Here is a 57,671-nt window from a genome sequence, read left to right as displayed (position 1 = left end):
GTCCTCTCCAAATTGCAGAACAAGAATCAGATAACTTTTTCTTTTGATCCCGATTTACTAAGAAATTATCAAACACCTGCTTTTCATTTTGTCAGCACCCCTTTGACTGCGGCGCTAAAAAAGATCTTTAAGGGAACACCTTTAGTTTTTAATGTGATCGGAAATAATATTGTCATTACCAGAGCAAAACCGGCAGTATGGACTATTCATGGTCATGTGTTTAATGATGATGATGGTGAAGATCTGGTTGGTGCTACAGTTTATATCCCCGAACTTAAGGCAGGTGTGGTTACCAATCAGTATGGTTTCTATTCGCTCAGCGTTCCGGAAGGAACCTATGATGTACTGATTTCAAATCTGGGCTATAAAACCCAGCAAAAAAATATCTATTTCAATCAGAATATTGAAATGGACACGGAGCTGATCCCACAAACAAAGCTATTACCCGAAATAAAAATTAAACAGGTCATCACCCCTAATCCATTATTGCAGAATGAGCAGAATTACAGTTCTAAAACACTGGATATGAAAGCTTATTACGCTGGTGAAACAGATATTGTAAAGGCTTTACAAATGCAGAATGGGATTAAAGCAATTTCGGAAGGAAGTTCTGGCCTATTTATCAGAGGAGGGAATTCTGATCAGAACCTTATTTTACTGGATGAAGCAGTAGTTTATAATCCTTCCCATTTATATGGACTGGTTTCTGTTTTCAATCCGGATGCGATCAATAACCTGCAGGTCTATAAAGATTATATTCCTGCTAATTTTGGTGGCAGGCTTTCATCGGTAATCGTTAACCGGATGGCAGAAGGGAATAATAAAGAATATCATCTTAGTGGCGGAGTTAGTTTGATGTCTGCCAGGATTTCGGCAGAAGGCCCGATTGTAAAAGATAAAGGTTCTTTTATCATCGCGTTCAGAAGAAGTTTACTGGATGTTTTCAGGAATAAATTTAAACTATTCAATCCGAACTCTATTTATTATGATATTAATGCAAAAGCCAATTACAGGATAAATAAGAATAATAGTGTTTATTATTCTTTGTATGCTGGTCAGGACAGGCTATTATCAGAAAATTCGTTTCGCAACGATTGGGGAAACCTGACTTCTACCCTGCGCTGGAATCATATTTTTAATTCCAGGTTATTTTTGAACACTTCTGCTATCTATAGCAATTACAGCAATCTGCTGGATTTAAATGCAGATACACTTTCTCAAAAAAGTCAATGGAGTACCGGAGTCAGGGATATCACAGTTAAAGCTGATTACACTTTTTACAGCAGCCCTGTAAACCTGATCAAATTTGGGCTTTCAAGTACTTATCATCAGTTTACCCCGGGACAGACAAAAAATAAAGAGAGCAATGAATTTAATATTGCAAAAGATAAATCTGTAGAATCTGCTGTTTACTATAACCAGGAAATTTCATTTAGTAACTCGTTTGAATTGAATTTCGGACTACGTCTGGGGATGTTCCAGAATGCACAGGAACGTCTTGATGTTTTCGATTCGCAGGGAAACAGGGTCAAACAGAATGACTATAAGACATTTATCAACCCCGAGCCAAGGATAAATATCAGCTATTTACTAAATGATAAAAAGCGTCTTTTCGTAACTTATAACCGTAATTATCAATATTTACAATTAGTGCAGAACAGTACACTGGCCTTTTCTTCCTTAGAACCCTGGATTCCTGCTTCTGCACAAATTGCGCCTCAGCATGCTGATCTGTTTTCTGCAGGTTACCGTTATTCACCTGGAAATTACACCTTCTCAGCAAATGCCTATTACAAAAAGTTAAGTAACCAGCTGGACTTAACCGGACATGCACAAATTATTCAGAATCCGGATATCAGAAATCAACTTAAAGCTGGTAAGTCTGATGTTTATGGTTTTGAGGCCGAAATTACTAAAACAGAGGGCAAGTTTACAGGTAGTCTGGCTTATACTTATTCAAGGGCATTCCGTACAATTCAGGGAATAAACGACGGCAATCGCTTTGCTGCAAATTACGATATCCCACATGAGCTGAAATTCAGTGCTTCTTATATTTTCAATAAGCAATTTTCAGTGCAGACTTTTTTCACCTACTCTTCTGGCAGACCGTTAACCCTTCCAGTTGGTTATTATCTCCATGATGGGATAAATGTACCTATATTTGAAGGCAGGAATACTTCCAGGTTTCCAGACTACAGCAGACTGGATATTTCGGGACAATATCATCTGGAAACCCCTTTGTCCAGGAAAAGGTCATTATCAAGTACAATATCAGTGGGAATATATAACTTATATAATAGAAAAAACCCTTTATATTATCATTTGACAACAGATGCTTCAATTGATCAGAAAGGCTCTTTAGAATATGCATTTGGCTTTTTTCCCTGGATAGCTTATAGTTTTAGACTCTGATATGAATACGAAATATATTCTGCTTATTATTTTATTAACCGGCTTAATCAGCTCTTGTAAAAAAGACGCGGACAAAATTTCATTTGATAAACCTAAACGGGAATATGATCTTGCAGTTGAAGGGGGAATAAACACACTAACACAATCGCAGTTTATAAAACTGACCAAACCTTCTCTGACGCTTGATGCCAAACCTTTGGCGATTTCAAAAGCCACTGTGATTGTTAATGATGGTAAAAAAGATATAATTTTTAAAGAGTCAGCTACCCCGGGCGTATATTCTGCTGCAAATACCCCTAATATTCCTAATTATAACATGGCATATACACTGACTATCCGTTATAATAATAAGACCTATACAGCAGTAGATACATTAAGACAGGTAGTGAATATTACGGATGACTTCTTACCCTTTAAAATTAAGAAAAATGAGAACGGAAATTATGATGGTACCATACCTAAACATACTTTTGGTTATCTTAATCCTAATAAATGGTGGATAAGTTATACTGGTATTCCAGCGTGGAACCCTTCAAAATTTGACGGTACAGAATCACTTTATTTCAGCTATACTCATTTCTTAGGTTCACCGAACTCTTTATATCCGCTGAACAATCTTAAACGTACTTTTTCTTTAAAGGGCGAAGATGTAATTACAATCTATAAGTTCTCGCTTTCTAAACAATATGCAAAATACCTTTATGGGGTTTTTCTGGAAACGGACTGGAATGGTCTTTTTTCAAGTGTACCGGTAAATGTAGATGGAAATGTATCAGGAAACGCACAGGGATACTTTTACGTTACAGACATAGACTTCCAAAAGTATAAAGTAAATGTACTGAAGTAAGCAGTTCCTGAATATTCAGGGAAACATGATCAGGAATATATTTCTAAATGGCTGGCGCAAAAGTCTTATCAGATGACTACCCCAGATGTCTTTCAATAATTCCCTGTAACTGGTTTGCAGGAATTACACCAGACTGTCTCCATTTGATCTCCCCGTTTTTGAAAAGGATTAATGTGGGTACACCCTGGATTTGATATTTACTGGAAACTGCGGGGTTTTTATCTACGTCAACCTTTAAAATCGTCGCGCTTTCACCAAGCATGCCTTTTAACTGTTGTAGAATTGGAGCCATCATTTTACAAGGCCCGCACCATTCAGCAGAGAAATCTACCAATACTGGTTTATCTGATTGAATAAGTTCCGCAAAATTTGCCATACCCGCTTAAGTATTTATATAAAAAGAAGCGGGGATCCCACTCTCGCAGTATCCCCGCCATCTAAATTAACGCTCTCAAATATATAGACGCTAATAATTTGATATTATTATATCCGGTACTAAATATTTTTTTAATTATTCTTTTCTGTGCGATGATATCTCCTAAATGCAGTCATTCATGGAATGGAAAAAACCTGAAAGAAGCATCAGTACTAATTATTTTCAGCTGCACCTGCAAGAGACCGCTGATGCCTGAAAAATAGTTGAGAGATGGGAATCAGCATTAATCCGGAGATACCGAAAATAATAAATGCGATCCTCAAACCAAAAGCATGAGCAAGATAACCTATAATTGGCGGGCCGAGCAGCATTCCGGTAATGGAATAAGTGGCAATAATAGAGATGGCCATTCCTGGTGAATATTTACTGGAAGCCCCGGCTAAAGCATAAGACATAGGTACTACTGCTGCTGTACCAAACCCAACCAGTGAAAAACCAATCATTGCAGTCCAGAACTGAGGAAATAAAATAGCCAGAGAAATTCCGGAAACTATAAAAAATGCACTCATTAAATAAGTAGCAGGCATTCCTATTTTTGAGATAATCAGGTCAGACAGGAATCTTGATGCAGCCATGAAGGTCATAAAAATCAGATAACCGTAGGTAAATATCTTTACATGCAGGACTTCCTGAAAATAGATACCACTCCAGTCAAACATCCCACCTTCGCAAATGGCAGCAAAGAAAACAACAACGCCAAGATATAATATATAGGGATCGGGTTTACCTACAATAATTTTATTCCCGCTTTCAGACCGGTCACCTTTTAATAGAAACTGATAGGAATAACAGGTAATCAGCAAACTCATGATAGCTACAATAAGTAAATGCATGTGCAAAGAGACATTGTAGGTTAAGAGCAGGGTAGAAAATGCAACACCGGCAATACCACCTGTACTCCAGAAACCATGGAAAGAACCAATGATTTTCTGAGTAAACTGCTTTTGCAGGGTGATCGCCTGCGTATTTACTGAAATATTAAAGATACGGGTGGTAAAAGCAAACAGGACTACTGCAGCAACAAGGCTAAAGGTATTCTGTGTAAACCCAATCATAGCTAATGCAACAGCGTTCAGGCCATAACCTACAGCCAGAGGGACACGGCTGTTATATTTGGAAACAAGCCATCCCGATATAGGCAAACCTATTAAGGAGCCAATAGGCATAGCCAGTAAAACTGTCCCCAACTCGGCCTCATTAAAGCCAAAGGCCATTTTTATGGTTGGTATCCTTGATGCCCAGGTCGCAAAGCTGAAACCAGACATAAAGAAAAAAGTACTAAGAAATATTCTGTGTTTGTTTTTGGTGATTGTATCCTTCATTTACCTTACAAATATAAGAAGCAGTTTAGATTTAGAGGGTAAAATTGCTTATTTCTAAATCGTTAAATTATTGTTTCTTATCAGGTTTGATTGTAAATGTTTATCCCGCATCATTAAGTTTTGACATAAGGCAGAATTTCCTTCCATAACTCCAGTTTTTGCTGGAATGTTTTTGTGGCATTTGCACCACTCGGGGAAGGTAATAAATGATAGCTTTTATCTTTACTTTTCTTAACATGCCTGAGGTAAAGCTGTTCAGCTTTTTTACTATCAAAAAATATTTCTGTAATCGTGGGATATTGTCTGTAAAAAGCAGCAAAGTCATTTACTACTTCGTTTTTGATATTGCTATCCAGACTGCCTTCACAGGTACAGGATTCCAATACGTCCCATAATGCAATTCCATGATACAGCAGGAATTTTTTACGGGCTTCATAATCGGGATCAAGTGGCTGCCCGAACAGTGTATAGATCAATTTCCAGAAATGATTACCCGAATGTCCATAGTACTGCTGCAGGCTCAAAGACCGGTCACCTGGCATAGTACCCAGCAAAAGAATTCTGCAATTCTGATCAGCAATTGGAGGAAAAGCTGTCTTTACAGGGGAAATAATTAGTTTATCCATTCTTTATAAATTGATTCTCCTTTTTTACAATAGAATATACAACACAAAGATATCAAAAGAGTTTCTCCAAATAACGCCCAGCACTGTAACCGGCCAAAAAGATGTACTCATATTCTTACCGATATTGCTACCTTTGCAGATTGAATATTAAGAAATACCAATGATACAGATAGGACAATACAACGAGTTAAGAATTATAAACAAGACAGAATCAGGACTAATACTGTCTGATGGCGATAAGGAAGCGCTATTGCCCTATAACCATGTCCCAAAGGACGCTGAAATTGGAGATAATATCAACGTTTTTGTTTACATGCATAAAGATGGAAAACTACATGCTACTACACAGAAACCACTGGCTTGTGTAGGCGATTTTGCTTACCTGACAGTTGTGGAAGATGGTGAAAATGGCGTTTTCATGGACATTGGTATTGATAAGGATGTATATGTTCCTGAAAAAGAACAGAAACGCCCGATGTTTAAAGGCGACAAACATGTAGTTTATGTTTTCCTTGACGATAGCAATGACCGTATGGTGGCTTCATCAAGATTAACCAACTATGTGGAAGAAGAAGAAATCAATTTTGAAGAGGGCGATGAAGTAAGTTTATTAATAGCTGACCGCAGTGACCTGGGTTACAATGCCATCATTGATAACAAATACATAGGTTTATTATATCAGAATGAATTATTTGATCAGCTTAATCCTGGTGAAGTAAGAAAAGGATGGATCAAAAAGGTAAGAGTTGAAGGAAAGATTGACCTGAGTTTACAACCGATGGGTTATGGTCATATTCTGGATATGAAAGAAGTGCTGATCAAAATGCTTGAAGAAAACAGAGGTACTATTGCCTTGGGTGATAAAAGCTCACCAGAAGAAGTTTATGAGTTATTGAAAATTAGTAAGAAAGCTTTCAAAAAAACTACTGGCGCACTTTATAAAGAACGCCTGATCACTATCGGTGATCATGAAATCAAGTTATTATCTGAGTAACCGGATCTCCGGTGTTAGTCTTTCAGACCAGGAATGGACTGACACCGGATAATTTTCATGCCCCACCACCAGCTATGAATCCATAGCCTTTCTCTTTTTATTTCGTTAGAGAAAAATTAGCTGTAATAACTGCCCCTATCAGCTTTATTTTCAGAAAATAAAGCAATAGCCTGTAAGCTTATTTGCACAAAAACAATATCCTTTTTTTCTATATCAGTATCAAAACTAATGATTTGTTTGAGCTGTCGGCTACAAATATCTTTGGCCGTATAAAAAAAACATATGCGGATAAATTACTCATCAGCCCTATTTCTTTCCTTACTTACCGCAACTTCTTTTGCGCAGGTAAAACCATTAACAACAAACACAGGAGCTCCTGTTGGAGACAACCAAAACTCTAAAACTATTGGCAATAACGGCCCGGTTTTATTGGAAGACATTCACTTAATAGAAAAACTTGCCGCTTTTGACAGAGAACGGATTCCTGAGCGCGTGGTACATCCAAGAGGCGCAGGTGCTTTTGGAGAATTTGTAAGCGCGGGAGACTTCTCTGCTTATACTCAGGCTACTCTTTTTGTGGAGAAAGGCAAAATAACCCCCGTATTTACCAGGTTCTCTACGGTGATTAACAGTAAAGGTTCACCAGAAACATTAAGAGATCCACGCGGATTTGCCGTTAAGTTTTATACTGATAATGGAAATTATGATATCGTAGGCAATGACCTTCCTGTCTTTTTTATTCGTGATGCCATGAAGTTCCCTGATATGGTTCATGCTTTGAAACCTTCACCAATCACTAACAGACAAGATCCAACCCGTTATTTTGATTTCTTCTCTCAGGTTCCGGAATCTACACACATGCTGACCCGCCTGTATACTGAGCTTGGTATCCCAGCTAATTATCGTCAAATGGACGGATCAGGTGTTCATGCCTTTAAATGGGTAAATGCTAAAGGAGAAGTCACTTATGTAAAATATACCTGGAAAACAATGCAGGGTGTTAAGGGGTTAACTGCTGAAGAAGCAAGCGCCATACAGGCAAACGATTTTCAGAGTGCAACCCACGATTTGTATGATAACATTGCCAAAGGCAATTTTCCTTCATGGGAATTATATGTACAAATGCTGAAACCACAGGACTTTGATAAACTTGATTATAATCCGCTGGACCCGACAAAGGTTTGGCCAGAAAAAGATGCAAAACTAGTCCTGGCAGGTAAAATGACTTTAAATAAATGGCCGGATAACTTTTTTGAAGAGGTAGAAGAATCTGCATTTTCTCCGGCTACACTTGTTCCTGGAATTGAACCTTCGGAAGATAAACTATTGCAGGGAAGACTTTTTTCTTACTTTGACACACAACGTTACCGTATAGGGGCTAACTTCCAGTCTCTTCCGGTTAATGCACCTAAAGTAAAAGTAAACTCTCACAACCAGGATGGTGCATTCAGCAACAGACAAAAGGCAACTGATGTGAATTATCAGCCAAGTACAATTGAAAAGGGTTATAAAGATGATAATGCCTATAAATATTCATCCAGTACTTATAAATCTGGTATAACTGTACAGCACAAAATAGATAAACCTAATGATTTTAAACAGGCTGGTGAGTTTTACCGCTCCCTGTCTGAACTGCAGAAAGTAAATCTGGTAAAAAATCTTAGTGATGATTTAGTACAGGTAACCAGACGTGATATCATTGTCAAAATGGTTAGTAATTTTTATATGGCAGATGCAGACTTTGGTAAAAGATTAGCCGCCGCGCTTAAAGTAAGCAGAGAGGAAGCTGAAGCTGGTTTCCGCTCGAAATAAATATTCGGAAATAAAGGGAGGGGTTTAGCCCTCCTTTTGCTTTTACGATTTCCATGAATCAAAGATTGAAAAACAATTATTCTGCAATGAAAAAAACAATATCTTTAGTTGCGCTTTTACTCTCCGTTACCTGCTCAGGTTTTTCACAGGATATTTTTGAAGCTGCCCGTCATAATGATACAGCAAGCCTGGCTAAATTTCTAAAAGCAGGAACTAAAATTGATACCGCAGACCAGCGGGGTTCTACGCCATTGATCATTGCGGTTTATAACGAAAATGAAGAGGCTGTAAAGTTTTTACTTGACAATGGAGCTTTAACTGATGCAAAAGATAAATCGGGCAATACTGCGATGATGGGTGCCTGTTTCAAAGGCTATTTGAATATGGTTGAGCTATTGTACCAATATCATGCTATTATCAATACTTTAAACCTGAATCATGCCTCCGCCCTTATATTTGCAGCTACTTTTGGGCAGTTGAAAATTGCAGCTTACCTTTTAGAGAAAGGGGCTGATCGCAATATCAGGGATAACCGGGACAAATCTGCACTCGATTATGCGATTAATCAGGAGTATCAGCCCATGATAGACTTACTAAAAAAATAGCATTGCTCTTTATTTTCATGGATAGAAAGCAATGCTATTCTTAAACAGATAATTTATGATCTGCGCTCATTCTCTGCTCTGTGAGGATGAGGATTACCATGAGGATGTGGTTGATTATGATTTTGCTGTGGGCCATGAGGCTGTCTGTTGATACCTGGATGCCATGGTTGACCTCCCCTTGCCCCATTAGCCTGCCTGTCATTTCTCATAGCATTATTTCCGTTAGCCTGACGGTTGTTCCCTCCATTTTCTTGAATTCTATCTGAATTTGCATTCATCCTGTCTGCTTGTCCGTTATTCATCTTATCTGCTTGTCCGTCGTTCATCCTGTTTACCTGGCCGCCGTTCATTTTGTCTGCCTGACCACCATTCATCCTATTTGCCTGTCTACCATTCATCTTGTCTGTCTGACCACCATTTGCATTGGGATTTTGCTGATTAAATTTGTGGTTATTTACTCTGTCCATTGCGGCATTGGACGGATTACCATGATTTACATTAGCAAACTGACTACGATTCTGACCAGCAGATTGCTGATGAGACAACTGAGATGCAGTAGGTTGTATATGCTGCTCGTTCATTGCTCTGCGCTCTTCTTCACGCGGCTGTGCATTTACACCTCCCTGGCCATTAAAACTTGTGTGGTTATTATTAACAGTATTGTTATTAATAACTGTTTTGTTGATATAGGTATTATGAACAACAGTAGTATTTACGTTCGTAATTGCTGTATTATATCTGTATGAGCCTCCCTCCCAGCGTCCGCCATAAAAACCTGAACCTCCATAACCATAACCGTAATTAATACCGCCATAGAAGCCAATATGAGGTCCCCAGTAACCTGAGTGGAAGCTATATACCCCACCAACAAAGCCCCAGTAAGCAGGAGTCCATAACACGCCAACACGCGGAGGATGTACCCATACTCCGGGAACCCAGTAATAACCATCAGCATCATCATAAGCCCAGTAACCGGGAGTCCATAAATATCCATCAGCAGGACAGGCTGGTTGTGCATATACCGGAAGTGCTGGCGGAGCAATCCTTGCAGATATATTAATGCCTACACTGATCTGCGCAAAGGCAGCAGTTCTGGCAAAAGTCATTGCTAAAAGCAAAAAACTAATTTTCGCAATCTTTTTCATAAGTATGAGTTTTAAATTTCATATCTATAAGAGCAGAATTGTACGATATAGTTTAAATTAGAATTTCATTAGAAATTGCTTAATGAATTTTAATGGCCGCAACGAATTAATAATGGGTTACGCCACAAAATTAAAGGTTATAAATCAAAGACTAAGGGAACAGTAAAATACTTTCTCAGGATCAATATTGAAATCCTGATTCTTGTTTTAACAGTACCAATTGGGATATTTAGAATTTTAGCCGCTTCGGAATGAGAATAGCCCTGAAAATAAACCAGATCCAGTACATCTTTCTGGAGTGGATTTAATGTTCTGGTTAACTGCCCGATTCCAATAATATCAGGATTATAATGGCAGAAATTATTCATTTCTACCAGTTTCATTATTCCTTCTAATTCTATATTCTTAGTACTATTGAAAGCCCCACGCGTTTTCATTTGATCCAGGGCTTTATTCTTCGCGATTTTGGACATCCATGTAAACAGCCTGCCCTTATCTTCGTCGTACAAACAAATTCTTGACGATATTTTCGCAAAGGCTTCTTGTAGTACATCTTCGGCAGTTTCCCTTGATTTAACGACTTTTAGAATTATGGATAAAAGCGCAGGAGCATACTGCCGGTACAAGAAAGAGAATGCTTTCATATCCATACGTTTTAAGTCACGGATAAGTTCCTTTTCTTTATCACCTGCAATACTAATCTTAGGCAGGGATTCTGTTTTTGCATCATAGATAACTATCGGTAGAAGCATAGCATATGGATAAATATATATTTAAATAAATGCGTAGTTTTTTAAACTATTACTTAAACATCCACAAGTGTGCCACAGTATTTGCCAATTATATCCCTACAGATAAGGAGATCATAAAAAGTAGCATTAAACTTTTCTAAAATAGGCCTCCAGACTAGATTAAATGCAATTATTTCTCTTATTGGTAAACTATATGACTTGATTATTCACTTTATTCATTACTGATTATCAATCATTTAATACAGAACATGTCTTTATAAAGAGAATAAACTCAGGAAATCTGGTCAGACAATAATTTCAAATTATCCATTTTTGTTTAATGTTTTTAGCCGTTTGGCTAATCTGTTTTCTAAGGTTTAATCTGATACAACATCCAGATGGAACAGGAATAATGGCCGGTATCGCCAACGGGCTTATCCAATAATTTAAAGCCTAGTTTCTCATAAGCAGTAACTGCGGCGGCAAGCTCTGGCATGCTCTCCAGATAAATATGATGATAGCCTAATTCTCCGGCCAGAGTGATACATTTTTGCATTAATGTTTTGCCCAGACCTTTACCTCTGGAAGCAGGGGCCAGGTACATTTTAACAAGTTCAACAGTATCCGCCGGAAGTCCGTTTGAAGGATAAATCCCTACCCCTCCAATGACTTCGTTATTCTCTATGGCAACATAATATTTACTGCCTTTTATCTGGAATGCATCGTAAAGGTGATTCGTACTTTCATCAAAATAAGCGGTACCGGGAATATTCAAGCCAAATTCTTCTAAACTTGTTTTTATGATTACAGCCATTGCAGCGTTATCATGAGGCTGGATTTCTCTTATTGTTATACTCATGGAACCCAATCTAGCAAAAAGATTAAAAAAATAAAATCATTCTTTAAAACAATAGCAATCAGCTCTTGTTATAGTTTATTAGCATAATAATTAATGAAGTATCTCTTTATCCTATTCTTTTTATTCTGTTCAGAAAAAACGTTCTCTCAGTCAGCTACTTATAAATTAACAAATAAGCAGGATGGCACTTCAAGTAACATTTCTATCAGAAGAACAGATGATCAGGTAGAAGTCAATGTAATTGCAAACTGGAACAATAAGGCCAGAACCTATGGTCAGTTTACAGGAAAGGGAACAATAACTGATAATAAAGCCACCATCAGGACAGAAAAAAAATCTCAGCCCTGCAAAGTAATCCTGACTTTCTTAAAGGATTCTCTGAGTGCCGATTTCCAGGACTGTGAAAATGACCAGCTTCCTGCAAATTTCTCAGGTATTTATACTAAAATTGATGATAATGTAACTGGTGAATATATTGTTTCGGCTGATATCTGTTATTTCTACAGTAAACCTGATGAAAAATCAAGAAAGAAAGGTTTTGCTTATACGCCGGAAGTATTAAATATTGAAGAGCTTCTTGAAGGTAACTGGGGCTTTGCTACCTTTATGTCCGAAGGAAAACATCTTTTTGGTTATGTAAAGCTATCAGATTTAAAATTCAAAAGGACTTATCTGTTTGATTAAACAGATAAGTCCTTTTGAATTTTAGATTTTTAATTGAAGTAAAAACAATAAAGATTATTCAGTTCCGGTAATCTCTTTATAAACACCATTCCAAAGACTGATTCTTTGTTGCAATGAAGCAACTGTTACTTCTTCGGCAGCTTTCCAGGCAGCTTCATCATCCCCGCAAAGTTCGGCCGTCATTTCCAGTGCAAGATGGCTGTGATGATCTCCGTCTACTTCGATATGTCTGTCCAGATAATATTTAATCAGGGATAACTGATCAGGGAATTTTTTATTCAGGTCACCTACAATAGAGATGAACATATTAGGAATAAGATCCTCTCTGCCAAAAGTAAAGGCTGCCGACTGTAAATGAGATTGTTTACCATCAATCACTTCGAAAGTAAAGTCTACAAACTCACGTGCTTCCTGCGGCACACCTGCTGTTTCGTATGCAGTAGCAAGAGAACCGGTTTTTTTTAACGTATCAATAAATTTATGGATAGCAGTAGTGTCAGCTCCACATTGAGCCATAGCCTCCAGATACATTTCATAATGACTTTTACGGATGCCCGCGCCATCTGCATCAGATTCTTCACCAGCAACGATTTCGTTGATCAGATATCTTGTATTAGCGTTTCCTACCGGAAACCATGGGGTAGTGGTACAGGTTAACCCGATTTGTAATGATTTAAGCAGAGACATGAAATCCCAAACGGCATAAACATGATATTGCATAAAGACCTTAAGATCATCCAGGCTGTTAATGACTGAATAAACCTTGTGATTGATAATTTCCTGTCTTAGTGGTTCGATTACCTTTTGTATCCTTACGATATGCTGATTCATTGTTTTGTTATGTTAAAATCAATAGACAAATGTATCTTAATGAATTGGTTTTTTCTTCTCTGTTTTCTCTATTTTTTTAAACATTTACAAAAAATATTAATCACCCGCGAGGGAATTAACACTGATTATCAGTATGATCCTACTTTCAGGATAATTTTACCAATATGTGTACTGCTTTCCATTAATCGCTGTGCATCAGCGGCCTGTACTAATGGGAATACTTTGTAAATAACAGGTTTAATTTTTCCTGCGGTTATAAGCGGCCATATTGCCTGCTCAATCTCTTTGGACAGTATAGCTTTAAAATCATCCGTTCTGGGTTTAAGCATACTTCCTGTGATCACAAGCCTTTTATTCATCATTTGCAATATGTCAATTTCTGATTTAGATCCATTCATCGCATTGATGAAAGTAATCCGTCCATCAGGATTCAGAATATCCATATTTTTCAAGGTATTCTCCCCTCCCGTCATATCTAAAATCACATCGATACCAATAGGTTTAAGGATCGCAACAAAATCTTCTGTTTTATAATTTACAGCTTTTACAGCACCAAGTTCTTCACAAAAGCGGCATTTCTCTTGTGTTCCTGCAGTTGCATAGGCTATGCCGCCCATAGCGACAACCATTTGTATTGCAGTTACCCCTATTCCGCTTGTTCCGCCGTGAATTAAGAAGTTTTCACCTGCTTTGAAATCAGCGTCTTTAAACACGTTAGACCAGATTGTAAAAATGGTTTCAGGTAAAGATGCAGCTTCTTCGAAAGACAATCCTTCAGGTATTGGAAGACATAATCTTTCATCTACAGCCCTGTATTCAGCATATCCTCCACCGGCAATCAATGCACATACCCGATCACCAGCCTTCCAGCGTTTAGCATCAGGTCCGGCAGCTTCAACGATGCCTGAAATCTCCAGTCCGGGAATCTCTGTTTTTGTGCCTGCGCCATAGACATTACTTTGCCGGGACATCACATCACTCCTGTTTATACCCGCAGCATGTACTTTGATCAGTATTTCGTTTCCCTGAGGTACAGGTTTGGCCACTTGCTCTAATTTAAGAACTTCAGGCCCACCTTTTTTGGTAATTACTATAGCATCCATAATCCGTGTTCTCTAAAAAATTGATTTCTTCTTAATCCGCGCAGTGCTTTAAAGATTTCCTGATGAGAAGATACATCATAATGATGATCGCCCGGCAAAATCTTCATGGTGAAATTTTTCTTCTCCAATTTTTCCATTGGCCTGGGATCTTCTTTTTCTCCATAAAAACAAAAAACAGGAACAGTTACCGCCTCAATTTCAGGTTGTACTTTATACTGCCTGTCGTCTCCTGCTATGTTCAGCAAATCGGAGGTATGTACCTTAAAATCAGAGGTAGAATAAGGAGACATCAGTTCCAGTGCCACAACTTTACTTTTCATGGCCTCGGGCAAACGGTTATAAATAAAAGGAACGACATCTGCCCCAAAAGAATAACCTACCAGGTAAATCACCCTGGTTTTATAAAGTGTTGAGTATTTATAGATCAGCAGGGCGATATCGTCTGCTGTTTGCTGTGGGGTTTTACCATTCCAAAAATAGCTTCTGGAATTAAAACCAATCGTATGAAATCCTTTTTCTGCAAAACCAGTAGATAGCTGATCTTCAAAGTCAAGCCAGCCCCCGTCACCAGATAACAAAATCAGTAATCTTTTTGAGGAAGGAACAGCACTTGGATAATTAATTACAGGCAAATTAAAATCATCAGTCTCCACGCCATGATGATTTGTTGTCCTGGTTTTCATCAGGATTCCGCAACCAGAAAAAAGAAAAATAAAGATAAGGCATAAACCTCGTTGCCAATAATTCATCAGAGCTTCAAAATATTATAATTCAGGTATACAGGACATGTTTTTGACAACAATCGTACCTTAAAGTTTAATGGTCATTTTAAATTAAACACGACTCGCTTAAAGATAAAAAAATAAAGCCTAAAAAAGGTCTAACTGGCCTCCTTTTGGCGGTTTTGCATCACCAAAAATGGTTCTCCCCCCATATTTCCATGAGTTATTCCTTTCTTTTTCAATAAGTTCATCAAAATTATTATTTGGAACAAAATCTTTTTCAGCCTGCCGGGATAATTCTCCAAGTTTTTGGATAGCATGCAATTTATCTGACTGTCCGATCTTCGCTTTATGGATTGCACTGGTTAAAATACTAATCGTTTCATCATAAATTTTCAGCGGAACAGGAAAAGGATGTCCATCTTTACCGCCATGCGCAAAAGAGAAACGTGCAGGGTCTTTGAACCGGGATGGTGTGCCATAAATCACTTCACTAACCAATGCCATGGACTGTAAAGTTCTTGGACCCATGCCCTGAAGCAATAATAAGTCTTCAAAATCTGCAGGCTGTTTTTCATGTGTAAGCCATAACATGGCTCCAAGACGTTTCAGATCTACGTCTTTAGCTTTAACGTCATGGTGTTTAGGCAAAATCAGCTGCTGGATTTCAGCGAGCATCCGCGAAGGATGTTCTTTGGTCATTGATAAAACAGATTGACGGGCAGGAAGGGCTCCTTTGTTTACCATATTGAGAATTTCCCCCTGATTAACCCCGCAAATACCAGTATGAGGGTCGTCAACGAAAGATTGCATCTCTGCTGAATGCCAGTGATAACGGCGGGCCGTAGAACTTCCATCCTGCATGCCCTGCTGTACGACTGTCCAAAGACCTTCTTTACTGACAATGAAACTATGCATATACAATTGAAAACCATCCTGTACAGCAGTGTTATCAACTTTTGCACTCAGCTTACTGCATCTGACCAGTTCTGTTCCGTTTAACCCGTTACGGTCACTGTAATAAAGCAGTTCCTGCGGGGTTTGACGGGACAGCTTCCCTTTTCCTCCGCAAATATAGATACCCAGTTCTTTGGAAAGTGGATTGATAGCCCCTTTCAAAGCACCCATTACAGAAGTTGTGATGCCCGAAGAATGCCAGTCCATTCCCATTACCGCACCCAGACTTTGAAACCAAAAGGGATCGCTGAGCCTGCGCAATACTTCACCGGTACCATATTCGGTAATTATAGCTTCTGTGATTGCCAGTCCCAGAGTGGACATTCTTTCAGCAAGCCATTTTGGAATATGGCCATAGTGTAGCGGCAAATCTGCTGTACCTGACCTTTTCATCTGTTAATTATCCAAACTTAAACTGATCAATTCTTACCCAGTGCATTCCGGCAGCTTCGGCAGCTTGTGTTCCAGGATTTCCATCTTCAAAAACAAGACATTTCTTAGGATCTGCCCCCAATAGTTCTGCTGCTTTTAGAAAAGGGTCTGCAAATGGTTTTCCTTTTGGTGTTTCGCCCGCGCAAACCAGTACTTCTACATAATCACTTACACCAATAACTTCTAACGTATGTTGTACAGCTCTGCGGTCTCCACCAGAAACTACAGCAATGCGTACCCGCCCTGCATTGGCTTTCAAATGTTCAGTGACATAGGTAATGGGTACTGCTTTACCGATATATTCTTCAAAATAAAGCTTTGCTTTTCTGGCAGTAAACTCTGCGGGGTCCATATTGGACTTATAGCGCAGATTTAATTCTTCGACTACATTGAAAATAGGCCATCCTGCCAGCTCATCTATAATTGCAGGGTCCATATCCACATTGTACTGTTTGGCTATTTCAACATAGGTTTCTGTATGTGCAGGCATATTATCTGCCAGTGTACCATCACAATCGTATAAAAATGCTTCGTAATCTCCCTCAGTTAATTTGCTTAGTCTTGCAAAATTATTCTCTTCCATAAAATAATAGTTAGCGCCTGTTTGAACAGGCAGTTAATGTGCTCCTTTAGTTCCTTTTTTTTGCTGAAAACTATATATCAGATAAACCAGTGCAGGGATAATGAAAATACTGCCTATCAGCAGGGCATAACCCAAAGCTTCCATTGTCTTCAATTCTCCCTGATGTCTTAATAAAGAAAGGTTGTCCCCGCCTTTCAGGAGTATAATATCCGGAAAATGGCTGTATGTGGCTGCAAAAAGAATCATTGTCACTTGAAAACCGGCCAGTAAACGGAGCATAATTGGTTTATTTCTGTTTAATAAGACAAACGTAATAACCAGTGAAATAGTTGCCATAATCAGTGCAATAATTCCTGGAACGTCACTAAAAATCCAGTTGAGTAAGGGAATCCCTTCTGAATGTGCAGCTAAGAATACGAGTCCGCCCGCAGCCATAACAATAAAAATAGTCCTTCTTGCTTTACGGGTAAAAAGCTGCCCGTCCTGCTCATTTTCCGCTTCTCCAATAATGAATACGGTAGCCAGATAAGCACAAATCGTGACGGTAAACAGACCAACACTTAAAGAAAACCAGCTTAACCAGCTCAGGATATAGGCAGAAACAAAATCCTGTGCCTGTAAATCTATTTGCCCTGAAACAGCACTTGCGGCAATAATCCCCAAAAAGAAAGGAGTAATCACACTCGAAATAACAAATATCGGGGTATATACTTTTTGCATATCGTCCTTGACGGCATCGTAATTTCTGAAAACAAAAGCTGTACCCCTTGCAATAATTCCCATCAGCATGCAGACCAGTGGAATATGCAGATAAATGGAAACAGTAGTATATATTTTAGGAAAACCGACAAAAAGAATAACGATCACGATAATCAGCCACATGTGATTGGCTTCCCAGATAGGGCCAATGGCTTCATACATTTTTTTCCGCATCCTTGGCCTGTTCGCCCTGGAGGTAAACAGTTCTATAATTCCGGCACCAAAATCAGCTCCTCCCAATAGAATATACAACAGAATGGCAGTCCACAGGAAAATTATTACGACGTATACCATATGCTATTTTATTTTTTTATCGGATGAAGAATCATAAAGTTTATCGACCATTGTGATCTGACGGAATAACAGCAGACTTACAATAATGGCCAGCGAAATATAAACGGCTGTAAAGAGATAGAATGAATAGGCAATTCCAGGCATTGGTGTGACTGCATCCGCTGTGCGCATAACGCCATAAATGATCCATGGCTGACGGCCTACTTCAGTTACTGTCCAGCCTGCTTCGAGCGCGAGAAAGCCCATAGGGGTTGCTATAACGAAGAGTTTAAGCATCCATTTACTCCCGGCCCAGTTTTTCTTTTTCAGCAGGGCGATGAAATAAACTACTGCCAGGCCTAACATAGCCATTCCAAGCCCCACCATGATCTGGAAAGCATAATGAACAACTGCAACTGGTGGCTGATCTTTTTTAGGGATCTGGTCTAATCCTTTAACTTCTGCGTTAAAATCACCTGTAGCCATAAAACTCAGCGCTTTAGGGATTTTTACTGCGTATTTAACAGTTTGAGTAGCCGTATCCGGAATTCCTCCTATAATTAAAGGCACTCCCTTTTCAGTGTGAAAATGAGCTTCCATTGCGGCAAGTTTTGCGGGTTGACGCTTCGCAACATCTTTCGCAGAAATATCACCGCTAATAGGTTGAAGACAAGCAGCTATGGTGCCAAAAATGGCTGCAATCTGAAAAGCTTTGCGGTGAAAGTTTACATTTTTACCCTTTAAAATCATCATGGCATGCACCCCTGCAACAGCAAAACCGGTGGAGACAAAGGCAGCAACACACATATGTAAAGCCTGTGAAAACCATGCTTCATTGAACATTGCTTTCATCGGGTCTATATTGAGATATTGCCCGTTGATGAAATCAAAGCCTGCAGGACTGTTCATCCAGGCATTGGCTGCAACAACAAGGATACCGGATAATAATCCACTTATCCCTACAATTACGCCTGTAAACCAGTGGAACCAGGGATGAAAACGATTCCATCCATACAGGTAAAAACCGAGGGCTATGGCTTCGATAAAGAATGCTGTTCCTTCTAATGAAAAAGGCATCCCGAAAATAGGGCCTGCGTGTTCCATAAATTTAGGCCAGAGCAGCCCGAGTTCAAAGGACAATACAGTACCTGAAACGGCACCGGTGGCGAAGAAAATTGCTACTCCTTTACTCCATGCCTTAGTGACATCGAGGTACACTGCTTTTTTTCTTTTTAACCAAAGATAATGGGCGGTACACATGAAGAATGGCATGACCATTCCGATACAGGAGAAAACGATGTGAAAGCCTAATGAAAAGGCCATTTGGAGTCGTGCGGCTAAGAAATCATCCATGAAGCAAATGTAAGATTTATGGCTTATGAAGCCATAAATCAAGAGGTCTAAATTGCCTTATAATTGTAATATTAACCTGTTTATAAATTCTTACTTGCAGGTCTGACGATCATTCGTAAAGATTGATCTTTTGTAAAGTAGGCAATCATCCAGTTATATAATGTTTTAATCCTGTTTCCTGAGTTAATCAGAGAGATTAAATGGATAAATAACCACATTATCCAGGCGATAAATCCGTGGAAAAACAGTTTGGGTTTTGGCAGTTCGGTAACAGCCTTATTTCTTCCAATAATAGCCATTGTTCCCTTATCTACGTAGTTAAAGGGTTTTGGACTTTCATTTCTGGCTATCCTGATTAAGTTTTTACCCAGATTATCTCCTTGCTGAAGTGCTACCTGTGCCAATTGTGGATGTCCCTGCGGAAAACCAGGGTCAGTTAGCTGGATACAAGTATCCCCTATGGCATAAATATCCTGTAACCCCTGAACTTGATTCAATTCACCGACCTGCAGTCTTTTACCTTTTCCATAAGCTTCTTTTGGCATTCCCTTAAAAACAATTGCAGTAACTCCGGCAGCCCAGATCATGCTTTTGGCAGCGATGGTAGTTCCGTCGGCAAAATGAACAGTATCATCTACAAAATCTTTGACCATGACATTGAGCTTTACCTTCACGCCCATTTTAGTCAGGGTGTCATAGGTGTACTGCTGTGATTTTTCGCTCATAGGTGCAAGTACAGACTTTAGTCCGTCTACAAGATAAATCTCACCACCTGCGCCTTTAAGCTCGGGATAGTCTTTAGACAGGATAGTTCTTCTCATTTCGGCAAACATCCCTGAGATCTCAACACCTGTAGGTCCACCACCGGCTACCACTACAGTAAGGAGTTTTTTACGTTCTGCAGGGTCTGTGGAACGCGAAGCTTCTTCTAATCGTTCTAACAAAGTATTTCTCATTTGCAGTGCATCGGAAACTGTTTTCATTGGAATGGCATATTTTTCAACATTTTCCATTCCAAAGTAATTGGTCTCACAACCTGTGGCAAAAACCAGGTAATCGTATGTTATCGGGCCTGTTGAAAGAATCACGGTCTTTTGTGCTGGTAAAACTTCCTGCAATTCCCCTAATCTGAACATGAAGTTCTTTTTACCTCTAAAAAGTTTACGTAAGGGATAGGTAATATTGGAAGTTTCCAGGTAACCGGTAGCTACCTGATAGAGCAGCGGTGGGAAAAAATTATAATTATTTTTATCTACAAGAGTAATATCAAATGATTCATTACCAGCTAATTTTTTGGCAAGGTTCACCCCTGCAAATCCACCACCTATAATGACTATTTTCTTTGGCATATGATTGAGATTTTAAAAATTAAACAATACTTCAACGCGTTATCTTTTACTACGCTTTGAACATCAATAAACGTGCTATGTTTTAGAATTTTCTCAAATATCTGCTACTAAACAGAATAATATTTTGTGAGACAAAAGGGAAATAAATTGCTAACCGGCAAATTTTCCCTTGTTAAATTGGCAGACAATTTCATTAAGTTTACAAAAAAATCAAAATGAGCAGCAAAGATCAGAATTCAGCAAGTATTTTATCGTTTCAAAAAGGTCGCTATGTATTTACGGACCATTTGGAAGAGGTACATCCTGAAGGCGTAACAGTTCCTTTTCTTACTGCAAAGGCAATTTTGATGGTTTCAGATGATGGTTTAATCAAAGGAGACGTGGCAACTGTAAAAATCAGTGATCTGATTTTGAAACAATCAACTTTTATTGATGATGATGGTAAGGTAATTGAAGCGCATAAACTATATGTCTGGCCGCGTAACCTGGGCAGTACAAAAGAGTGGACAGCAAATAAGCAGGAATTTCTGAATGAGTTTGTATTGAACTTCCCAATTGAAGTCATTTCTTTAGATGAGTCAAACGGGGTAACCTGGAAATATATCACCCCCGAAAATTTCAAAAAGATTCCGGAAGGCATGGATGTTTCTGCAAGCTTTAAGGATTATGTGGAGCATCAGAATGAATATTTCTTTCTGCGCCGCCCTTTGAAGGAACCGAAATAGTGAGTGATAGACCGCTATCTTTGTATATAAAAAAGCCGTTCTGTATTGAAAAATACAGAACGGCTTTTTAAATTTAGCCTGAAAGCTGATATAGATTAGTCTAATCTAATCAATCTTAAATAATCCAGCATAGCCTGGTTAATTTCACCGTTCATGTTTTCGTTCCAGTCTTCAAAAGAAAGATTGAATTCATGTTCCCCTTTTTCCAGTTTCACTGAATTTACATTACTGAAACCCCAGTCTGACCATTCTTCTTTTCCGCGTTGCGGGAATACAAATGTTCCTGCAAATATGCAATCTACAGTAAATGTTCTGATTGCACATTTATTCTCTGTATTTGTCGGGCCATTTCCATTCGCATAGCTGAAATCGATAGCATAAGTACCTGTTTCAGCGATATTAACTTTAATCTTTATATTTTTATTCTTCGTTTTACTGATTTCGATAAATCCATTTCCAGTAAATCCCTGATAAGGAAGTGCCGATTTTGCAGCTACGGTTTCCATAGCTATAGTTTGTATTTCTTTTGCATCTGTAACCAGCACCGGCTCACTGGCAAATGAAGGCACCACATTTTTGTCTATTGCAATCACCTGATATTCTCCGCTTTGCCGGGCATTATAATTCAGTTCCTGAGTTTTCGAAATTTCTTTACCATTACGAACAATCTGATAAGACTCAGCTCCTTCTACCTTTTCCCAGCTAATCAATGAGTTTTCCTTTTTCAATACAGGTGCAACGATAGAGAAGTAATCCGCAGACTGCCCAACTTTACCTTGCTTTGATTTATTGTTTGCCAATACAATATCAACTGTGTGTTTTCCTTTTACGCTTGCAGGAATAGCGGCCTGCGGTAAAGGCTTACCATCAAGGGTGATTGATTTAATCACATTTCCAAATCCGGTCAGCCTGATATCCAATACAGCTTTGCGGTATTTAAAGTTCGTTAATGTACGCTCACCTTTTAAAACTTCTGGAACAAACGGTTTGAAGACCATTCCATCAGCCTGCATATCCATACCGAATAACACTTTATAGACTAAACTGATATTTCCAGCCAGGCTCCATAACATATTACTTGAATTGACTTGCGTTCCGGCAAAATCACCAGAAGTGGAAACGAAATTCTCTTTATTGGTCAGGAACAAAGCTGCCGGGCGATAGATTGCGCTCATGCTTTGAACCAGCGCCGTTGCATTTCCTGTTTTTGCTGCTGCAAGCGACCAGTAAGCCTGTACAAAAGGCCATACGGCATTGTTATGATAAGGTGGAATATTAGGGATCTGCGGATAAATGCAAGGAATACCAAAATTGGTAACCGGTGTTTTTGCAACTACAGACTGTTGTTTTTCAAGATCAGCGATATCAAATAATACGGTTAATGCCTCTCCCAGTGCTTCGGAGCGGGGAGATAAGACTTTAAATTGTCTGCCATACAGATATTGACCATAATATCCTTTTTCTGGCATCCATAAATGCTTATTGATCCCTTCTTTTATTTGTCGGGCAATACCTGCATATTTTTCCGCTGCGGCCTTATCCTTCATTAAGACAGCCATTTGTGCAAGCACGTTGTTGGTCTGATAATGAACTGCATTGGTTCCCAGATTTTCAGAAGCATAGATATCAGCAGACTGCATCCATTTTGGATAGGTCTGATCTCTCCAGTCTAAAAATGAAGATTCCCCTCTGACCAAACCAGTTTGCGGGTCATATACATTTTTCAAGTCGTCCTCTACAGAATTTTTAATGATCGCATATGCTTTTGCGAGCCATGCCTGATCTCCTGTAGTTTTATAAACTTCCCAGGCTGCAACAGCCCAGATCATTCTGTCGGAGGAAACCGGCCATGAACCACCTGTCCCTGTATCCTGAATAACACGGTTATTCTTAACTTTTCTCAGCAGGCTATATTGTGCAACTTTAGGCTGCAGGGTAGCCATAGAAAGTATAATGCTATAACTAATATCTCTTGTCCATACTCCGGCCCATTCTTTTCCTGTTCTGAAAGTGCTGTCTGGTTCTACTGCATTTTCCATCTCTTCCAGACCAAGATTATACAGTGCATCCATCATTGGAACAGCAGACTTATACCGGGGGAAAGCAGAGATATCTTTTGTCAGTTTCCAGGAAGAAGCTGTAGTCTTTTTCTCCTGTGCCTTATTCATCTCCAGGGTAACTGTATAAATACCGTCACCGTCACTATCTTTTAATTCAAGTTCTTTATGATTGCTCAGGTTATCAAAATCCCAGATCAACGGGCTAATACTGCCTGCTACAAAGACACCTTTAAAATCTGCCTTGTAGATCTTAGTTCCGTTGTAAGTAGTGTAAAAACCTTTGGAGGCAAAAGCGGCCAGCACATCACGCATATCCAGTCTGATAGTGAATTTAGTGTCAGGCTTAAGAAAAACCCCTTTTGACAATGGATTTTGCCCCTTAAATTGTTGTCCAAAGCGGATAACCGGGGTTTCAAACTTTCCATTTACCGCAATAATACTCAGCTCGTGGTTCTTTCCGGAAACCATTTCATTGTCCTTACCATTAATGCTGAATTTAAATGACAAATCCGGGCTGATATCCAGATTAACCGGGCTTTGATAATTAGAATGCAGCATTGTTGGAGACAATGCAATCGCTTCAAATGTCCCCTGTGTAACTTTATCTTTTGATAAGGTATAGGCATCAGACTGATAAATATTGTTCATAGGCTTTTGGGCCATAGCGGCCATAAAAGAGAACGAAAAAATCGCAGTAACGAAAAGTTTATTCATGTGTCCCACAAAAGTATAATTTAAAAATTAATATGATAAGTGTGGGTGGGATTGCCAATATTCTTGACTTAGAATTCACAATTGAAGGGTTTCCCTGAAAATATCCCGCTCCATTGATCTTTAGATAATAACGCATCCATATGTGTAATCTTATTAACCAAACACCATTCACAAAGTTCGTTTAAAGTGCTGAATACGGGCGATTCAAGATAACCTTCATAGCGTTCGCCGCGATCATTTCCCAGGCCTGGAAACCTTCACCAGATGGTGGATGGGATGGTCTCCAGGCATAGTGCAATTTCTTAATTTCATCACTTTCCCAAATATAACCTTCCCCATTGCAGAATTCACAGGGACCAGAAATGGTTGCAGAATTACAATGCTCACATTTCCTGCAAGTATAGGTACAGCTATAGCCTTTCCATAGCTCACCAATGGGCCATTCAAAATCTAAGGAAACTCTGAATAAAAAATTTGCCATAATATCAAATGATCAGTCTGGTTATTATGCTTCGTCCTCTAGTATATTCCTGTCTTCCCAACTCAGATAAGCTCTGTACCAATCAGCACATTGTTTAAATACATCAGTCAGATCCCCTTCATTTAAAGTAAAATGAACTGCGAATAAATGATTTTCAACAAGTCCGTAAAGGTTCAGATATTCAAATTCATATGTTTTAGTTCCAGCTTTAAAATTAAGTCCTTCGACTTCATCTGCTGCAATAACTTCCATTATGGTATGCGAGTGCGTGTGTTGTATTACTGTCCGGCCACCCATTTCATTTTCAAGGTGTTCACTTGGTTCTAAAAAAACTATCTCAGGCAGTGTAAAGTCAATTAAATTCATGCCGCTAATTTAAGATTATAAAATCATCCCGGCAATCCCGGCTATGGTTGTAAAGGTTTCTTTCTAACCGCTATCCGTAATTATCTTCTACCTAACCATCCTTCCAGGCCCCCAACTCCGGCTGGGATATTGAAAAAATAAAAATCTGCTCATGTGAATGGCATGCGTTCCGAGCTTCTTCAGCGAAGGCAATGTCGCCATCACATAGCAGTTTTTATTTTATTGGAGAGTGCAGTCCCAATCTTTCCATACCGCCTCGTACCCCTTTTCCCTCAACATTTCCTCAATTTCTGACGGTGATCTTTCATCGCTGATTTCAAACTGTTCCAGCGACTCCGGTTCTACTGCATACCCGCCCGGATTTGTCTTTGATCCTGCGCTTATAGAAGTAATCCCTAAACCAATAATATGATCACGAAAAACAATAGACTCCCTTGTAGAAATAGAAAGTTCAACCTCTTCATTGAATAACCTATAGGCGCAGATCAGTTGAACAAGTTCCCTGTCAGACATTTCCACTTTCGGTTCTAGTCCACCACTAAACGGTCTCAACCGTGGAAAAGACAAACTATATTTAGTCTTCCAGTATTTTTTTTCCAGATAATTGAGATGTAGTGCAGTAAAGAATGAATCTGTACGCCAGTCTTCCAGACCAATTAACACCCCTAGTCCCATTTTATGAACTTCAGCTTTTCCTAACCTGTCAGGAGTTTCCAGCCTGTATTCAAAATTAGATTTCTTTCCCTTTGGGTGATGTTTCTTATAATCATCCCGGTGATAAGTCTCCTGATAAACCAGTACTGTATTTAACCCTAAAGGGATCAGTTCTTCATAATCTTCTGTATTCAGCGGCTGAACCTCCATTGAAATCAGTGCAAAATGCGGACGCAGTAATTCAAGAACCTTTTTGAAATAATCCACATGTACAGTTTGATTGGCCTCACCGGTAACCAGTAACACATGATCGTAACCCATTTCTTTCAGCACAGCAACTTCCTGCATAATTTCCATGGAAGACAGCGTTTTCCGTCTCACCTTATTATCCAGACTAAAGCCACAATAAGTGCAAATATTATTACATTCATTAGAGAGATAAAGCGGCACATATAACTGCATGATCTTACCAAAACGCTTTAGGGTAGCTGCCCGGCTTAATTGCGCCATCTTTTCCAGATATGGGGCTGCCGCCGGGGAAATCAGTGCTTTAAAATCTTCTAAAGTTCTTTTACCACTATTTCCCAGGGCATGTTCGACATCCCGAGCTGTCTTTTCATAAATACTCTGTTTAGTCTGCTCCCAGCTATAAGTATTAAAAAGTGTTGTGAAATTATCAGTCATCCAGAAAAGAAGTTAAAGGGCTGCTTGATACAGCATATGAATTGATAGATCCAAGTTGAGCTTCAAAAGCCATTCTTCCAGCTATTACAGCAATTTTAAATGCTTCTGCCATTTTCACAGGATCTCTGGAAACAGCAATTGCGGTATTCACCAATACAGCATCTGCACCGATTTCCATAGCTTTTGCAGCATCCGAAGGAGAACCAATCCCTGCATCTACTATGACGGGAACATTACTCTGACTGATAATGATTTCCAGAAAATCAATAGTCTTTAAACCTTTATTACTACCAATTGGCGAACCTAGCGGCATTACTGCTGCTGTTCCTGCATCTTCTAAATGTTTACATAGAACAGGATCAGCATGAATATAGGGCAATACGATAAAACCTAGTTTCGCCAGTTGTTCTGTTGCTTTTAAGGTTTCAATCGGATCGGGCATCAGATATTTAGGATCAGGATGGATCTCTAGTTTAACCCAGTTAGTTTCCAGTGCTTCTCTGGCCATCTGTGCAGCAAAAACTGCCTCTTTCGCATTTCTCACACCCGAAGTGTTAGGCAGCAGATTGAACTGAGGATAATTTAACCGGCTCAGTATATCATCTTCTGCAGCTTTAAGATCCACTCTTTTTAAGGCTACAGTAACCAATTCCGAACCAGATGCCAGCAGTGCATTTTCCATAATTTCTGCCGAGCTGAACTTTCCCGTTCCTGTAAATAAGCGGGAACTAAATACTTTATCTGCAATGGTTAACATAACGTTTGTTTTGAATTAAGGTTTATTTCCTGGTAAAGCAAGCTGATATTTTCCACGGGGTTATTCTGCTGTGTCAGCAGGCCGGAAACAGCAATACCATAGATCCCGGTTTCGATTATAGGGCCGATATCCTGGGTAAGGATACCTCCTATTGCAATAATGGGCAGTTTTATACCAGCAGCATGAACTTGTTCCATTAATTGCCGATAGCCCTCCAGACCAAGAACAGGACTTAGATTTTTCTTGGTGCTGGTAAACCTGAATGGCCCAAGGCCGATATAGTCAGCCCCCTCTTCTACTCTTCTGCAGATATCGGAAAAAGTATTTGCGGTACCTCCGATACATTTGTCTTTCCCCAAAATAGCTCTTGCCTCTGGTATCGGCATATCATCTAAACCAAGATGTACGCCATAAGCATCAGCTTTTAAAGCCAGTCCGGGAAAATCATTTACAATTAAATTGGCGTTGTAAGCTTTACATAAATTACTGGCTTGAACAGCCAGTTCAAGTACAACCTCTTCTGTTTGCTCCTTTACCCGAAGCTGTATCCATTTACCACCAGCCCGCAAGACTTTCTCTATAGCTGTCAAATGAGTCCCCTGCTGTGGCGGTTGTGATATATAATGTAACTGATCAATTAACATATTTTTATATTGATTTGAGCATTTTTTTAAGTTCCGTTAAAGTATGAAGCGGATAATTCCATAGTGCACCAAGAACCGCAGCACCATCAAATTTCATATGTTTTAAAGTGTCAAACTGTGCTATTGTAATCCCTCCTAAGCCAAAGACCTTTAATCCTTCAGGAATATCAAAAAGACAGAAATCCTTAGTCACTATACTTTGATATCCTGCTTTGGAAATACTATTAAATACAGGACCAAAAAACACGTAGTCCAGAAAGGCAGTATCAGCAGGAGGCCCCCATTCATGTATAGAACGGCTGAGATGAAACCCATTGACAAAAAGCTCTGTTTTTTTCTGTCCACTGGTCATTTTCCAGAGCCTTTCGGGATAATGAAGCCGTTTGACTGAAAACATATCTGCCAGTTCATGGTGCTGATGAATGGAAATTGCCGGATAATAAAAAGGATTTATTTCCCTCATCAGCCTCATAAATTTCATTCCATCATTTTCCGGTTTCCGGAGATGCAATAATTGAAGGCCGGCATCAAACATGGCGTTAATCAATTGACCTTCTCCTTCAAAATAATCCGGACGGGTGATGGCTATGAGTTCCATTTACAAATAGATTTCACTTCCTTTTTCTGTGAATTCACGTGATTTATCTTCCATCCCTTTCGTCAATGCAGCTGCTTCATCCAAACCTTGTTTAGCTGCATATTCGCGTACATCCTGTGTGATTTTCATCGAACAGAAATTTGGTCCGCACATAGAACAGAAGTGAGCAATTTTAGCGCCATCTGCGGGTAGTGTTTCATCATGAAATTCTTTAGCCGTATCCGGATCAAGTGAAAGGTTAAACTGATCTTCCCATCTGAATTCAAACCTCGCCTTGCTTAAAGCATTATCACGGTATTGTGCCCCTGGATGTCCTTTAGCCAGATCCGCAGCATGTGCAGCGATTTTATAAGTAATCACTCCATCTTTTACGTCTTTCTTATTAGGTAAACCCAGATGTTCTTTTGGTGTTACATAACAAAGCATAGCAGTTCCATACCAGCCAATCATTGCTGCTCCGATTGCTGAAGTAATATGGTCATATCCAGGTGCAATATCCGTAGTTAAAGGGCCCAAAGTATAGAAAGGAGCTTCTCCGCAATGTTCCAGCTGTTTCTCCATATTAGCTTTAATCAGGTGCATCGGCACATGGCCGGGGCCTTCAATAATAGTCTGTACATCATGTTTCCAGGCAATTTTAGTCAGTTCACCCAATGTTTCCAGCTCTGCAAACTGTGCAGCATCGTTAGCATCAGCAAGACATCCTGGTCTTAAGCCGTCTCCCAGTGAAAAAGCAACATCATAAGCTTTCATAATCTCACAGATTTCTTCAAAATGTGTATACAGAAAGCTTTCCTGATGATGTGCTAAACACCATTTTGCCATGATTGACCCACCTCTGGAAACGATACCAGTAATTCTTTTGGCAGTTAACGGAATATATCTGAGCAGAACACCAGCATGAATTGTAAAATAGTCAACTCCTTGTTCTGCCTGTTCGATTAAAGTATCCCTGAATAACTCCCAGGTCAGATCTTCGGCTTTCCCGTTCACTTTTTCAAGAGCCTGATAGATTGGAACCGTTCCGATCGGGACAGGTGAATTACGAATAATCCACTCTCTTGTTTCATGAATATTTTTACCTGTTGATAAATCCATAATGGTATCTGCACCCCAGCGGCATGCCCATACTGCTTTTTCAACTTCTTCTTCAATACTGGAAGTCACTGCCGAATTACCAATATTAGCATTGATCTTAACCAGGAAATTCCGGCCAATAATCATAGGCTCAGACTCCGGATGATTGATATTCGAAGGAATAACAGCTCTGCCGCAAGCAACTTCCTGACGAACAAATTCTGGTGTAATAAATTCTTTAGGCGTATTCGCCCCAAAGCTATTTCCTGCATGCTGGTGGCTCATTGCCTCTGCCTGCCCGCCTTTTTCTTTATTCCAAAGCTCTATTCTTTGGTTCTCTCTAATCGCAATATATTCCATTTCAGGAGTAATAATCCCTTTTCTTGCATAGTGCATCTGGCTTACATTCTGACCTGGTTTTGCACGATATGGCTGATGTTGAAAAGCGAAACGCAATTGATCAAGAGAGGGGTCAGCCAGTCTTTGTGCACCGTAAGCAGAAGAAATCTGATCCAGCTTTTCTACATCCCCTCTGTCAGTTACCCATTTTTCTCTTATTCTTGGCAAACCCGACTTTACGTCAATATGCGCATTCGGGTCTGTGTAAGGCCCGCTGGTATCGTAAACTGTTACAGACGGGTTTTTCTCTGTCAGGCCAAAACCATTATGAATTTTGGTTTCGCTCAGGCTGATTTCACGCATGGCCACTTCAATATCATGAAGCTGACCTTTTACAAAAACTTTACGGGATGCCGGGAAAGGCGTCCTGCTGATGACCTGGCCATCCGGAATTTTTTCTACTTTCATCGTTATATGATTTTTGTTAGGTTACGAACAGAAATAAAGAATTATCCCCCCTGGGTTGCTTTGATCAGCATGACCTGATCTCCAGGTTGAAGATGGTATGCAGACCAGTCAGATTTAGACACGACAGACTGATTAACAGCTACCGCAATACCGCTTTCCGGAATTTGCAAAACAGCAGTCAACAGCTGTATTACAGAACAGGAACCGGTGATAGAATAAGGTTGATGATTTACAGTAATTTCCATTCTTTTCATTTTTTAACAACGATAGGAATGACCTGTATAAGGAATGAAAAACCAGGACATAGTCCGGCCTTACTTTTCCCTTCGGCAGTACTAACTGCATCAGGTTCAAAGGGTATATCTCAGCACAAGGCACCCCTAAAGTTTTTTGTAAACCTATAACATTTTTAAGAAGAAAAGAAATTTATTAAAGATTGTATTGCAAATACTATGTTTACAAAATGTCACTTTTACATTACAAACATCAGATGTTTAAGAATAAAATATACCTTTGAAACATCAGATGTTTAATAACATGAAAAGAGTAAATTTATCGGACAAAGTGATTACTGCTCTAAAGAGCGATATCGCCTCTGGCAAACTCAAAAAAGGCACAAAAATCCCATCAGAACCCGAACTGATGGAGCGTTATGAAGTTGGCCGTTCTACCATCAGAGAAGCTATAAAGACCCTTGCTATCTCTGGTGTTCTTAAAGTACAGCAAGGCTCAGGTACATTTGTCGCTTCAAAAATAAAAGATGAACCTCTTTCTCAGCGTTTGCGTCGTGCTGACTTTGAAGAAATCAATACAGTACGTTCACTGCTTGAAAAAGAGATTGTAAAACTTGCCTGTCAAAACAGGACAGATGAAGACATCAGCAGCATACAAAACTATTTAATGCAGCGGAAAAAAGCCATTGATTCAGATCAGACACAAAAATGCACTGATGCTGATATCGCTTTTCATGTCAGTATAGCGAAAGCTTCAAAAAATAAAGTTCTGATCGATCTGTATCAGAATTTTACGGCTGTTATCCGGGATTTCTTTACTAAACGCAAAGAAACGAACATGGCTTATTTCAGCCGGAGTCATCATTGGCATGAGGAGCTTGCGCTCGCTATTGTCAACAGAGACCAGCAAGCAGCAGACCAGCTTATACAAACCTTATTAAATAACAATTATTAATCATACAACTCATGACTATTTTAACCTTTACCCTGATCTTGTTATTAGGGGCTTATCTTGCCGGACTTGCCGGCTCATTAACCGGCCTTGGTGGCGGTGTAGTAATTATTCCATTACTGACCTTATTTTTTCACGTCGATATCCGTTATGCAATTGGTGCGGCACTGGTTGCTTCGATTGCGACTTCATCCGGCTCTGCGAGTGCCTATGTAAAAGAAGGCATTACCAATATCCGTCTTGGTATGTTTCTTGAAATCGCGACAACAGCCGGTGCGGTGATCGGTGCTATTCTGGCTATCTACACTCCGGTTAACATTGTAGCTATTCTATTTGGTGTGACCCTGATTTTTTCTGCGGCAATGACTTTAAGAAAGAAACATGAAACTGCTTTAACAGAAGGTAGTAAGCTTTCTTATCTGCTTAAACTAAACAGCAGTTATCCTACAAAAGACGGTGTAGTAGATTATAAACTCAGAAACATAGGTGGTGGATTTTCAATTATGACGCTTGCAGGAATGCTATCCGGCTTATTAGGTATAGGCTCTGGCGCTTTGAAAGTTTTAGCTATGGACAGTGCTATGCGTGTTCCGTTCAGAGTAAGCACCACGACCAGTAATTTCATGGTGGGTGTAACTGCAGCAGCAAGTGCTGTTGTGTATTTACAAAGAGGTTATATCGATCCTGGAATTGCCTTTCCGGTAATTATAGGTGTACTGGCCGGTGCTTTTACAGGTTCAAAGTTGTTAATGAAGATCGATGTCAAATGGTTGAAGATCATTTTCAGTTTTGCAATCACAGCTATTGCTCTGAATATGATATACAATGGTTTTAATCATAAATTCTAGGAAACATGAATACGAATAAAGAAACTAAAAGAGTAACTGACTACGACATGCAGCAGCTGATTGGTCAGGTTTTAAGATATGGAGTGTTAATCTCAGGTATTATTGCAATCATCGGAGGAATCTGGTACTTGTTTCAGCAAGGTTCGGGTCTGCCTGATTACGGTACATTTCATGGGGAAGGCGAAGGCTATACCAGTCTTACAGGGATTATTAAAGGCCTGGGTGATGGAAGTGCAAAGGAAATTATACAGTTAGGTGTAGTCATTCTGATTGCTACGCCCATTATAAGAATCGTATTTTCCCTGGTTGCTTTTGGCCTTGAAAGAGATAAACTTTATATGTTTATCACGCTAATTGTACTTTCCATTATCCTGTTCAGTACATTCGGGGGATTGAGCATTTAATAAAAATGCGGATATCAGAATTGGCCTGGCCCAAAAAGTCAGGCAACTACAAGGCAGGACATTCTGGTACCCGCATCAAAAAAACTATATAGTTTTAACTGCTGCCTGTCTGCTTTTGTAATAGGCAAAGATGGCGGTAGCAGTTATCCCTATTAAACCTTCAATCAAAACAGCTGGTCTTGGACCAATCAGGTGGGCTACCCATCCAATCAGCAAACTACCAACAGGAATCAACCCCTGGTAAGCCATTACATAGTAACTGATAGCACGTCCGCGCATTTCAGGCATAGCATGTGTTTGTATATAAGTGTTAATTGCTGAAGACTGAGCCATCATACCCACACCAGATAAACCCATAAAAAGCAAGGCAATAGGTAGTTGTGGGGCATAAGCAAGAAATAACAAGCTACCTCCCATTACTGCTCCGGCAATAGTGGTCAATTTGATCATGGTACTGCTGTCTTTTAGATTAGCCAGATAAATGGCACTGATAATTGATCCCAGTCCAGCTGCACTTTCGAACCAGCTAAAAGTTTTGGCATCCCCATTAAATATATCCTTAGCAAAAATTGGCATTAGTGTATTAAAAGGGATTACAAATAAGCTACTGATCCCGATCATCATAATCATACTGCTCAGTTCTTTGTCACCTGCTACATATCTGAATCCTTCTTCCAGCTCTACCCAAATGCTTTTAGTTGATTTGGTAATGATCTGAACTGGTAACTTCATCATAAATAAACAGATCAGTACAGGAATGTAGCTCAAAAAGTTCCCCAGAAAACAGATATCAGTACCAAAAGCACTCAGAATAATCCCTGCAACTGCAGGACCTGCGATACGTGCAAAATTGGCCATAGAAGAGTTTAGTGCAATAGCATTTGGCAAATCATTTTTATCATTTACCATCTCTACCATCAGTGACTGTCTGCAGGTTACGTCAAAAGCATTGACAATCCCCTGAACAAGACTAAGTCCTATAATAAAAAGTATATTATTATATCCAAAATAGATAATAGCTGCCAGCGCACCTGCCTGAATCATAGATACCACCTGTGTAATAACTAAAATACGGTACCTGTTGTGCCTGTCAACCAGACTGCCTGCATAAGGCGATAAAATCAATGAAGGAATTAAACTGACAAAACCAACTACCCCTAATAGAACAGCAGAACCTGTTAGCTGATAAACAAGCCAGCTGACTGCGGTCTTTTGCATCCATGTACCTACAAGGGAGATTGATTGTCCATAAAAGAAGAGTTTGAAATTACGTGATTTTAATGATCGAAAGACATTCATGATATTAATTACTATTTTGATGGCCCGGAGCAGCTCATCTGCAACTAATTTTCTTTTATGCAGTATTCATCTGACAGACTCCTGCAAATTTCGGCATAAACTATCTATTTATAAAATTGATAGTTTTAATGATATTCATTAGTTTTAACGATCGATTATGGAAATCAGACAACTCAACTACTTCATCAAAGCTGCAGAACTCCTGCATTTTACAGAGGCGGCTGCCGCTTGCTTCGTCACGCAATCAACTTTATCCCAGCAAATCAAACAACTGGAAGAAGATCTGGGTATGCTCTTGTTTGACCGGATGGGAAAACAGGTAAAACTTACAGAAGCCGGTAACCTCTTCCTGACACATGCCTATCAGATCATGCTCGATATCAAAAAATCCAGACAGGCAATATTTGAGCTGGCCAACCTGGTTAACGGGGAACTGAAAATCGGTGTAACCTATGCCTTCAGCTCTTTACTTTTACCTGCCCTGACCCCATTCTCCGAGAAATACCCCGGCATAATGATCCATATAGAATATGGGACAGCCGGTGAACTGGAAAATAAATTAAAAATGGCAGACCTCGACATCATCCTGGCTTTCCATGAGCAGCGGGACAGCAGTGGCTTTGAGATGCAGCCTGTATTCTCTTCCAAAATCATTATGGCAGTCTCCAAAAACAACCCCTTGGCCAAACTCCCAAAAATCTCCCTGAAAGAACTCGGAAAACTGGACCTGATCCTTCCAAGCAAGGGCTTTAGTTCCCGTGACCTATTCGATGAACTCTTTAGAAAAAACAATATTGTAGCCAACACCAGAATTGAGATGAATGATGTCCATTCCCTGCTGTCTATGGTCGAATCCGGAAACTGGGCTACCATCATCAATGAAAAAGCGATCAGTACCTGGGAAAACATTGCTGCGGTACCTATTTCTGATAAAAAGCTCTACAAACAAGCTTTCATCCTTTGGCAAAAAGGAGTATACCGTAAAAAAGCAGCTATGCTATTTGTGGAAGAGTTTATGAAGGTGGTTTAGAAAAGCTATAACCATCACCCATAATCAATTAAGCTCCCCGCCAAGCTTCATCTCAAATTATGCTCCATCTAAATTATGCCCCGTCCCAGGCTATGAATCCAGCAACAGGAGGAGCTAAAAAAAACGGGTATGCTAATATGAGGGTATAGCGTTCCAAGCTCCTTCAAGCGAAGGCAATGCCCACCGAACATAGCATGCCCGTTTTTTTTATTTCTCAGTACGCGCAGAGAATTACTTTATTAAAGACAACCGATACTGAAATATATCCTCGATTGAAACAACCGTTGACCCATACTTCTCGGCAAAAACAGAAATCTCTGCCAGTCTTGCCATAGTCCCATCCTCATTAGTCAGTTCACAAAGAACTGCAACCGGTCTGAAACCTGCAAGAACCACTAAATCTATACTACCCTCGGTATGACCACGTCTTCCAAAAACCCCATCCTCATTAGCCCTCAGTGGAAATACATGCCCAGGTCTTGAAAGATTCTCAGGCTTCGCCTGATCTGAAATTGCCGTTCTGATTGTCTGTAAACGATCAGCAGCAGAAACCCCGGTAGTCACTCCTTCTTTAGCCTCTATAGATATCGTAAACGGCGTATGATATTTACTCGTATTTACCTGCACCATTGGCTGCAGCTTCAAAGCATCAACCTTATCCGGTTTTAAACACAAACAGATAATACCACTGCATTCTCTGATCATTAAAGCCATATCAGGTACTGACATAGTTTCGGCAGGGAAGATCAGGTCACCTTCATTTTCTCTGCTTTCGTCATCAACGACCAATACCCCTTTACCCCTTCTCAGGCAGTCAAGCGCGTTTTCAACTCTTTCCTTAAAATCCTTTCCGAAACGGGACAGTTCATAATGATCTTCCATATATATTTAGTTTTTTTTGACCGTGTAAAGGTGATTAATTAAACTTTCAATTCAAATGCAAAGGGAATAAATCGGCTTGTGAAGCAAGATTTATACTCACAAAAAATGCTGTGCCAACATTCACCGTACTTTCCACCCAGATTCTACCATTTTGCATGGCAATAAATTCCTTACACAAAACTAAACCCAGCCCAACACCTTTTTCCTGATTTGTTCCATAGGTGCTCTCAGAATGCAGAGAAAAGATATTATCATAATCATGTCTGGCAATTCCAACTCCTGTATCCTGTATTTTAATCCAGCATTCAGCTCCATGGAGCTCAGAAGAAATAGTAATTTCACCACCGGCAGGTGTAAATTTAATGGCATTATTAATCAGATTACGTATAATCAGTTCCATCATATCGCGGTCTGCAATCACATGAACATGCTGCTGAATCCTGTTATTTAAAGTCAGGCCTTTCTCTTCTGCCAGGCTAGTCTGTAAAAGCAAAGTAGTCTCCAGTACTTTTGCCAGCTCGATTCTGATGAGTCTGACATTAACTCCTTCCATTTGAGTTTTACTCCAGGAAAGTAAATTAATTAACATTTGCCCGGTATATTTAGTCTCCTTAAGCAAGCTGGAATTTATAGTTCTTTTCTCGTCTTCCTCGATTTCCATTTCCATGGAAATCTCCAGAAAACTCTGGATAGAATTTAAAGGAGACCTGAGATCATGTGCCAGGATAGAAAACAACTTATTTTTTGACTGATTGGCAATTTCCAATTGTTCTGCCCGCTTTTCGGCAAGCAATCTTTCCCTGTTATAGCTCGATATAATACTGGTTAAAATAAAATAAATAATAATCAGCGTAAAGAAATAGACATAGCTCAGATCAAGATGTCTGCTAAAATCATTTTTATAATTAAAAGGGACAGCTTCAGGATTATAATATTGAAAAAGGATCAGGCTGATGGCCACAATAATATTCACTCCCATCCATCCAAAACGCTGACTCTTAGGAACAATACTAATTACTAAAAAGAAAAAGAGCAGATATATGACCAGACCAGGACCATTAATACCAGAATTATTCAGAAAAAAGGCAATAAATAACAAATTACCTATTACACAGAAAATAGTAATCGCAAGATTAAGTTTGTATTTGAATTTCGACAGATAATATACAAGGCTAACAGAAAATACAGCCGGAACAAGCAATATAGACAGCGTGTATAATCCAATCAGGTAATTAAAAAATATACTGCAGATAAAAAGTAAACCAGTAAAAATGCAGGCTGTATGAAATATAATTGCTTCTAGTGTATGAGTCTGCGGGCTCCCCATAAGTTTTGTCCAGAACTGCATTATATCTTTTTTCATTGGAATATAATTGTTTTTCAATGGTAATGAAGCGCTCATTTACTTAATAATTTTATTCATTTCGTACGATTCAACTGCACATGATAGTTCCATCTTCTGATCAGCGGCCGTAAAGGGCAATAGTTTTTAATTGTACGAAATAAAATATAAAGTTATGGAAATAAAAGTGACTTGCGTCACTTTTTAAGGTTTCAGGTATCATTTTAAGATTGAGATTATGCCCTCACTTTTGGAGGAAAGAATTTCTTATGAAAGAAACAAACAGCTTAAAAGTAGAAACACATTGTTTTCACTGCGGCGACAATCTCCCTGAGACCGCATATTTCGCTGAAGACAAACAATTTTGCTGTCTTGGCTGTAAAGGTGTTTATCAGATTCTATCTGATCATCACCTATCCAGTTATTATCTGTATAACGATGTACCAGGAAGCTCACAGCAAAAAAAAGCACAGCATTTCAACTATCTTGACGAGCCAGGCATAGCAGCCGAACTAGTTGATTATACAGATCCTAAAGTCACTGTTATTACACTTTTTATTCCTGTTATCCATTGCAGTTCCTGTATCTGGTTACTGGAACATTTGTATAAGATCAATCCTGCTATTTCACAGTCACGTGTAGATTTTTTGAAAAAACAGGTTAGCATTACCTTTAAAAATCAGGAAATTTCTTTGCGTCAGGTCGTAGAAACATTGAGTGCAATTGGTTATGAGCCCTTAATCAGTTTACAGGATATGATCAAAAAGCAAAGGACTGATCATTCTGAACGTAATCTTTTTACCAAAATTGCAGTTGCAGGTTTCTGTTTTGGAAATGTAATGCTGCTAAGTTTCCCCGATTACTTTGGCCTGAACAGCTTCGAGCAGGATTTCAAAAACTTCTTTGGATGGATTAACCTGGCTTTTGCGATTCCGGTATTGCTTTATAGTGCCAGGGACTATTTTATCTCTGCATGGACAAATCTTAAAAATGGAGTATTAAACCTGGATTTTCCACTTGCGCTGGGTATTGCTGTTATGTTTCTTCGCTCTGCTTACGAAATTATTACCCAGACTGGTGCCGGTTTTGTCGATACCCTGTGTTCACTTGTATTCTTTCTTCTGATTGGTAAATGGATGCAAAAACGCACATACCATTATCTCTCATTTGAGCGTGATTTCCGCTCTTACTTTCCGGTGGCAGTAACGCAGTTAAAAGATGGCAAAGAAAAGCCACTTCCGCTGAATGAGCTAAAAACAGGTAACCGTATTCTGATCCGCAGCAATGAAATTATCCCTGCAGACGCTATATTATTAAAAGGAGAGGCCAAACTTGACTTCAGCTTTGTTACAGGAGAATCTCTGCCTGTAGAAAAAGTATTGGGTGAGATCGTTTATGCGGGCGGGAGACAGCTGAACGGTGCTATTGAACTTGAAGTAGTCAAACCCGTTTCTCAGAGCTATCTCACTAAATTATGGAACAATGAAGCTTTCTGCGGACAAAGAGATCCGATTAAGACCTTTAGCGATACTGCAAGCCGTTATTTTAGTATTGTTCTGGTCGCTATAGCCCTTGCAGCAGGCCTGTACTGGATCAGTACCGATATCAACAAGGCTGTAGCTTCATTTACCGCTGTATTAATTATTGCCTGCCCCTGTGCTCTCGCTTTGAGCTCTCCTTTCACTTTAGCCGCTGTACTCAGCATATTTGACAAGAATAAATTCTATTTAAAAAACACGGCAGTTATAGAAGAACTAGCCAGGATTGATACTATTGTTTTTGATAAAACAGGAACAATTACTAATCCAGATGCTGCTGGCTTTGATTTTAGTGGTAAGATGGACAAATATGAAAGACAACTGGTCTGCGATCTGGCAAGAAACTCAGGACATCCGCTAAGCAGGGAACTGGTTAAATGGCTTAACCTCAGACCTCAGTTCCTGGTAGAACAATATAAAGAAAAAGTGGGCCGCGGAATTAGTGGCTGCGTGGATGGCCATGAAGTAAAATTAGGAAGCGCTGCCCATTTGGGATTAAATACACAAGATCAGGGCAGTGTAGTTCATATCCTGATTGAACACCACTATTGCGGCTATTTCCGCTCTTCGCAACGCTGGAGAGAAGGGTTTAAACAACTCGCTTTAAAACTAGGTCAGCAATCTGATTTGCATCTGTTATCTGGAGATCAGGACCATGACCGAAAACTCCTCACCCCATTTTTCCCAAGGACACAGCAGTTACATTTTCAGCAAAGTCCGCAGCAGAAACTGGATTATATCCTTCAGCTACAGCAAACCGGAGCCAAAGTAATGATGCTTGGTGATGGTTTGAATGATGCCGGGGCATTAAAACAAAGTAATCTGGGTATAGCAGTCACAGACGATATTAATAATTTCTCTCCCGGCTGTGATGCCATACTGGACGGGGCCGCTTTTAAAAAGATACCGCAACTTATTAAGCAGGCCAAAGATGCAGTAAAAGTAATCCATATGAGTTTTGTTATCTCTTTGCTTTACAATGCAGCTGGATTATTCTTTGCCGTACAAGGTTTACTTTCTCCGCTGATGGCGGCAATACTAATGCCTTTGAGTACCATCACGATTATACTATTTACCAGTTTAACCGCCCGGTTTTACGCCCGTAAAAACCATTTATTATGAACATGATCTACATGCTGATAGGCTTCAGTATTTTATTAGCACTGCTCTTTCTGCTGGCCTTTTTCTGGGCTAGTAAATCTGGTCAGCATGATGATCTCTTTACCCCTGGCATAAGGATACTTTTTGAAGAAGAAGACCATCAGGAAACCAGTAATGAAGAAAAAAGTGATGAAGATCACTTAGGGAGATAACTCCTGTCACACCCCGGAATACCACCACAAGCTAATTTTACCCCCATAAACCAAACCAGTTTTTCTCATGACTGAAAAATTCCATTACGACAACAAAATCGTCAGAAACTTCGCATTAGCCACCATCATCTGGGGTATTGTAGGAATGACGGTTGGACTCCTGATTGCTATGCAGCTCTTCAAACCTGCACTGAATATGGGCTCCCAATACACAACTTTCGGCCGTATCAGGCCATTACATACCAATGCGGTAATTTTTGCATTTGTAGGTAATGCCATTTTTATGGGCGTTTATTATTCTTTACAGCGGCTCCTTAAAGCAAGGATGTACAGTGATGTGTTAAGTAAAATACATTTCTGGGGCTGGCAATTAATTATCATCGCAACAGTGATCACGCTTCCGCTGGGACTGACCAGCTCGCATGAATATGCGGAAATGGAATGGCCGATAGATATCGCAATTACAGTAATCTGGGTGGTCTTTGGTTACAATATGTTTGGTACAATTATTAAAAGACGGGAAAAACATATGTATGTGGCCATCTGGTTTTACATTGCAACTTTTGTTACGGTAGCTGTACTTCATATTGTCAACTCTGCTCAATTACCTGTTTCAGCGTTTAAAAGTTATTATATCTATGCAGGTGTGCAGGATGCCCTGGTACAATGGTGGTATGGACATAATGCAGTAGCATTCTTCCTGACCACGCCTTACCTGGGTATGATGTATTACTTTTTACCAAAAATGGCTAATCGCCCGGTATACTCCTACAAGCTGAGTATCCTGCATTTCTGGTCACTTATTTTTATTTATATCTGGGCAGGCCCACACCACTTGTTATATACTTCATTGCCTTCATGGGCACAATCTTTAGGCGTAGCTTTCTCAGTAATGCTGATTGCCCCAAGCTGGGGTGGTATGATTAACGGGCTGCTTACTTTACGTGGTGCCTGGGATAAAGTAAGAGAAGATCCTAAACTTAAATTTATGGTTGTAGGTTTAACAGCCTATGGTATGGCCACTTTTGAAGGTCCGTTATTAGCATTTAAACAGATTAATGCCATTGCACATTATACAGACTGGATAGTTGCACACGTCCATGTAGGTGCTTTAGGCTGGAACGGATTCTTAACTTTCGCTATTTTATACTGGCTGATCCCAAGAATATACAATACTACATTATACTCTGTAAAACTAGCCTCTTTCCATTTCTGGATAGGTACACTGGGAATTATATTTTATGCTGTCCCACTTTATTTCTCTGGATTTACACAGGGCTTAATGTGGAAAGAGTTCACCCCCGAAGGTGTATTAAAATATCCAAATTTCCTGGAAACTGTGATGCAGATTATCCCGATGTATGTAATGAGAGCCATTGGTGGTGCATTATATCTGACAGGAGTAATTGTAATGACTTATAACCTGATCAAAACCATGAAAGCTGGTAAACTTGTAGCCAATGAAGCTGCAGAAGCACAGCCTTTACCTCAGGTTTATGTGGCTCAGGGCGACGATAAGAAATTACACCGTATGCTGGAACGTAAACCAATGATTTTCATGGTGCTTTCACTGATTGTAATTCTGATTGGGGGGATGATTGAAATGATGCCCACATTCACTATTAAATCTAATATCCCGACGATATCAAGTGTAAAACCATATACGCCATTAGAATTACAGGGCAGGGATGTTTATATCAGAGAAGGTTGTGTCAACTGTCACTCTCAGATGATCCGCCCATTCCGTTCCGAAACTGAGCGTTATGGAGAATATAGTAAAGCCGGAGAGTTTGTTTATGACCACCCATTTTTATGGGGATCAAAACGTACCGGACCGGATTTACAGCGTGAAGGCGGTAAATATGGAAATGCCTGGCATTACAATCACTTATATGATCCGCAAACGATGTCACCAGGCAGTATTATGCCTCCATATGAATGGCTTGCTGAACAAAAACTGGATACCACAACAACGCGTGTAAAAATCAATGCAATGCGCACATTGGGTGTTCCATATGAACTGGGTTATGAGCATCAAGCGAACGCCGATCTTGATCAGCAGGCAAAAGCGATTGCCGCAGATTTACAACAAAACAATATTAAGGTAAAAAGTGATAAGGAGATCATCGCGATCATCGCTTATCTGCAACGCCTGGGTACTGATATTAAAGCCAAATAACGTAAAACATGTTTAAGCAATTTTTAGATAAGGTTGATGGAAACCAAGGGTATCTGCTCAGCTCACTCGGCATCTTCATGCTATTTTTCTTACTGGTCGGCATATTACTGCTGACCATGAAAAAGGACGAAATAAAATATATGAGCGAACTCCCAATAAAAGACGATCAGGATGAAAGAGGTAATTAACAGCAGCTGGTCTACAGGAAGTACATCGGCAGATATTGTAATCGGTTTAATGCTTATTACTGCAGTTATGATCCTTTGTGTGGCGATATTAATGCTGAAGGTGATTAAGTTTTATGTCCGGGAATCCATTAATCCGGTTCCTTTCGCCACTGCAGAAGAAAAGGAAAAAAGAAGACTGGAACAGGAAGCACTACAGGTGATCAAAGCCAAAAAACCTTCGATATGGACTAAGCTGATGCAGCTGAAACCTATGGAAGAGGAGAAAAACCTGGTCATGGAACATAAATTCGATGGCATTGCAGAATTGAATAACCCTACTCCTGCCTGGTTTATGATTCTGTTCTATGGTACAATCATTTTTGCCATCGGCTATTTGCTGACTTACGATGTGCTTGGTTTTGGTAAATCGCAGGAAGAGGAATATATAGCAGAAATAGAACAGGCAGCAGAGGCCAGGGTTGCTTTCCTGTCAAATCCTGCGAATGCAGCCAATGCGGTGAATGAAAACAATATGGAGCAAAGTAAAGATGAAGCGGTGATCAAAAATGGAGCTTCCTTATTTGCCAATCGCTGTACACCTTGTCATGGAGAACATGGGGAAGGTATTGTAGGGCCAAACCTGACTGACGAATACTGGCTGCATGGCGGAAAAGCCAAAGACGTCTTCAAAACGATTAAGTATGGTGTCCCTGAAAAAGGGATGATTGCCTGGGAAAAATCGCTCAGCGCACAGCAGATATCAGACTTAACAAACTATGTTTTGTCATTACAAGGAACAAAACCTGCAGGTGCAAAAGCACCACAGGGTAACAAGGAATAATTATGTCACAAAGTCCTGCACATTTTAGAGATCAGCCTGGTACGATTACCGATGACGGAAAAAAAAGAAAGTGGATCTACCCTAAGATTATTAAAGGAAAGGTTTACCAGTACCGTGCTGCGGTAAGCTATTTTTTTCTGGCTATCCTGTTTTCTGCTCCATTTCTTAAACTGAATGGAGAACAGCTGATCCTGCTGAATGTGCTGGAAAGGAAGTTTGTCTTCTTTGGGATAATTTTCTGGCCACAGGATTTCTATCTTTTTGTGCTGGCATTATTAATTTTCATCATTGGTGTAGTGTTGTTCACGGTAGTTTTTGGGAGGGTCTTCTGCGGGTGGGCCTGCCCTCAAACTATCTTTATGGAAATGGTTTTCCGGAAAATTGAGAACTGGATAGAAGGTGACCATGTGAAACAAAAGAAACTTGATGATGGACCTCTCAACGCTGAAAAGGTCAGGAAGAAGACCATTAAACATGTACTATTCCTGACTATATCTTTTCTGATTGCCAATATTTTTCTTTCTTATTTAATCAGTACGGAGGTATTGTGGAAAATAATGACAGAACCAATCGCTATGCATATTACCGGATTTATTGCAATCTGCCTGTTTACGCTGGCATTCTATCTTGTGTTTTCAAGGATGAGAGAACTGGTTTGTACGGTAGCCTGTCCTTATGGCCGTTTACAAGGGGTATTATTAGACAATCAGAGTATTATCGTTGCCTATGATTATCAGCGTGGTGAACCTCGCGGAAAGAGAGTTAAAGAAATAGAACAAACAGAAGGAGACTGTATTGATTGTAAGTTATGCGTTCAGGTTTGTCCTACCGGGATAGATATCAGGAACGGTACGCAAATGGAATGTGTTAACTGTACCGCCTGTATTGATGCCTGTGATATGGTGATGGAGAAAATTGACCGTCCGCTCCGGCTGATCGGATTTAAATCTGAGGATGAAATCGCTACTAAAAAACCTTTCCATTTAAATAAACGGATTTATGGTTATGCCGGGGTTTTGCTGATGCTGATGACAGTACTGGGTTATTTGCTCATTAGCCGCAGTGATGTAGAAACAACTATTTTAAGAGCAAGCGGCACCTTGTACCAGCTTAGGGATAAAGATAAAACTGTCAGTAATCTCTATAACTCAGAACTGGTCAATAAGACTACTCACCCCATCAGATTTGAAATTGTACCGGATAATAAAGAGGCTAAAATACAGTATATCCAGCAGGAGAATATCGTGAAGCCCGGAGAAACAGTAAAGCTTACTTTTTTTGTGATTTTACCACAAAAATCTATTCAGAAATATAAAACAGCTATTGGTTTTAAACTGATGTCTGAGCATAAGGTTGCCGGACAGTTTAAGACTACATTTATTGCACCTTCTAATGAATAAGAGATGAACTGGGGAGTAAAAATATTAATAGGCATGGGAACCTTTATGAGTTTCATTATCGTATTGGTGGTGATCATGTTTAACAGCAAAACTGATGCACTGGTAGATAACGATTACTATGAAAAGGGGATCAACTATGATCAGGTTTATAACCTGAAGGAACAGGTTAATCTTGACCATGCAAAACCGAAGATAACAGCAGGTAAGGAAAACCTTGAACTGGTTTTTACGGAACAGGCTAAAGGAAATTTAAGACTGATGCGTACTTCGGATAAACGTATGGACAGGGCAATGCCTTTTGAAACCAACCCGGAGAAACAGGTACTGGTACCTGTGATGAACCTGCCAAAAGGATCATGGCGATTAATTATCGAATGGGAAAGCCTGTCTAAAAAATATCTCTGTGAACAGGAAATAAATATCAGATGAGTGATCAATATCTGGCATTTCTGATCGGATTAATGGGCAGTGTACATTGTTTAGGGATGTGCGGTCCTTTAGCCTTTGCCGTCCCTGCCTTAAAAAAGGGCTGGGGATTTCTGGTGCTGGATAAATTAAGTTATCAGGGGGGCAGAATCATTTCATACTGTATTCTGGGTACTCTTATAGGCTTCATCGGACAGCAAATATGGCTTGCAGGTGTACAACAATATTTAAGTATACTAAGTGGCTTACTCATTCTTACAGCCGCAGCTTCAAAGCTCTTTAATTTCTCAGCTGGCAGAGCTAACGCTAAACTGCTGCAGCCTTTTAACAAGTTGTTTGGATATGCATTAAAACATAAAGCAAATCATTTGATCATTGGAATTGTAAACGGCTTTCTGCCTTGTGGTTTGGTCTACCTGGCACTAGCTGGCGCATTGAATACCGGGTCTGTGCATACAGCAGTTGAATATATGTTCTGGTATGGAATGGGTACTGTGCCTTTAATGTTTATTGCCGGCATAAGTGCAGGTTTCACTACTGCAATTTTTAGAAGGAGAATCAATAAAGTGATTCCTTACATGATGGTCATACTGGGTATCTGGTTTATCCTGCGTGGGCTGGAACTTAATATTCCATATTTAAGCCCGGCCAAAGCCGGAACTGCAATATGTGTCTGATCTGAATAATTGTTGTTTTCACCGGCATTCATATTAGCCTGCCATACTGAATAGTTGTGTTTGCGGCTGATTAACGTAAAGTCTTGAATCGAGTGCCATACAGATATTTCTTAAAAATCGTTTTCCCAATAAGGTTACTTTTAACTCTGTGCCTTTGATCATTACTAATCCATCATCAGCAATTAAGGTCATTCGTTCCAATCCTTTCATAAAACCAATACTCTGCTCCTCTGGCTGAGCCCAGGATGTTTCTCCTTTACACATCAGGTTTAAGATATGCCTTCTGATTACCAGGTCTTCCTGATCAAGTATATGCCCTTTAAAAACAGGAATTTCACCTGCATTAACCAAACTGATATAATCCTCTACCTTTTTTACATTCTGTGCAAAAGCTGTCCAGCTGTCACTAATCGACGAAACGCCTAAACCGATCATCAGCTTGCTGTACTGATGGGTATATCCCATAAAGTTACGGTGTAACCTGCCTTCTTTTTCCGCGGTATATAAGCTATCGGTAGCTAGTGTAAAATGATCCATTCCTATTTCTATATACCCCCCTGCTTTTAACATTTCACGTCCAAGCTCGTATAATTCCTGCTTTTCTGCAGCAGAAGGAAGGTCCATTTCGGTATATCTGCGCTGTCCCGGTCTTACCCATGGTACATGTGCATAACTGTAAAAAGCAATCCTGTCTGGTCTTAAAGCCAGTACTGATGCTATAGTATCCGATAACCCTTCTATATTTTGTAGGGGAAGACCATAAATCAGATCATAATTGACAGAATGATAACCTATAGTTCTTGCCTGTTCAGTAACCAGTAATACCTCTTCGACACTTTGAATCCTATTAATTGCCAGTTGTACTTTAGGATCAAAATCCTGAATACCAAGACTCAAACGCTTAAACCCCAATTGATATAAAGTATCTAAATGAGCCTGTGTTGTATTGGAAGGATGCGCTTCAAAGCTAAATTCTGCGTCGGTATGGACAGTAGCTGGCTTAAGAATCCCACTGATCAGCAGTTCAAGATTTTCAGGGCTGAAAAAGGTAGGTGTACCCCCACCTAAATGCAGTTCACGGATGATAGGTTTATCGTCAAAAAGTTTTTGGTATAAGGACCACTCTTTCAATACTGCCTCAATATAAGGATTTTCTACTTTGTGGTTACGCGTAATCCGTGTATTACATCCACAATAGGTACATAGACTTTCACAAAAAGGCAGATGTATATATAAACTGATCCCGTCCTGATGATTGCTGTGTGTAAAAGATTCACTTACTGCCTGTGCCCATTTCTCCTGATCAAATCCTTCTGCATTCCAGTAAGGAACTGTAGGATAACTTGTATAACGCGGGGCAGCAACATGGTATTTCGCTATCAATTGTTTAATGCTCATGATCAGGGCTTTTAGGATGAACCTGATCACAGGCTTTCGAACAAACACAGGCAGAACCCAAACAGCGGTTTTGCTGCCATTTATCAAGGTTTAAGATCGTTTCTCTGGCAAGTGCGAGGGATAGTTCATCGGCAGTATCCGCCATTAGCGAAATTGCAGGAACATTAGCGATTTTAATATTACGGCTGGCTGCTGCCTGCTGGTTAATATGCACGGTTGACGTAGATCTGGTAGCGATATATTTCACTCCCAGATCGGCCAGGCTATTAATTACAGCTGCCGAGACTACATCCTCTGTAAAGACGATAACAGCCTCTTTTCCTGCCGCATAACTCACGGTATCAGGACTCAGCGAATTGGATATTAACGTAATATCATGTTTTTTATGGTTGGCTATTGCCAGTGGCTCTTTTTCAAAAGATTTTATACTATAGGCTACTACTCTCATTCGGATCGATTTGTTAATGAGCAAAATTAACCCGAAAACAGGTTGGAGAGAATGAGGTTAGTCAGCCATAAATATGATCTGGATCAGTTTTTCATTTGCTGAAGCTTCGTCTGATCAATGATCCCGATCTGACTTCCTTTTCGCTCAATAATGCCCTCATCTTTGAAATCACTTAGAATCCGGCTCACTGTTTCTGTAGCCATTCCTGCCATTGCAGCAAGATTATCTCTGGAAATACGCAGGATAATCTGCCCATCTTGTTTCTCCAGTTTACATAGGCGTATCAGCACTTCTGCCATCCTTTTACGGACAGAATGATAAGCTAATTGCAATAATTGTTCTTCTTTGTCGAGCAGATTATTAGAAAGAATTTGAATAAACTGACGGGCCACATCCGGATAGCGGTTAAGCAATTCATCAAGCGTCTCTTTAGGGAGCTGACATACAGTTGTATCTTCCAATGCTTCAGCAGTTTCAGCATAAGGTTCATTTAATAAAAGGGCCGGGATTCCAAAATATTCTTCGGCCCCATACATCCCTGTTAAAAGCTCTCGCCCATCTTCGGAAAGTTTAATGGTTTTTACCTTTCCACTGAGTACGAGATAAATTCCCGAAACAGTATCCCCTTCATAATAGATGATCTGCTTCTTTTTAATGGTACGGACTTTACGATCGAGCATGAGTTTATCCAGCTCTTTGATACCCTGGTTGGAGGAAACCAGGTTGTTTAATTTATCAATTGACTTACTATAAAAGATCTCTTGCTTTTCTCTTTTGCTAAAACGGCTTTCTATAGCATTTAGCAGTTCGACATCGTCAAAAGGTTTAACCAGGTAATCGTCAGCACCCATTTCCATCCCTTTACGCATATCCATTCTCTCGGCTTTTGCAGTTAAGAAAATAAAAGGGGTTGCCGCTGTTTCCGGGTTTTTATTCAGTAAATAAAGTACACCGTAGCCATCAAGTTCCGGCATCATAATATCACATAAAATCAGATCTGGCAGATGGCTATGTGCCATTTCTACTCCTGCCTTTCCATTGTCAGCCTGGAAAACCTCATAATCGGCAAGTTCAAGTATTTCCGCTGTGCTTTCTCTGATATCGTCATTGTCTTCAATAATCAATATCCTTTGTTTCCTGTGTTCCATGCTATGTATTGAATTCTATTCTGATTATTGAATTGCTCCCTTTTTATTGAAAGATAGGGTAAATTTAGTGCCTTTATTGATTTCGCTTTCAAATTGCACTTCGCCATTCATCAGGCCTACATACCGGAGTACGATATTTAAACCTAAACCTGTGCCGGGGATATTTCCGGTATTATGTGCCCTGAAAAATGGCTGGAATAAATGTCTCTGATCAGTATCAGGTATCCCGATCCCGTTATCTTTGATCGTAATCAGATACTGCTGTTCATTAATTTCAGTATTAAACTCAATAAAAGTATTTTCTCCGGAGTATTTGATTGCATTATTGATCAGGTTGATCATGCAATTTTTTAACAGGTTCTGATCCAGTGAGACCATACTTTCCAGTCCTGTATGCTGATAGATAATGTTTTGATCCTGCTTGGCAATCATCTGCATCTCTTCCGTAATTTCTTCTGCTAATTTAACCAGATCAAAAGGTTGAAATGCAGGTTCTACCCTTCCGGCTTCCAGTCTTTCAAGAGATAGAAAATCGTTAAGGATGGTAGTCAGGTTACCTACAGCATTTTTTATTTTATGTACATGCTTCTCAATATTTGAGTTTTGAAAAGGCTGCGCATATTTTTCAATAAGAGAAGCAGAAAGCTGTACCGAACTCAGTGGGGTACGAAATTCGTGGGATGCCATAGAGACAAACCTGCTTTTCATCTGGTTCAGCTCTTTTTCTTTTTCAAGTGATAAACTAACCTCTTCTTTTGCTTCTCTTAAAGCAGTGACAGTCTTTTTTAATGATTTAGTCCGTTCCTCAACCAGGCTTTCCAGTTCTGCAGCATATTCCTGCAAACGTTCTTCTGCTTCTTTTTCTTTAGACAGATCATGGATAAAACCAGTATATATTTTCCGGTTTTCATATTGCACCTCACTTACAGCCAATCTGAAAGGAAATGTAGAGCCATCTTTCCGAAGTCCTTTGACTTCACGCCCTTTACCAATGATATGTTTTTCACCGGTATCGTGGTATTTGGAAAGATAGCCGTCATGTCTTCCCTTGTCAGGTTCGGGCATAAGCTTAGCTATATTTTGCCCGATAACCTCTTCTATTGTATATCCAAAAAGTTGAAGTGCCGCAGGGTTAAGGCTTTCTATTTTTCCTCTTTGATCAATAGTGATAATTCCATCAATGGCTGTTTCAATAATTGCCTCTAATAACCTTGCTTTTTCCATAATCGATTTTTACAAATATAGAAAATGCATTAAGAGTTTAGATACCTGCAACGGTAACTGCAAGTATAACTGCATGAATTAATAAGCTTAAATAAAATACGCCTATGGTTACCCTGGTACTTGCACTGCTCATATTTGCCACAATATTAGCGAAGAAGATCAGCATACTGGCTGCCAGACATGGAATCACATGACCACCTAATGAATACACCACAACAAAAGTTAATGGAACCAGTATGGTAGCGTGTAAAACAATAGAAACTAAAAACCAGCCTAAGTGATTTGGCTTCTGACTATCCGCAAAGTTTAAGTATTTAGACCATAGACTAAGGGATGGGGCGGTGTTTAATGTTAAAGTTGCCATAATATGTTGTTTTTATAACACAAATATCCGCTCATCTTCTGGCCCTATCCATGATATAAGTCATCCATGATGCCCATATAAATCATAAAAAATAATGATCCATGTCATATTTTATCCCCAATTTTCTCCCCTATTTTGCCGGCCTACAGCTAATCATATAATTGCATGACCCACACTTTTCACATACCCGTTTTGGGATTAGGCTACTCCATTGACACTCCTTTAAAAGTGGCCAGATATGGTATTTCTTCTGTCCTTTCTATCGTTGATGATGAACTGACAGAGCGAATGAGGAAGTTCCATTCTGCAGCAAATAATCTTGATTATACACTGATTAAAAAAGAAGATAATGATGGCCGTGCAAAAAGGATAACCGCTTATCTTGATTTAATCAGTCAACTGGTTGACCGGCAGTTTAACGCACTAAAAAATGAACCATTTGTAACAGGGGCAGATATCCATACTTATTTTGAACTGCTTCCTGAAAAATCTATACTGAAAGCCCAGTATCTTCAGATGCTTCAATTACCTGAAGGAACAGCAAAAGAAAGTCTGCAACAGGAATTACGTTTGCAAATGAAAGCAGGAAATATTGATGTGAATATCATGTCTAAAGTGGATAAGGCGAATTACACAGCTGATCTGGAAAACTTAGGAAACGATTATACAGATGCGCTTGCCGCGATGAGAGGTTTTGGGAACAGTAAATTAGCTTCATCAGTTGTTATATCTGCTGGTTTGAATCCAAGACTCTATACGTATATGGAAAATTGTCTTGATTTCTATCCTGATTTAAACGGGCAGATTAAAAAGAAAATCATTTTGAAAGTCAGTGATTTCAGATCAGCTTTAATACAGGCAAAAATGCTTGCTAAAAAGGGGCTTTGGGTAGCTGAATTCAGGGTAGAATCAGGTCTGAATTGCGGAGGCCATGCTTTTGCAACAGAAGGTTTACTGCTAGGCCCGATTTTAGAAGAATTTAAGCAAAAGAGAAATGAACTGCGTGAAGAATTATCAGCGATCTATCAAAATGCGTTATTAAATAAAGGCATTTCTATACTTCAGGACCCTATACTCAAGTTTACAGCTCAGGGCGGAATTGGTACTGCAGGAGAAAATGCTTTTCTGCTTAACTATTATCAATTGGATGCTACCGGATGGGGAAGCCCCTTTCTATTAGTTCCTGAAGCGACTAACGTGGATACGCAAACATTAGAGGCACTGACAAAAGCGAAACAGGATGATTTTTATGTAAGCGATTCGTCGCCTTTAGGGGTATTGTTTAATAATTTCAGAAATAGCACCATAGAAGAACAACGTTTACAAAGGATAGAAAAAGGAAGACCAGGCAGCCCCTGTACGAAAAAGTTTTTGTCTACAAATACTGAATTTACTGCATTGCCAATTTGTACAGCGTCCAGAGAATACCAGCATTTAAAAATTAAACAACTGGAAGCGACTGAGCAAGATCCTGTACTCTTTGCCAGGAAGTTTGAAGCGATTACTGAGAAAATTTGTCTGTGTGAAGGGCTTTGTGCGTCAGCTTATCTAAAGAATGATATGCTAAAACCCAGAGAGAATAAAGCAGTAAGTATTTGTCCTGGTCCAAATCTGGCTTATTTCTCCAGACAGTATACACTGAAAGAAATGATCAATCATATTTATGGAAGGGAAACAATCACTTTCAAATTCAATCGCCCAAATTTATTTATAAATGAGCTGCATTTATATGTTGACTACCTGAAAAAAGACCTGAGTGCGCAATTGCATGATTTAAATGCGAAGAAGACTAAATACTTTGAAAAATTCAGAGAGGAGCTATTTAAAGGAATTAACTATTACAGAGAACTGATTCCTGAATTAAAACTACAGACAGATATGGCTGCCCAGGAATTACATCATCAGTTACAGAAAGCTGAAGAGAAATTAAAACTGATCACTCAGGTTCTTGACCCTGTTAGAGTTCAGGGATAAGAAAAGGGCATTTTGTTTAATTACAAAATGCCCTTCTTCATTTAAAACTATTTTTCCTTAAGATTATTTCAATTTTGACTGAATAGCTTTTGCTTTTTCATAGTGCCCCGTAATAATTGGAAGCATCTTTTTAGCAAACTCGCTTACTTCTTTTGTTTGAGAAGCCGCGGCAGATTTAAACAAGGCTATAGTTTTATCATGGTCAGTAACCATCATATCGATATAGTGCTTGTCAAAAGCAGTGCCCGTCATGCTTTTCATCATATCCATATGCGCTTTATCTTCCGCAGGAAACTCAGTTGGCAAAATAATTTTGTCTTTTTCAGCTAATGCTTTAAGTTCTGCATTAGCCTTAGAATGATCTTTTACCATTTCTGCTGCAAAAGCTTTCACATCAGGATTAGTTGATTTTTGAGCAATCTGCCCCAGATCTACTTCCATCATTCCGCCCAAAGCTGCCGACTTCATAAAGGTTGCTTCGTCTCCGTCAACTTTTGATTGATTAGTAGGATCAGCAGGAGTTGTACCGCTCATCTTTGAACTCATTTTAGAACTGTCTGATTTACTTGAATCCATAGCTGTAGAATCACCTTTTACGCCATGGTTTTCTGGACTTGTACATGCCTGGATAGAACAGGCTCCGATAACTAACAAGCCAAATAAACTTAATTGTTTCATAATCATATTAATTAGAGTAAGTTTTGTTTAGGCATTAACACTTATAGATAGAAAAGGTTTGTATTATAAAACATAACAGTAGTTTTGTCTAAACAAAACTTATTCTAATGAACACATTACTCAAAACAGCACTTCTGCTTATTCTGGCGGTAAGCCTGAATGCAGATCTTAAAGCACAGGGTATAAATATCCCTCAGCCAAGTTCTGGCCAAACTTTAATACAGGACTTTGGTCTTGGAAAAATTACTGTTAAATACGCTCGTCCAAATACTAAAGGACGTAAAGTATTTGGTGAACTGGAGCCTTACGGATCAGTATGGCGCACAGGTGCAAATAGTGCAACAACAATTACTTTCACGGACAATGTCACTTTAGAAGGCCAGCCGGTTCCTGCAGGTGATTATGCATTATTTACTATTCCAGGCAAAACTGAATGGACAATAATTCTAAACAAGAACACTAAACAATGGGGTGCTTATGACTACAAAGAATCTGAGGATTTTTTAAGGTTCAAAGTTAAGCCAGCTATTGTAAAAGATAACGTAGAAACTTTTACTATCGGATTTACGAATGTGTTGCCAACAAAAGCGGTAATGCAATTAACCTGGGATAATACTTTAGTATCAGTAAATCTGACTACAGATATTGATGCAAAAGTAATGGCTAGTATTGATGAGGCTATGAAAGGTGATAAAAAACCATATTTCCAGTCAGCTATTTATTATCTGGAAAATGGAAAAGACCTGAATAAAGCAATGGAATGGATGAATGCAGCAGATGCTGCAGATGGTGGTAAAGGTCCATGGATCAAATTATGGAAAGGCCGCGTTCAGCTTAAAATGGGCGACAAAAAAGGTGCAGCAGAAAGTGCAGCAGCTGGTATTAAAATAGCTACAGAAATTAAGAATCCTGAATATATTCGTTTAAATACAGCATTATTGGCTGACGCGAAGAAATAGTTTTAAAATCTTTCAAAAAAAATGGGTGTGTCTTAAATAATTAAGACACACCCATTTTTTTTGTGATTTTATTCCCAGAGGTTTTACCCTAAAGAAAATGAACAAACTGAACAGAAATATCAGATAATCAATCTATTATTTATTTCTAATTTTAGATTTACTGAATAGAAATTAACATTATACACCTATATATAAAGTTTAATTAGAAAATTTTAATCTATTAACGTAAATCTAAATTTATGAAAAATGCTACTCTCTTTTTTAAAAGTGACCTAAAGCTAGGTTTCTATTTTTTTCAGGTTACTTAATTCTGTTTTAAGATCAGAACAAACAATTATTCTCTTTTAAATATAAAAAGCTACGTTAAAAATTTTACGGGAAGGGAGATTTTTTCTTAAAAAATCAGAGGCACGGCATGAAATCCAGCGTAGCTATTACTATATGGTAATACCACCATAAAAGTATTAAGCCCTTCTGCGATGAAAAGACTATTTACTTTACCTCTCTCTGCAAAAATATTTGCGCTCTCTCTTTTCTTCTTCCCTTTTTTGAGCTTAGCCCAGAATCCGAAGACTCTTGAGTTATTTGCTGGCTCAGGCAGTACTGCTGCCAATGGGCCTACTGTTCTTCCACAGACGGTGACCTTATTAGAAAACACGAACAATCCAACTGGAACAACTTCAGCAACTTATAATGCAGGCGGTTCACCTGTCACGGTCACCTATAGCCTGAGTAATCAGCAATATAGTACAGCCAGCTGGCCATTAACTGCTTTACCTGTTAACCCAGGTGTTTTCTTTGGAGGAGGACTTGGAACAGGTACAGATCAGTATATAGCCGGGTCATCCTTTATTACCCAGGGTGGAGTCGGAGGAGGAGTTGATGCATCATTTACTTCCAGCCCTTTAAATAGCGGCGGTCCTGGTAATGGTATAAGTGCGGCTACAAATTATGGCATCTCTCTCCTTACATCTGCAACAGTACTTAGAAACGCAAATGTGCCAGTTGGAGGTAGAGTTCAAATGGCAGACTTAACTATAACTTTCAGCAGGCCTGTTAATAATCCTGTCATACATTTCGGTGGGATGGGTGCATCATCCTCCATTAAATTAGCTCAGGAATATACATTGCTTACCACAGGAATAACTCTATCTAAACTTTCTGGAACTTCAGAATTAACAGTTTCAGGTACTTCGATTACTAATAATGCCGCTACCCCTGACGCAACCTGCGGAGCTGGCGGGGCATGCGGAAGTGTGCTTTTTAGCGGACAGAACCTTACAACAATAACACTAAGGGTATATATGCGGTCAGCGGCTGCAACCGGAACGGCATGGTCAGCAGCAAATTCAAGTTCTGGTGATGTTGTTGTAATTGGTGTATCTCTGGATTCCCCTGTAGATTTATCTATTACCAAAACAGCAAGCAGTCTAACACCTTCAATTGGTAGCAACGTCACTTTTACCTTAACGGCAAATAACCTGGGAAATAACAATGCAACCGGGGTTACAGTAAATGACCTGCTTCCGGCTGGATATACATTTGTCAGCGCAATACCTTCGGCTGGAACTTATAATTCCGGAACCGGTGTATGGACTATAGGCAACCTGGCAGCAAATACCGGTACTGCTACATTATCCATGGTGGCAACTGTTAACTTAACCGGGCCTTATGCCAATACTGCAACGATCACAGGAAATCAGAGTGACCCTGTGACTGCAAATAATACCTCAACGATAGTACCTGTACCGGTTTTAACGACAGACCGTCAAATCACCAAAACTGTAAATAATCCAACTCCAATAGTAGGCAGCAATGTTATTTTTACCTTAAATGCAGTGAACAACGGACCAAGTCCGGCCACAGGAGTTAATGTAACAGACCTTCTTCCCGCTGGTTATACCTATGTCAGTAATACTCCGCCTACTGCAGGTACCTATGTTAACCTGACTGGTTTATGGGCTATTGGAAACCTGGCGAGTACAGCTGGTGCAACGATGACTATTACAGCTACTGTCAATCCGACCGGGCCTTATATAAATACAGCTGCGATTACAGGGATCGAAAATGATCCTGTGGTTGCTAATAACACCTCTTCTGTCACACCAGTCCCCGCCTCAGCTGCCGACCGTACTATCTCAAAAACGGTCAGTAACCCAACCCCGCTTATAGGTACCAATGTCATATTTACATTAACTGCTACCAATAACGGGCCAAGCGCAAGTACAGGGACCTCAGTTACGGATTTACTTCCGGCAGGTTATACTTATGTAAGCTCACTTCCTTCTCTGGGTACAACTTATGTTCCTGGCACAGGTATATGGACTATCGGTACCCTAGCAAATGGCACAAGTGCAGTATTGACCATTACTGCTACGGTAAATGCTACCGGCCCTTATGCCAATACAGCGACGATCACAGGAAATGAAAATGATCCAACTGCTGGTAATAATACTGCAACTGTTACACCAGTACCGGTAGCAGTTACAGATAGGGCAATCGTAAAAACTGTCGATAATTTAACACCTCAGATTGGCAGCAATGTTGTATTTACCCTGGTTGCAGCAAATAACGGACTAAGTCATGGTACTGGAATTACAGTTACTGATCTGCTTCCGGCAGGATATACCTATGTAAGTTCTACGCCACCAGCAGGTACAACTTATGTTCCCGCTACCGGATTATGGACTATAGGGGCTTTAGCAAATGGGGCAACCTCTACCCTGACCATTACCGCTAAAGTAAATGCAACGGGATCTTACTCAAATACAGCGACCATTACAGGAAATGAAACCGATCCGGTTGCCGCGAATAATACCTCTACAATTTTACCAGTACCAGTTCCGGCTTCAGATAAATCAATTGTAAAAACAGTTAATAATCTGACTCCGGCAGTAGGAAGTAATGTTGTCTTTACACTGGTGGCTACGAACAATGGTCCAAGTACCAGTAATGCAACTGTAGTTACTGATTTACTTCCAATAGGCTATACCTATGTGAGTTCTACCCCTGCGGCAGGAACATCGTATATCCCTTTAACCGGAACATGGACTATAGGGCCTTTAGCAAACGGAGCTTCTTCTACCATGACCATTACCGCAACGGTAAATCCGGTAGGTCCTTACATAAATACAGCAGTAATTACAGGTCTTGAAATTGATCCTGTACCTGGAAATAATACTTCTTCAATAACACCGGTGCCAGTTGCAACCAGTGACAGGTCTGTGGTGAAAACAGTTAGTAACCCTGCTCCTTTAGTAGGCAGCAATGTTATATTTAATATTGTAGCGACAAACAACGGACCTAGTACAGGCACAGGTATTACTGTTAATGATTTACTTCCGGCAGGCTATACTTATGTAAGCTCACTTCCTGCTTTGGGTACAACTTATGTTCCTGGCACAGGTGTATGGAACATAGGTACTTTGGGAAGTGGATTAAGTTCTGCCTTAGCTATTACCGCTACCGTTAATGCTACCGGCCCTTATGCCAATACAGCGACGATCACAGGAAATGAAAATGATCCAACTGCTGGTAATAATACT

Annotated in this window: 53 protein-coding genes and 1 riboswitch (1 of these 54 running past the window's edge); of the genes, 22 read left to right on the top strand and 31 right to left on the bottom strand. The window is 39.6% G+C overall.

The features are described 5' to 3' along the window. Both HDE68_RS00265 and HDE68_RS00260 read left to right on the top strand, forming a co-directional pair. Nucleotides 1-2,412 carry the 3' portion of a TonB-dependent receptor gene (locus tag HDE68_RS00265; protein WP_317617675.1) on the top strand. The gene continues 126 nt to the left of window position 1, outside the view, so the window shows 2,412 of its 2,538 coding nt (coding positions 127-2,538); its start codon lies beyond the left edge, outside the window; it ends in the stop codon at nucleotides 2,410-2,412. Between the two features lies 1 nt (nucleotide 2,413). Beyond that, nucleotides 2,414-3,259 (top strand): hypothetical protein, encoded by an 846-nt coding sequence (locus HDE68_RS00260; RefSeq protein ID WP_183877764.1) that lies wholly within the window; start codon nucleotides 2,414-2,416, stop codon nucleotides 3,257-3,259. 76 nt (nucleotides 3,260-3,335) lie between these two features. Here HDE68_RS00260 and trxA read toward each other — a convergent pair whose 3' ends face one another. The 3 genes from trxA to HDE68_RS00245 all read right to left on the bottom strand — a co-directional run bounded on the left by trxA (nucleotide 3,336) and on the right by HDE68_RS00245 (nucleotide 5,643). Continuing rightward, on the bottom strand, nucleotides 3,336-3,635 hold the full coding sequence (gene trxA / locus HDE68_RS00255) for a thioredoxin (RefSeq protein ID WP_183877762.1): 300 nt from the start codon (nucleotides 3,633-3,635) through the stop codon (nucleotides 3,336-3,338). Nucleotides 3,636-3,847: 212 nt separating this feature from the next. Further along, nucleotides 3,848-5,017, bottom strand: coding sequence for an MFS transporter (locus tag HDE68_RS00250; RefSeq protein WP_183877760.1), 1,170 nt, complete (start codon nucleotides 5,015-5,017; stop codon nucleotides 3,848-3,850). 113 nt (nucleotides 5,018-5,130) lie between these two features. Then, nucleotides 5,131-5,643 (bottom strand): DNA-deoxyinosine glycosylase, encoded by a 513-nt coding sequence (locus HDE68_RS00245; RefSeq protein ID WP_183877758.1) that lies wholly within the window; start codon nucleotides 5,641-5,643, stop codon nucleotides 5,131-5,133. Between the two features lie 160 nt (nucleotides 5,644-5,803). Here HDE68_RS00245 and HDE68_RS00240 point away from each other — a divergent pair, with 160 nt between their 5' ends. The 3 genes from HDE68_RS00240 (at nucleotide 5,804) to HDE68_RS00230 (ending at nucleotide 9,054) form a co-directional block, all read left to right on the top strand. Continuing rightward, the gene (locus HDE68_RS00240; RefSeq protein WP_183877756.1) at nucleotides 5,804-6,637 is read left to right on the top strand and encodes a S1 RNA-binding domain-containing protein; all 834 of its coding nucleotides are present in this window, start codon (nucleotides 5,804-5,806) and stop codon (nucleotides 6,635-6,637) included. Between the two features lie 282 nt (nucleotides 6,638-6,919). Further along, nucleotides 6,920-8,449, top strand: a complete 1,530-nt coding sequence (locus HDE68_RS00235) for a catalase (protein ID WP_183877754.1) — start codon at nucleotides 6,920-6,922, stop codon at nucleotides 8,447-8,449. Between the two features lie 86 nt (nucleotides 8,450-8,535). Further along, nucleotides 8,536-9,054 carry an ankyrin repeat domain-containing protein gene (locus HDE68_RS00230; protein ID WP_183877752.1) on the top strand — a complete coding sequence of 173 codons (519 nt, stop codon included), beginning with the start codon at nucleotides 8,536-8,538 and terminating at the stop codon, nucleotides 9,052-9,054. A gap of 53 nt (nucleotides 9,055-9,107) precedes the next feature. On the opposite strand, the gene HDE68_RS00225 is transcribed toward HDE68_RS00230, so the two are convergent. From HDE68_RS00225 to HDE68_RS00215, 3 genes are all read right to left on the bottom strand, one after another. After that, the gene (locus HDE68_RS00225; protein WP_183877750.1) at nucleotides 9,108-10,199 is read right to left on the bottom strand and encodes a YXWGXW repeat-containing protein; all 1,092 of its coding nucleotides are present in this window, start codon (nucleotides 10,197-10,199) and stop codon (nucleotides 9,108-9,110) included. 137 nt (nucleotides 10,200-10,336) lie between these two features. Then, the gene (locus HDE68_RS00220; protein WP_183877748.1) at nucleotides 10,337-10,951 is read right to left on the bottom strand and encodes an RNA polymerase sigma factor; all 615 of its coding nucleotides are present in this window, start codon (nucleotides 10,949-10,951) and stop codon (nucleotides 10,337-10,339) included. 349 nt (nucleotides 10,952-11,300) lie between these two features. Beyond that, a complete protein-coding gene (locus HDE68_RS00215; RefSeq protein ID WP_183877746.1) occupies nucleotides 11,301-11,789 on the bottom strand; it encodes a GNAT family N-acetyltransferase in 489 nt (162 codons plus the stop codon). A gap of 93 nt (nucleotides 11,790-11,882) precedes the next feature. Between HDE68_RS00215 and HDE68_RS00210 the strand changes: the two genes are divergently transcribed. After that, on the top strand, nucleotides 11,883-12,473 hold the full coding sequence (locus HDE68_RS00210) for a hypothetical protein (protein ID WP_183877744.1): 591 nt from the start codon (nucleotides 11,883-11,885) through the stop codon (nucleotides 12,471-12,473). Nucleotides 12,474-12,527: 54 nt separating this feature from the next. Here the strand turns inward: HDE68_RS00210 and HDE68_RS00205 are convergent, their stop codons facing one another. The 8 genes from HDE68_RS00205 to HDE68_RS00170 all read right to left on the bottom strand — a co-directional run bounded on the left by HDE68_RS00205 (nucleotide 12,528) and on the right by HDE68_RS00170 (nucleotide 20,835). Beyond that, nucleotides 12,528-13,304, bottom strand: coding sequence for a DUF3050 domain-containing protein (locus HDE68_RS00205; RefSeq protein WP_183877742.1), 777 nt, complete (start codon nucleotides 13,302-13,304; stop codon nucleotides 12,528-12,530). A 128-nt stretch (nucleotides 13,305-13,432) separates the two neighbouring features. Next, complete coding sequence (locus HDE68_RS00200) at nucleotides 13,433-14,407, bottom strand: NAD(P)H-quinone oxidoreductase (RefSeq protein WP_183877740.1); 975 nt, start codon at nucleotides 14,405-14,407, stop codon at nucleotides 13,433-13,435. Further along, nucleotides 14,395-15,090, bottom strand: coding sequence for an AcvB/VirJ family lysyl-phosphatidylglycerol hydrolase (locus tag HDE68_RS00195; RefSeq protein WP_183877739.1), 696 nt, complete (start codon nucleotides 15,088-15,090; stop codon nucleotides 14,395-14,397). Before HDE68_RS00195 ends, HDE68_RS00200 begins: the two co-directional genes overlap by 13 nt. Before the next feature lie 186 nt (nucleotides 15,091-15,276). After that, the gene (locus HDE68_RS00190) at nucleotides 15,277-16,479 is read right to left on the bottom strand and encodes a DUF763 domain-containing protein (RefSeq protein WP_183877737.1); all 1,203 of its coding nucleotides are present in this window, start codon (nucleotides 16,477-16,479) and stop codon (nucleotides 15,277-15,279) included. A gap of 7 nt (nucleotides 16,480-16,486) precedes the next feature. Further along, complete coding sequence (locus HDE68_RS00185) at nucleotides 16,487-17,101, bottom strand: HAD family hydrolase (protein WP_183877735.1); 615 nt, start codon at nucleotides 17,099-17,101, stop codon at nucleotides 16,487-16,489. Nucleotides 17,102-17,134: 33 nt separating this feature from the next. Next, nucleotides 17,135-18,154, bottom strand: a complete 1,020-nt coding sequence (locus tag HDE68_RS00180; RefSeq protein ID WP_183877733.1) for a cytochrome d ubiquinol oxidase subunit II — start codon at nucleotides 18,152-18,154, stop codon at nucleotides 17,135-17,137. A gap of 3 nt (nucleotides 18,155-18,157) precedes the next feature. Next, a complete protein-coding gene (locus HDE68_RS00175) occupies nucleotides 18,158-19,486 on the bottom strand; it encodes a cytochrome ubiquinol oxidase subunit I (RefSeq protein WP_183877731.1) in 1,329 nt (442 codons plus the stop codon). Between the two features lie 80 nt (nucleotides 19,487-19,566). Next, entirely contained in the window at nucleotides 19,567-20,835 is a 1,269-nt protein-coding gene (locus HDE68_RS00170) for an NAD(P)/FAD-dependent oxidoreductase (RefSeq protein WP_183877729.1), read from the bottom strand. Between the two features lie 215 nt (nucleotides 20,836-21,050). On the opposite strand from HDE68_RS00170, the gene HDE68_RS00165 reads away from it, so the two are divergent. Next, entirely contained in the window at nucleotides 21,051-21,560 is a 510-nt protein-coding gene (locus tag HDE68_RS00165) for a hypothetical protein (protein ID WP_183877727.1), read from the top strand. 95 nt (nucleotides 21,561-21,655) lie between these two features. Here the strand turns inward: HDE68_RS00165 and HDE68_RS00160 are convergent, their stop codons facing one another. The 8 genes from HDE68_RS00160 to thiS form a co-directional block, all read right to left on the bottom strand. Then, nucleotides 21,656-24,334, bottom strand: coding sequence for an MGH1-like glycoside hydrolase domain-containing protein (locus tag HDE68_RS00160; RefSeq protein WP_183877725.1), 2,679 nt, complete (start codon nucleotides 24,332-24,334; stop codon nucleotides 21,656-21,658). Nucleotides 24,335-24,839: 505 nt separating this feature from the next. Further along, complete coding sequence (locus HDE68_RS00155) at nucleotides 24,840-25,181, bottom strand: hypothetical protein (protein ID WP_183877723.1); 342 nt, start codon at nucleotides 25,179-25,181, stop codon at nucleotides 24,840-24,842. 219 nt (nucleotides 25,182-25,400) lie between these two features. Further along, complete coding sequence (gene thiH, locus HDE68_RS00150; protein WP_183877721.1) at nucleotides 25,401-26,519, bottom strand: 2-iminoacetate synthase ThiH; 1,119 nt, start codon at nucleotides 26,517-26,519, stop codon at nucleotides 25,401-25,403. Further along, the gene (locus HDE68_RS00145; RefSeq protein WP_183877719.1) at nucleotides 26,512-27,276 is read right to left on the bottom strand and encodes a thiazole synthase; all 765 of its coding nucleotides are present in this window, start codon (nucleotides 27,274-27,276) and stop codon (nucleotides 26,512-26,514) included. Before HDE68_RS00145 ends, thiH begins: the two co-directional genes overlap by 8 nt. Beyond that, a complete protein-coding gene (locus HDE68_RS00140) occupies nucleotides 27,270-27,920 on the bottom strand; it encodes a thiamine phosphate synthase (RefSeq protein WP_183877717.1) in 651 nt (216 codons plus the stop codon). The genes HDE68_RS00145 and HDE68_RS00140 overlap by 7 nt, the downstream gene beginning before the upstream one ends. Before the next feature lie 4 nt (nucleotides 27,921-27,924). After that, nucleotides 27,925-28,518 carry a thiamine phosphate synthase gene (locus HDE68_RS00135; protein WP_183877715.1) on the bottom strand — a complete coding sequence of 198 codons (594 nt, stop codon included), beginning with the start codon at nucleotides 28,516-28,518 and terminating at the stop codon, nucleotides 27,925-27,927. After that, on the bottom strand, nucleotides 28,519-30,402 hold the full coding sequence (gene thiC / locus HDE68_RS00130; RefSeq protein WP_183877713.1) for a phosphomethylpyrimidine synthase ThiC: 1,884 nt from the start codon (nucleotides 30,400-30,402) through the stop codon (nucleotides 28,519-28,521). Nucleotides 30,403-30,443: 41 nt separating this feature from the next. Continuing rightward, a complete protein-coding gene (thiS, locus tag HDE68_RS00125) occupies nucleotides 30,444-30,656 on the bottom strand; it encodes a sulfur carrier protein ThiS (protein WP_260171521.1) in 213 nt (70 codons plus the stop codon). A gap of 50 nt (nucleotides 30,657-30,706) precedes the next feature. Further along, nucleotides 30,707-30,794: riboswitch (TPP riboswitch) on the bottom strand. A gap of 145 nt (nucleotides 30,795-30,939) precedes the next feature. Between thiS and HDE68_RS00120 the strand changes: the two genes are divergently transcribed. Genes HDE68_RS00120 through HDE68_RS00110 form a run of 3 tightly spaced genes read left to right on the top strand, consistent with a single transcriptional unit; the run spans nucleotide 30,940 to nucleotide 32,839 of the window. Continuing rightward, a complete protein-coding gene (locus HDE68_RS00120; protein ID WP_183877711.1) occupies nucleotides 30,940-31,590 on the top strand; it encodes a FadR/GntR family transcriptional regulator in 651 nt (216 codons plus the stop codon). A gap of 11 nt (nucleotides 31,591-31,601) precedes the next feature. Continuing rightward, on the top strand, nucleotides 31,602-32,435 hold the full coding sequence (locus tag HDE68_RS00115; protein WP_183877709.1) for a sulfite exporter TauE/SafE family protein: 834 nt from the start codon (nucleotides 31,602-31,604) through the stop codon (nucleotides 32,433-32,435). Between the two features lie 5 nt (nucleotides 32,436-32,440). Beyond that, the gene (locus HDE68_RS00110) at nucleotides 32,441-32,839 is read left to right on the top strand and encodes a DUF1634 domain-containing protein (protein ID WP_183877707.1); all 399 of its coding nucleotides are present in this window, start codon (nucleotides 32,441-32,443) and stop codon (nucleotides 32,837-32,839) included. Between the two features lie 84 nt (nucleotides 32,840-32,923). Here HDE68_RS00110 and HDE68_RS00105 read toward each other — a convergent pair whose 3' ends face one another. Next, on the bottom strand, nucleotides 32,924-34,138 hold the full coding sequence (locus HDE68_RS00105) for an MFS transporter (protein ID WP_183877705.1): 1,215 nt from the start codon (nucleotides 34,136-34,138) through the stop codon (nucleotides 32,924-32,926). A gap of 157 nt (nucleotides 34,139-34,295) precedes the next feature. On the opposite strand from HDE68_RS00105, the gene HDE68_RS00100 reads away from it, so the two are divergent. Continuing rightward, a complete protein-coding gene (locus HDE68_RS00100; RefSeq protein ID WP_183877703.1) occupies nucleotides 34,296-35,168 on the top strand; it encodes a LysR substrate-binding domain-containing protein in 873 nt (290 codons plus the stop codon). Between the two features lie 231 nt (nucleotides 35,169-35,399). Here HDE68_RS00100 and ribB read toward each other — a convergent pair whose 3' ends face one another. After that, nucleotides 35,400-36,050, bottom strand: a complete 651-nt coding sequence (gene ribB, locus HDE68_RS00095) for a 3,4-dihydroxy-2-butanone-4-phosphate synthase (protein ID WP_183877701.1) — start codon at nucleotides 36,048-36,050, stop codon at nucleotides 35,400-35,402. A 46-nt stretch (nucleotides 36,051-36,096) separates the two neighbouring features. Then, nucleotides 36,097-37,452, bottom strand: a complete 1,356-nt coding sequence (locus HDE68_RS00090) for a sensor histidine kinase (RefSeq protein WP_183877699.1) — start codon at nucleotides 37,450-37,452, stop codon at nucleotides 36,097-36,099. A 209-nt stretch (nucleotides 37,453-37,661) separates the two neighbouring features. Here HDE68_RS00090 and HDE68_RS00085 point away from each other — a divergent pair, with 209 nt between their 5' ends. The 8 genes from HDE68_RS00085 to HDE68_RS00050 all read left to right on the top strand — a co-directional run bounded on the left by HDE68_RS00085 (nucleotide 37,662) and on the right by HDE68_RS00050 (nucleotide 45,933). Further along, nucleotides 37,662-40,052: a heavy metal translocating P-type ATPase gene (locus HDE68_RS00085; protein ID WP_183877697.1), complete on the top strand. Its 2,391-nt coding sequence runs from the start codon at nucleotides 37,662-37,664 to the stop codon at nucleotides 40,050-40,052. After that, on the top strand, nucleotides 40,049-40,243 hold the full coding sequence (gene ccoS, locus HDE68_RS00080) for a cbb3-type cytochrome oxidase assembly protein CcoS (protein WP_183877695.1): 195 nt from the start codon (nucleotides 40,049-40,051) through the stop codon (nucleotides 40,241-40,243). The genes HDE68_RS00085 and ccoS overlap by 4 nt, the downstream gene beginning before the upstream one ends. A gap of 67 nt (nucleotides 40,244-40,310) precedes the next feature. After that, nucleotides 40,311-42,422: a cytochrome-c oxidase, cbb3-type subunit I gene (ccoN, locus tag HDE68_RS00075; protein WP_183877693.1), complete on the top strand. Its 2,112-nt coding sequence runs from the start codon at nucleotides 40,311-40,313 to the stop codon at nucleotides 42,420-42,422. A gap of 8 nt (nucleotides 42,423-42,430) precedes the next feature. Then, complete coding sequence (locus HDE68_RS00070) at nucleotides 42,431-42,610, top strand: hypothetical protein (RefSeq protein WP_183877691.1); 180 nt, start codon at nucleotides 42,431-42,433, stop codon at nucleotides 42,608-42,610. Next, nucleotides 42,594-43,430 carry a cbb3-type cytochrome c oxidase N-terminal domain-containing protein gene (locus HDE68_RS00065; protein ID WP_183877689.1) on the top strand — a complete coding sequence of 279 codons (837 nt, stop codon included), beginning with the start codon at nucleotides 42,594-42,596 and terminating at the stop codon, nucleotides 43,428-43,430. The genes HDE68_RS00070 and HDE68_RS00065 overlap by 17 nt, the downstream gene beginning before the upstream one ends. 2 nt (nucleotides 43,431-43,432) lie before the next feature. Beyond that, entirely contained in the window at nucleotides 43,433-44,830 is a 1,398-nt protein-coding gene (ccoG, locus tag HDE68_RS00060) for a cytochrome c oxidase accessory protein CcoG (protein WP_183877687.1), read from the top strand. Nucleotides 44,831-44,833: 3 nt separating this feature from the next. Next, on the top strand, nucleotides 44,834-45,259 hold the full coding sequence (locus tag HDE68_RS00055; RefSeq protein WP_183877685.1) for a FixH family protein: 426 nt from the start codon (nucleotides 44,834-44,836) through the stop codon (nucleotides 45,257-45,259). Next, complete coding sequence (locus tag HDE68_RS00050) at nucleotides 45,256-45,933, top strand: sulfite exporter TauE/SafE family protein (RefSeq protein WP_183877682.1); 678 nt, start codon at nucleotides 45,256-45,258, stop codon at nucleotides 45,931-45,933. The genes HDE68_RS00055 and HDE68_RS00050 overlap by 4 nt, the downstream gene beginning before the upstream one ends. Before the next feature lie 33 nt (nucleotides 45,934-45,966). Here the strand turns inward: HDE68_RS00050 and hemN are convergent, their stop codons facing one another. From hemN to HDE68_RS00025, 5 genes are all read right to left on the bottom strand, one after another. Next, on the bottom strand, nucleotides 45,967-47,331 hold the full coding sequence (hemN, locus tag HDE68_RS00045) for an oxygen-independent coproporphyrinogen III oxidase (RefSeq protein WP_183877680.1): 1,365 nt from the start codon (nucleotides 47,329-47,331) through the stop codon (nucleotides 45,967-45,969). Beyond that, nucleotides 47,321-47,779: a lactate dehydrogenase gene (locus HDE68_RS00040; RefSeq protein ID WP_183877678.1), complete on the bottom strand. Its 459-nt coding sequence runs from the start codon at nucleotides 47,777-47,779 to the stop codon at nucleotides 47,321-47,323. The genes hemN and HDE68_RS00040 overlap by 11 nt, the downstream gene beginning before the upstream one ends. Before the next feature lie 83 nt (nucleotides 47,780-47,862). Further along, nucleotides 47,863-48,927 carry a response regulator gene (locus HDE68_RS00035; RefSeq protein WP_183877676.1) on the bottom strand — a complete coding sequence of 355 codons (1,065 nt, stop codon included), beginning with the start codon at nucleotides 48,925-48,927 and terminating at the stop codon, nucleotides 47,863-47,865. A gap of 24 nt (nucleotides 48,928-48,951) precedes the next feature. Then, a complete protein-coding gene (locus HDE68_RS00030) occupies nucleotides 48,952-50,151 on the bottom strand; it encodes a PAS domain-containing sensor histidine kinase (protein ID WP_183877674.1) in 1,200 nt (399 codons plus the stop codon). Nucleotides 50,152-50,188: 37 nt separating this feature from the next. After that, nucleotides 50,189-50,515: a hypothetical protein gene (locus HDE68_RS00025; RefSeq protein ID WP_183877672.1), complete on the bottom strand. Its 327-nt coding sequence runs from the start codon at nucleotides 50,513-50,515 to the stop codon at nucleotides 50,189-50,191. Between the two features lie 165 nt (nucleotides 50,516-50,680). Here HDE68_RS00025 and HDE68_RS00020 point away from each other — a divergent pair, with 165 nt between their 5' ends. Further along, nucleotides 50,681-52,489, top strand: a complete 1,809-nt coding sequence (locus HDE68_RS00020; protein WP_183877671.1) for a hypothetical protein — start codon at nucleotides 50,681-50,683, stop codon at nucleotides 52,487-52,489. 63 nt (nucleotides 52,490-52,552) lie between these two features. On the opposite strand, the gene HDE68_RS00015 is transcribed toward HDE68_RS00020, so the two are convergent. Further along, nucleotides 52,553-53,167, bottom strand: a complete 615-nt coding sequence (locus HDE68_RS00015; RefSeq protein ID WP_183877669.1) for a DUF4142 domain-containing protein — start codon at nucleotides 53,165-53,167, stop codon at nucleotides 52,553-52,555. A gap of 107 nt (nucleotides 53,168-53,274) precedes the next feature. On the opposite strand from HDE68_RS00015, the gene HDE68_RS00010 reads away from it, so the two are divergent. Together HDE68_RS00010 and HDE68_RS00005 are read left to right on the top strand one after the other, a co-directional pair. After that, complete coding sequence (locus HDE68_RS00010) at nucleotides 53,275-54,126, top strand: DUF2911 domain-containing protein (protein WP_183877667.1); 852 nt, start codon at nucleotides 53,275-53,277, stop codon at nucleotides 54,124-54,126. A gap of 479 nt (nucleotides 54,127-54,605) precedes the next feature. Then, nucleotides 54,606-57,671 (top strand): DUF11 domain-containing protein (locus HDE68_RS00005; protein ID WP_183877665.1); only part of this gene is annotated, 3,066 nt, incomplete at its 3' end.

This window comes from Pedobacter cryoconitis, from assembly GCF_014200605.1.
Lineage (GTDB): Bacteria > Bacteroidota > Bacteroidia > Sphingobacteriales > Sphingobacteriaceae > Pedobacter > Pedobacter cryoconitis_B.
Note: the sequence above shows the minus strand (reverse complement) of the source record. Positions and strands in the feature narration are given on the sequence as shown.

Bases quoted from the DNA above. Each gene is read 5' to 3' on its own strand.
- HDE68_RS00260 (WP_183877764.1), top strand. From the start codon at position 2,414: ATGAATACGAAATATATTCTGCTTATTATTTTATTAACCGGCTTAATC.
- trxA (WP_183877762.1), bottom strand. From the start codon at position 3,635: ATGGCAAATTTTGCGGAACTTATTCAATCAGATAAACCAGTATTGGTA.
- HDE68_RS00250 (WP_183877760.1), bottom strand. From the start codon at position 5,017: ATGAAGGATACAATCACCAAAAACAAACACAGAATATTTCTTAGTACT.
- HDE68_RS00245 (WP_183877758.1), bottom strand. From the start codon at position 5,643: ATGGATAAACTAATTATTTCCCCTGTAAAGACAGCTTTTCCTCCAATT.
- HDE68_RS00240 (WP_183877756.1), top strand. From the start codon at position 5,804: ATGATACAGATAGGACAATACAACGAGTTAAGAATTATAAACAAGACA.
- HDE68_RS00235 (WP_183877754.1), top strand. From the start codon at position 6,920: ATGCGGATAAATTACTCATCAGCCCTATTTCTTTCCTTACTTACCGCA.
- HDE68_RS00230 (WP_183877752.1), top strand. From the start codon at position 8,536: ATGAAAAAAACAATATCTTTAGTTGCGCTTTTACTCTCCGTTACCTGC.
- HDE68_RS00225 (WP_183877750.1), bottom strand. From the start codon at position 10,199: ATGAAAAAGATTGCGAAAATTAGTTTTTTGCTTTTAGCAATGACTTTT.
- HDE68_RS00220 (WP_183877748.1), bottom strand. From the start codon at position 10,951: ATGCTTCTACCGATAGTTATCTATGATGCAAAAACAGAATCCCTGCCT.
- HDE68_RS00215 (WP_183877746.1), bottom strand. From the start codon at position 11,789: ATGAGTATAACAATAAGAGAAATCCAGCCTCATGATAACGCTGCAATG.
- HDE68_RS00210 (WP_183877744.1), top strand. From the start codon at position 11,883: ATGAAGTATCTCTTTATCCTATTCTTTTTATTCTGTTCAGAAAAAACG.
- HDE68_RS00205 (WP_183877742.1), bottom strand. From the start codon at position 13,304: ATGAATCAGCATATCGTAAGGATACAAAAGGTAATCGAACCACTAAGA.
- HDE68_RS00200 (WP_183877740.1), bottom strand. From the start codon at position 14,407: ATGGATGCTATAGTAATTACCAAAAAAGGTGGGCCTGAAGTTCTTAAA.
- HDE68_RS00195 (WP_183877739.1), bottom strand. From the start codon at position 15,090: ATGAAAACCAGGACAACAAATCATCATGGCGTGGAGACTGATGATTTT.
- HDE68_RS00190 (WP_183877737.1), bottom strand. From the start codon at position 16,479: ATGAAAAGGTCAGGTACAGCAGATTTGCCGCTACACTATGGCCATATT.
- HDE68_RS00185 (WP_183877735.1), bottom strand. From the start codon at position 17,101: ATGGAAGAGAATAATTTTGCAAGACTAAGCAAATTAACTGAGGGAGAT.
- HDE68_RS00180 (WP_183877733.1), bottom strand. From the start codon at position 18,154: ATGGTATACGTCGTAATAATTTTCCTGTGGACTGCCATTCTGTTGTAT.
- HDE68_RS00175 (WP_183877731.1), bottom strand. From the start codon at position 19,486: ATGGATGATTTCTTAGCCGCACGACTCCAAATGGCCTTTTCATTAGGC.
- HDE68_RS00170 (WP_183877729.1), bottom strand. From the start codon at position 20,835: ATGCCAAAGAAAATAGTCATTATAGGTGGTGGATTTGCAGGGGTGAAC.
- HDE68_RS00165 (WP_183877727.1), top strand. From the start codon at position 21,051: ATGAGCAGCAAAGATCAGAATTCAGCAAGTATTTTATCGTTTCAAAAA.
- HDE68_RS00160 (WP_183877725.1), bottom strand. From the start codon at position 24,334: ATGAATAAACTTTTCGTTACTGCGATTTTTTCGTTCTCTTTTATGGCC.
- HDE68_RS00155 (WP_183877723.1), bottom strand. From the start codon at position 25,181: ATGAATTTAATTGACTTTACACTGCCTGAGATAGTTTTTTTAGAACCA.
- thiH (WP_183877721.1), bottom strand. From the start codon at position 26,519: ATGACTGATAATTTCACAACACTTTTTAATACTTATAGCTGGGAGCAG.
- HDE68_RS00145 (WP_183877719.1), bottom strand. From the start codon at position 27,276: ATGTTAACCATTGCAGATAAAGTATTTAGTTCCCGCTTATTTACAGGA.
- HDE68_RS00140 (WP_183877717.1), bottom strand. From the start codon at position 27,920: ATGTTAATTGATCAGTTACATTATATATCACAACCGCCACAGCAGGGG.
- HDE68_RS00135 (WP_183877715.1), bottom strand. From the start codon at position 28,518: ATGGAACTCATAGCCATCACCCGTCCGGATTATTTTGAAGGAGAAGGT.
- thiC (WP_183877713.1), bottom strand. From the start codon at position 30,402: ATGAAAGTAGAAAAAATTCCGGATGGCCAGGTCATCAGCAGGACGCCT.
- thiS (WP_260171521.1), bottom strand. From the start codon at position 30,656: ATGAAAAGAATGGAAATTACTGTAAATCATCAACCTTATTCTATCACC.
- HDE68_RS00120 (WP_183877711.1), top strand. From the start codon at position 30,940: ATGAAAAGAGTAAATTTATCGGACAAAGTGATTACTGCTCTAAAGAGC.
- HDE68_RS00115 (WP_183877709.1), top strand. From the start codon at position 31,602: ATGACTATTTTAACCTTTACCCTGATCTTGTTATTAGGGGCTTATCTT.
- HDE68_RS00110 (WP_183877707.1), top strand. From the start codon at position 32,441: ATGAATACGAATAAAGAAACTAAAAGAGTAACTGACTACGACATGCAG.
- HDE68_RS00105 (WP_183877705.1), bottom strand. From the start codon at position 34,138: ATGAATGTCTTTCGATCATTAAAATCACGTAATTTCAAACTCTTCTTT.
- HDE68_RS00100 (WP_183877703.1), top strand. From the start codon at position 34,296: ATGGAAATCAGACAACTCAACTACTTCATCAAAGCTGCAGAACTCCTG.
- ribB (WP_183877701.1), bottom strand. From the start codon at position 36,050: ATGGAAGATCATTATGAACTGTCCCGTTTCGGAAAGGATTTTAAGGAA.
- HDE68_RS00090 (WP_183877699.1), bottom strand. From the start codon at position 37,452: ATGAGCGCTTCATTACCATTGAAAAACAATTATATTCCAATGAAAAAA.
- HDE68_RS00085 (WP_183877697.1), top strand. From the start codon at position 37,662: ATGAAAGAAACAAACAGCTTAAAAGTAGAAACACATTGTTTTCACTGC.
- ccoS (WP_183877695.1), top strand. From the start codon at position 40,049: ATGAACATGATCTACATGCTGATAGGCTTCAGTATTTTATTAGCACTG.
- ccoN (WP_183877693.1), top strand. From the start codon at position 40,311: ATGACTGAAAAATTCCATTACGACAACAAAATCGTCAGAAACTTCGCA.
- HDE68_RS00070 (WP_183877691.1), top strand. From the start codon at position 42,431: ATGTTTAAGCAATTTTTAGATAAGGTTGATGGAAACCAAGGGTATCTG.
- HDE68_RS00065 (WP_183877689.1), top strand. From the start codon at position 42,594: ATGAAAGAGGTAATTAACAGCAGCTGGTCTACAGGAAGTACATCGGCA.
- ccoG (WP_183877687.1), top strand. From the start codon at position 43,433: ATGTCACAAAGTCCTGCACATTTTAGAGATCAGCCTGGTACGATTACC.
- HDE68_RS00055 (WP_183877685.1), top strand. From the start codon at position 44,834: ATGAACTGGGGAGTAAAAATATTAATAGGCATGGGAACCTTTATGAGT.
- HDE68_RS00050 (WP_183877682.1), top strand. From the start codon at position 45,256: ATGAGTGATCAATATCTGGCATTTCTGATCGGATTAATGGGCAGTGTA.
- hemN (WP_183877680.1), bottom strand. From the start codon at position 47,331: ATGAGCATTAAACAATTGATAGCGAAATACCATGTTGCTGCCCCGCGT.
- HDE68_RS00040 (WP_183877678.1), bottom strand. From the start codon at position 47,779: ATGAGAGTAGTAGCCTATAGTATAAAATCTTTTGAAAAAGAGCCACTG.
- HDE68_RS00035 (WP_183877676.1), bottom strand. From the start codon at position 48,927: ATGGAACACAGGAAACAAAGGATATTGATTATTGAAGACAATGACGAT.
- HDE68_RS00030 (WP_183877674.1), bottom strand. From the start codon at position 50,151: ATGGAAAAAGCAAGGTTATTAGAGGCAATTATTGAAACAGCCATTGAT.
- HDE68_RS00025 (WP_183877672.1), bottom strand. From the start codon at position 50,515: ATGGCAACTTTAACATTAAACACCGCCCCATCCCTTAGTCTATGGTCT.
- HDE68_RS00020 (WP_183877671.1), top strand. From the start codon at position 50,681: ATGACCCACACTTTTCACATACCCGTTTTGGGATTAGGCTACTCCATT.
- HDE68_RS00015 (WP_183877669.1), bottom strand. From the start codon at position 53,167: ATGAAACAATTAAGTTTATTTGGCTTGTTAGTTATCGGAGCCTGTTCT.
- HDE68_RS00010 (WP_183877667.1), top strand. From the start codon at position 53,275: ATGAACACATTACTCAAAACAGCACTTCTGCTTATTCTGGCGGTAAGC.